Here is a 57,671-nt window from a genome sequence, read left to right as displayed (position 1 = left end):
GCTTAACCGTCGATCTGGCTCAGCTTCGTCCGGGCGCCCAGGCAACGGATTATTTCCACGCCGTGCTGGCCTACCCGCAACGCCGCGTGGTGCTGCATGGTTCGCTGCTGGCCGCCGCAGAATCTGCGCGTTACATCGTGCACGGCACCCGTGGCAGCTACGTTAAATATGGCCTCGATCCGCAGGAAGATCGGCTAAAGTCAGGCGAGCGTCTGCCGCAGGAAGACTGGGGCTACGATATGCGTGACGGCGTGCTGACCCTTGCGCAGGGAGAGGTAATGGTGGAACAAACGCTGCTGACCGTTCCGGGCAATTATCCGGCTTACTACGCCGCGATTCGCGATGTGTTGACGGGCCACGGTGAAAATCCGGTCCCGGCCGCGCAGGCGATTCAGGTAATGGAACTGATTGAGCTGGGCATTGAGTCGGCGAAAAAGCGCGCGACGCTGAATCTGGCTTAACCGACTGACCCTCGTCCGGCCAGGACGAGGGTCAGATTTTAGCGCAGGTTATTAAAATTGTAGGTAAACGTCAGGCTAAAACGCCAGTCACGCTTATTGCTGTCGCTCGGCCTGTCGGCCAGAGGGCGGGCGCCTTCAACGGCCACCGTATAATGTTTATCGTCGCCCAGCATCACGCCCGCAGCGGCGGATGCCAGCCGCTGGTGTCGATAACCTTGCTGATTAAACCACGTCTGCGCGCCGTCCAGCAGGACATAAGGCTGAACGCTTTTCAGCCATTGCGCTTCTTTACGCGCGTGAAGATAGCGCAGCTCAAGTTGCCCACCATAACCGTAATCGCCGCTTGCTTCACCGTCCGGATAGCCACGTCCAAAGCGTTGCGCGCCGAAGGTGACACGCTCGGCCTCCGGCAGATCGTTATCTGACCAGTCGCCTTCCAGCGAAGCGCTTAGCCGCCAGTTTTTGATAAATATCCAGGCGGCTTCAGCGTTTCCCTTCCAGCGGGTAAAGTTAAGATCGGTTCCCTGTGCGGGCGAAGCGTCCGCGCCAAACGCATCAATCCCCTGACGTAACGTCAGGCGCGAACCTAAGCTTGCGGTATCAAATTCGCGATAACCGTTGACGGAGAATTCTGCTGCCGGATAACGCGCGTGCTGGTGCACCGAAGGCAAATCAAGCGTATTGCCAAAACCCTGCGCCCGCAGAAGGTAATCATTGCGCTTATCGACATAATCCAGCCCGGCATTGACGCTCAGCTGTTTTTTTCGCTCCAGCATCAGCGGATAACTCAGCGCCATTCCGCCGGTGTACTGCGTCGCTTTCTGCCGGGCATCGATGGAAACGCCCTGCGGCAGGTAGAGCAGCGGGGTATAATCGCGAGGATCTTCCCGATAAAAGCTGCCTTTAAGCTGCAACAGCAGGCCATTATCGGTCAGATACTGCTGGTAGTTTGTGCCGAAGTAAGTTTTGCGCGTCTCTTTGTCTAGCGGGATGAGCGTGGCCAGACCGAGCTGATCGCCATAGCCGGTCAGATTGCTCAGCGTCCCATTGACCAGCGCAAGATTTTGCCCCTTACGGAAATCCACGGTTGAGGAGAGATCCCAGATGTGCGGCTGTTTAGCCTCAACCTGCATGGTGGCTGCGCCATAAATATTATCGGGTAAGCTGGCGTTTGCCTCAACCTGCGTTGCGGGCGTGCGGGCCATCAGCAAGCTGTAGCGATCGAAGGTTGCCTGCCGGAGCGGTTTTTCCGCCATCATGCGTTGTGCAAGACGGCTCAGGCGCAGGCCGGTATGTTTGTTGTCACTCTTAATATCGCTGTGGGCGATATAGCCCTCGACCAGCACGATGCGTACCGTGTCATGTTGAAAATTCTCACGCGGTAAAAAAGCATATGAAAGAGGATAGCCGTCCTGCCTGTAGCGTTCGGTGATGGAATTTGTCAGGGCGATAATTTCTGCAAGCGCCACCTTCTTGCCAACCAGGGGACGAAAAGGGGCGACCAGGCTCGGCAGAGCATAACGTGTACCGCCGATGAACTGGATATGCTTCACCGTGACGAGCGTTTGTGGCGTCAGGTTAGTTTGTGGGGCAGCAATAGTGACCTGGGGTTCTGCGTGCTCCGCGTTCGGCTCGTTTGGGATATTCCGTGAAGGTCTGGCCGGGTTTTCAGGATCGATAAGCGTTGGTGCCCTGTCAGCATAGCTAACGCCCAAAGCTGCAACATAGAGCAGCACGGCGCTAATTCCATGATTCATCGTCAAATCCTTTATCACGCACTCGGACAAAAGCATGCTCCCGCCGTTACGCCGGGAACATGCGTGTCAGGCACTATTTCTTTTTCGTTAAGAGATTACCGAGTGAACTGGTCAGTCCGTTTACCGGGCTCGTGTTGCCGTTGGCTGTGGTGTCTGTATTGTTGGTCGTCAGGGCGGCAGACAGACCGGTGGTGACGCCGTTTACCGTAGCGCCAACGTTCGCCGCCAGCCCTTTTGCACCGACATCTACCGTGCCAGAAGCGTCAGCAGAGAGACCGCTGCTCCCGGATGACTGCGCTGGTTTAACGAGGCCACCGGCATCGGTCACAACCTGACCGACGTTATTGACCAGCTGTCCCGCGCCATTAAGTGCGGGCGTGCTGCTGCCCACCCTGGTGCCCGCATCGCTAACGCCTGTGCCAATCGTCGTCAACAGGTTGTTAACCGGCGTGCCGAGGCCTGTCGCGCCCCCGACAGCCTGAGTGGTTTTCTGGGTATCCGCCAGGGCGGTATTTACCACGCCGGTGGTGGCTGTGGTGAGTCTGGTGACGCCGTCACTTTGCACGGTTGAGGTCAGCGCGTTACCCGTGGAAGTCACCACTTTGCCGGTAGCGTCCACTACGCCGCCAGCCGTTCCTGTTACGCCACTAAGCGGAGAAGTAGCGGTAGTCCTGGCGAGGTTAGTGCCGATAGACGAAACCGTCGTGCCCAGACCCGAAACGGTATTTGTCGCACCGGTTAAGGTTGTACCCAGACCATTCTCGTTATCCGCATTACCCAGGCCCTGGGTTATGCCATTGCTAACGGTAGTAACGGCAGTTCCGCTACCTTCGACAGCCAGAGAAACGGTTGAGGTAACGGGATTGTCGTTGAGGGGAATCTGGCTACCAACGCTGGTGAGCGTTGAGCCAAGGCCGCTACCCGCGTTTCCGGTATCCTCGAGAATATTGTTTGCTGCCGTATTGTTCGAAGCGGTACTGGTGCCGCCGCCATCGCTGCCGCCGCCGGTTCCGCTACCGCCGCCTGTGCCTGCGGAACCAGAACCGTTGTCTCCTGAACCTGAGCCAGCGCCGCCGTTACCGGCGGTTGAGCCATCATCGCCGCTGCCGGTTCCTCCATCCGAACCCGTGCCGGCGTTATTTCCGGTGGCTGGGTTGTTTTTCGCCGTATTATGCGAACCGCCGCCGCCTCCGCTACAGGCGGAAAGAGAAAGGGCAAGCAGGACTGTCACCGCAATAGCGCTGAGGTGGTTTACGTTATTTGAGGGCATAATCATACTCCACTGAATAAAACGCCGGACGGCGTAATAATTAGTGTATGTTAACTTTTCGCATCTACCAGAAAATAAGGGTTTTTATATTCACGAATCAGGGAAATTTTCGCTGAAGTATAATGGCGATAATTTTTTTTTGGCTGGCTTGATAGGTTATTACTTTTATTTTTCATCTAATACAATGAGTTGTGCGATGCGGCCAGAGCGCTGATTTTTAAATCCATTTAAATTTAAAAATAATGCGTTCTGAATCTACTGAATTGGGATTATTCTCAAGGTGAAGAGTGAGTTGCCGATAATAACTAAATCCACTTAAATTAAAGGTGATTACGAAATATACATTATCATAACCCTAAGGAATGGAAATAAGTTCTTAAGCGGCTAAATCCGACTCGCAAGTTATAAAAAATTGATGCAAAGTAGTGAAATGAAGTCATACGAAAAAAGCAAGGATATGGAATGGGCTGGTTACAGCGTCTGAAAATCGATAATTTTTTACTGGTGATGATCGCCGTTGTGGTGTTGGCCTCGCTGTTTCCCTGTGAAGGAAGAGTCAAAACGGGTTTTGAATATCTGACCACGGCTGCCATTGCGCTGCTGTTTTTTATGCACGGCGCGAAGCTTTCCCGTGCGGCGATTGTGGCCGGGATGGGACACTGGAAACTGCATCTGGTGGTATTCCTCAGCACCTTCGTGTTATTCCCTCTGCTTGGCCTGGCAATGAGTTTCCTGACGCCGACTATTCTCAACCAGCCGCTGTATATGGGCTTCCTTTACCTTTGCGCGCTACCGGCAACGGTTCAGTCGGCCATCGCTTTTACTTCTGTCGCCGGCGGTAACGTGGCGGCTGCGGTTTGCAGCGCCTCGGCATCAAGCATCCTGGGGATTTTCCTGTCGCCGGTGCTGGTTGGCGCCCTGATGAATACCCAGCAAGGTACGACGGATACGCTGCATGCGATTGGCAAAATCATTATGCAGTTGATGGTGCCGTTTGTGATTGGCCATCTGTCGCGCCCGCTGATAAGCCGCTGGGTGGAGAAACATAAAAAGCTTATCAACCTGACGGATCGCTCATCTATTCTGCTGGTGGTGTACGTCGCATTTAGCGAAGCGGTGGTCGAGGGGATCTGGCATCAGGTTAACGGCATCGCCCTGTTAGCGATTCTGGGATGTTCGATTGGGCTGCTGGCAATTGTTCTGGTGGTGAATACCTGGGCGGCAAGGCTGCTGGGCTTTAATACCGCCGATGAAATTACCATCGTTTTCTGCGGCTCGAAGAAAAGCCTCGCGAACGGCGTGCCGATGGCAAACGTCCTGTTTCCTGCAAGCGCGGTGGGGATGATGGTGCTGCCGCTGATGATTTTCCACCAGATCCAGCTAATGGTTTGTGCAGTGCTGGCGCAGCGTTATGCGCGAAAAACGGCAAATGAAAAACGGCGGCTGGAGTCCGCTTCCTGACCGGCCGCCGTGGGTGATGTTAAGCAGCGCGCACTTTCGCGAGTAACGCCTGCTTTTCAGCCTCGTTGAGGAAGGCAATTTTTAAACCATTCTCCTGCGCGGTACGCATCTGTGCCGCGCTCAGGCCCGCACGCGGCGCCGCAACGGTATATTCATGCACGATATCGATACCCTGAACCGCCGGGTCGTCGGTATTAATCGTTGCCAGTACGCCGTGGTCGAGGAATTTGATCAGCGGATGCTTATCCAGTGATGGCACGGTACTGGTCTGAATATTGGATGTCAGGCAGGATTCGATACCGATGCCTTGCTCCGCCAGGAAGTCCATCAGCGCCGGATCTTCAATCGCCTTAACGCCGTGACCAATGCGCTCGGCGCCCAGCTCGCGAATTGCCTGCCAGATGCTTTCCGGGCCAGCCGCTTCACCTGCGTGAACGGTGATGTGCCAGCCTGCGTCGCGTGCGCGATTAAAATGGCTCAGGAACAGGCTGCCGGGGAAACCGAGTTCGTCGCCCGCCAGATCCAGCGCGGTTATCTGGTCGCGATGAGCAAGCAGGGCTTCCAGCTCGGCCTGACAGGCGGCTTCACCGAAGGTGCGGCTCATAATGCCAATCAAACGGGCTTCGACGCCAAAATCACGACAGCCCTCACGCACGCCTTCGATAACAGCTTCAACGACGCCCGCAACCGGCAGGTTGTGGGTCATCGCCATATAGCCCGGCGAGAAACGCAGCTCGACATAATGCAGGCCGTTACGGGCGGCATCTTCAATATTTTCCCGGGCCACGCGGCGGCAGGCGTCAAGGGTGGCAAGCACCTTCACACCCCAGTCCAGCTTCGACAGGAAGCTCACCAGATCCGGTGCGGATTCAACCACCTGCACGTGCGGAATTAGCTCTTCTATGGAAGCTGCCGGAAGCGGCAAATTATACTGGCGGCCCAGATCGAGAATGGTTTGTGCACGAATATTGCCATCAAGGTGGCGGTGCAAATCGGTTAACGGCAGGGTGGTATCAATCATGGTCGCACTCTTTTTTTGATTAAAGTGCGTAGTAGTATAAAAACATTCACCAGTAAATTGCTATTGGCCAGCAATAATAAGTTGCGCAAATAAAAGGAGGCGCGGCCTCCCCTATATTTATTGCAGAGATTTAATGGCGGCGATCAGCCTTTTTACGCCTTCCTTAAGCTTCCCTCGCGGGCAACCGGCATTGAGACGGATAAATCCTTTTCCCTCTTCACCGTAGGTATATCCCGGCATGATGGCGACTTTTTGCTGCTCAATGAGCGCTTTTTGCAGCCTCTGATCCTCCAGGCCAAGCGGGCGAAGATCGATCCACGCCAGATAGGTTGACTGCGGCGGCCGCCAGTTAAGTTGCGCAAACTCGCTATTCAGGGCAGCGGCGACATACTCAAGGTTACTTTGCAGATAAGCGCGCAGGGCGTCAAGCCACGGCTCGCCTTCACGATAGGCGGCAATATGCGCAACAAGGGCCAGCACTGCGGGAGAGGAAAGCCCGTGCTGGCCTTTCAGGATGCTAAGATAGTTCTGGCGATCCTGTTCGTTGTTAATCAGTCCATACGCGCCGGTCAGGGCAGGAATATTGAAGCTCTTCGACCCAGAGGTAAACAGCGCCCAGGCTCCTTTGCCCACCGCGTTCCAGGGCGTGTGCTGGTGGCCTTCCCAAACCATATCCATATGAATCTCATCGCTGATAACGCGCACGTTATAGCGTTCGCATAGTTCCGCCATGGTTTCCAGCTCTTCACGCGTCCAGACTTTGCCCGTCGGGTTTTGCGGGCTGCACAGCAGCATGATTTTACATGCCGGTTTTGCGAGCTGTACCTCAAGAGCGGCCATATCACACCGCCAGCCTGCGGCACAATTATGCAGCGGCGCGCTGAATACCTGGCGCTTGTTGCCTTCAATCGCTTTATAAAACGCATCATAGGCCGGGGTATGAATAAGCACCGCGTCACCGGGTTCTGACCACTGTCGTATCAACTGCGAAACCATATATATAACGGAGGGACCGTAGACCAGGCTTTCAGGATCGATAGCGCTGTTAAAACGCTGCTGATACCAGTGCGCAACGGCACCGATAAAATCGTCATTCTTCCAGCGGCTGTAGCCGAGCACGCCGTGCGTGAGGCGTTGTTGCAGCGCCGAGAGAATCACCGGGGCGGTCGGAAAATCCATATCGGAGATGGTGAAGGGGAGCAAATCCGCCGCGCCAAAACGGTCTGCCACGTAATCCCACTGGGTGCACCACGTGCCGTGGCGGTCAACGGGAACGGAGAAATCAAACATAGAGCCTCACAGAAAAACGGGCACCGAAGCCCGCTCTTTGATTTACGCCTGAGCCGTGCTCATCAGGCTTGCCATTTCATCTTTAACCGACTGCACCTGCGGCCCGATTACTACCTGTAAATTATGCTGGTTTAGCTGTACAACGCCGATGGCGCGGAGGTTTTTCAGCGCGGCGCTGTCAACCAGCGACATATCTTTCACCGTCATACGCAGGCGGGTAATGCAGTTATCCAGCGTGACGACGTTTTCTGCTCCACCAAGTGCCGTAAGCATCGCCGGAACATTGTAGCCGGATTTACCCACCTGGCCGGCAAGCGCTTTTTCCGCGCTGCTGGTGGTGTCGATATCGCGGCCCGGCGTCTTGATGTTAAAGCGGGTAATGGCGAAGCGGAAGATACCGTAGTACACCGCAAACCAGACTGCCGCCACAACCGGCACCATATACCATTTGGTAGACAGGCCGTGCAGGATACCAAATACCACGAAGTCGATAACGTTCCCGTCGGTGTTGCCGATAGTCACACCCAACACCGCCATCATGGTAAAGCCAAGCCCGGTCAGCAGGGCGTGGATGAGGTACAGCACCGGGGCCACGAACAGGAACAGGAATTCCAGCGGTTCCGTAGTGCCGCCAACCACGCAGGCAATGACGCCGGAAATCAGCAGGCCTTTAATTTTGTGGCGGTTTTCCGGACGGGCGCAGTGATACATCGCCAGCGCCGCGCCGGGCAGTCCGCCCAGGAAGGCAGGCATTTTGCCCTGCGACAGGAAGCGGGTCGCGCTTTCAGAGAAACCCTGTACCGTTGGGCAACTTAGCTGCGCCTGGAAGATAGTCAGCGCGCCGCTGACGCTATGACCACAAACGTCCATCGTGCCGCCCGCTTCGGTAAAGCGGATCAACGCCACCAGAATGTGTTGCAGGCCAAACGGCAGCAGCAGACGTTCGCCGGTGCCGAAAATCATCGGGCCAAAAATCCCAGCGCTGTTAATCAGATTGCCGATGCCGGTGATGCCCGCAGCGAATACCGGCCAGATCAGGGGAATAACCAGACCGATCAGGCCCATCACAACGGTGGTGATAATCGGCACAAAACGGGTGCCGCCAAAGAAGGCCAGCGCGTCGGGCAGGCGGATATTGTGGAAGCGTTTATGCAGCATCGCCACAATCACACCGGCGATAACGGCGCCAAGAATACCGGTATCGATAGACTGAATGCCCAGCACGTTCTGAACGTTGTTGGCTTTCAGCACTGCGGCATCGGTAGTTGGCAGAATACCTTTGGCAGTCAGCCAGAAGTTAACCCCAAGGTTCATCACTACATAACCGACAAAACCGGCGAAGGCGGCAACGCCTTTATTTTCACTCGCCAGACCCAGCGGAATGGCAATACAGAACATCACCGGCAGGAAGCTGAAGGCGAAAGAGCCGACTTTACTCATCCAGATAAAGATCGGTTGCAGCAGCGGATTACCCAGCGCAGGCAGCAGAGTAATAACGTCATGGCTGCTTAACGAGCTGCCGATACCGAGCATGATGCCGCAGAATGATAGCAGCGCCACCGGTAGCATGAAGGTTTTGCCGAGGTTTTGAAAAAACTCCCAAAGCGTAACTCTTTGTGATGTATTAGCCGCCATAACGACTCCTGTATCCTGAGTGATAAAAGACAGTGATAGATGAAACTGGCTGGATGATAAAACGTTTTACCAAAGTATATTGCGCGATAGTTCACAGATTAAAAACGTGACATAGCGCTTAATATGCGCATCCGGATAAAACGTTTTATCTCGAGTTATACCTGATTTATGGAGAACCCGTTCGGCTTATGACCACCATGGCAAAAAAAATCACTATCAACGACGTTGCCGATGCCGCAGGTGTATCGGTGACGACGGTTTCGCTTGTGCTAAGTGGCAAAGGCAGAATCTCCGCGGCTACCGGGACGCGCGTAAATGAAGCTATCGAAAAACTCGGTTTTGTACGCAACCGGCAGGCGGCATCGCTGCGTGGCGGGCAAAGCGGCGTTATTGGTTTGATAGTCCGCGATCTGTGTAACTCCTTTTATGCGGAGCTGACAGCGGGGCTGACGGACGAGCTGGAAAAGCAGGGCAAATTACTCTGCCTCACCCAAAGCGGCGCGAAAGGTCAGCATATGCAGCGTTGCTTCGAGACGCTTATCGCCCAGGGAGTGGACGGCATAATTATCGCCGGCGCAGCGGGACAGGGCGCGGAGCTAAGGGAATTAGCCGAACAGAAAAATCTGCCGCTGGTTTTCGCCTCCCGCGCCAGCTATCTCGACGAAGTGGACATTATTCGCCCGGATAATATGCAGGCCGCGCAGCTGGTGACAGAGCATTTAATCAAGCGGGGGCATCAGCGCATTGCCTGGATCGGCGGCCGTGGCTCTTCGCTGACGCGAGCAGAGCGGCTCGGCGGCTATTGCTCAACGCTGTTAAAGTTTGGGCTGCCGTTCCACAGCGAGTGGATCATCGAATGCGAGTCCAGCCAGAAGCAGGCGGCGGACGCCATCACCACCTTGCTGCATCAAAATCCGACCATCACGGCCGTGCTCTGCCATAACAGCACCATCGCCATGGGTGCCTGGTTCGGTTTGCTGCGCGCCGGACGGCAAAGCGGAGAAGGGAGCCTGGACAGCTATTACGACCGTCACGTGGCCCTTGCCGCTTTTGCGGAAGTAACGGATGACGAGCTGGATGATTTACCGCTGACCTGGGTTTCCACGCCAGCAAGAGAAATAGGCCGCAGCGCAGGACAACGCATCCTGGCCCGGGCAAAAAATGGCGATGATGAAGTGCGTAACCAGATAATGCCCGCGCGGCTGGTGCTGCGCAGCAGTTGAGGGCAATCTCAAGCCTCCCGAAGGAGGCTTATCAGGCTTACTACTAAGGCGCAGCCGGAACGGGCGCCTCAAGCTCTGGCGCCGGAGGCGGCACGTCAGTACCCGGCAGGCCAAACATGCCAATCAGATCGCTCAGGGACATTTTCTGGCCGTTAAGCGTTACCTGACCGTTAGCATATTGCAGGCTGGAAACGACGTCGTTGTCTTCCATCCTGGTGACGCGGAACATCTGGCCCATCGCCGCCAGGCCTTTGATCTGCTGGCTTGCCAGTTTCGCGGCGTCTTCCTCTTTATAACCCTCAAGCTGCGCAACCTGAGTCATTAACCTGGTAGCCATATCCATTGGGATCACAAGCTTGCTGTCGAGAGATTTCAACACGCGGTCTACCTGCTGTTCAGGTGTGGTTGCTTCACCCGTGGCAGCGGCCGGATCTTTTAAGAACAGCGAAAGGTTGAAGGTACTTTCGCCTTTGTCGTTTTTCCAGCTCAGCGGCGCAACGGTAATGACCGGGTTGCCTTTGAGCAGCAGCGGGAAGTTGGCCGCAAAGACTTCAATCGCTTTCTGCTGATAAATTTCCGGGTTTTCCACCACGGCCGGGTCGGCCAGCAGCTTCTGGGATTCAGTATTATAAATTCTGCTGAATTCATGCATCGCTGCGCCGTCGATATTGCCGATTTTCAGCGTCAGTTTGCCGCTGCCCATATTTTGATTCTGCACTTTCAGCGCGTCGATGGAGTAATCGATTTGCCCGGAAAGGTGCTTTTTATCGTCCTGCACGTCTGATTTCGCGTTAAGCGTTAAGCCTTCGAAGACCGCCATTTCTTTGCCTTCAACGGCAATCGCCAGTTTTTCGATGGAGGCTTTTTGCTCGCCCACGCGCTCGTCAAATTCGCTGCGCCGGGTATTGCCGTCGGTTTTCACGTTGTTGAAGGTCATCTGTACGTGCTGGCCGTACTGGTTGACCACGTTAATAAGCCCGCTTTTCGCTTCACCGGAAAGGGCGATTTTATTGCCTTCACCGTCTACGTCAGCCGTGAACTGGCCGCCGCTAAAGGTCACTTTCTCTTCGCCGTTTGCATAGTTCAGCGCAAGGAGTTCGATATCAGAAGAGGTGGCGCCGCTGTAGCCTACGCGGGTCTGCGCATCGATAAAGGACCGGCCCTGAGTATTGTCAAACAGCGGCTTAGTGGTTGGGTTATTGACCAGCACGGTATGAATAGAAGCCATGCTCGGGATCAAATTGAATTTTTTTAACTGGGCAAACGGGAAAGGACCGTGGTCGATGGTTTCGGCGAACACAACGCTTTGATCCGGTTTGAGAAACGCGCTTTGCTTGCCCGCCGTCGGTTTAATGACTAACTGCATGCTGCTGTGGAACAGGCCGCGGTGATAGTCCTGGTAGCTCAGCGTCAGGCCAGCTTCAGGTGAGGCTCTGTTTAATTCGCTGTTCGCATTGCCGATCATCTCAGCCATACGCCCTTCAAGCTGTTTGCCGGTATACCAGGCAGCACCCGTCCACACCACGCCCAGCGCAACAATTACACCTACCGCAACCAGAGATTTTTTCATCTTGTCCTGTCCATTTTGAAGCGGCGGTCAGACATCCCCTGACCGTCGAATGAAAAACGCCCGCAGGCGTTTCATATTGGTAACAGACAGCCGAAAAACATCATTTTCGGCTGTCTGGAGCAAACCAGAAGACATAATCCTTTGTTTTTATGAGTTCGTATTTCAGATCCGTTAAAACAGAAAAATTTGTCAGCGGTCTTAAACGCCCGCAGGCGTTTTGAAAACTATCGCTTTAAGCTTAGCAATCCATACCTAAAAGATCAGTAAGGCACTTTAATTCAGAGCTTGTTATACACGCGGGCGATGCGACCTACGCCGCTTGCGGAAACGGGTGATTCGTTTGCTGCGATAAAAGCGGATTCGCCAGGCTTCAGTACCAGCTGCTGCTCGCCTTTGCTGAGCACCGTTTCACCTTCCACGCAGAACACGATTGCCGCGCTGTCCTGGGCAAGCGCTGCCGGAGAGGCGCTTAAATCATGTAAAGAGAAGGCGAAATCCTCGACAGGAATAGGGAAGTCCAGCTCGCTGCCGTTTTTAACCGGCTGGGTCAGCAGTTCGGCCGCTGGTTTCGGCTCGAACTTCACGTTGGCGACCAGTTCAGGAATATCGATATATTTTGGCGTCAGGCCCGCGCGCAGCACGTTATCTGAGTTGGCCATGACTTCCAGCGCCACGCCTTTAAGGTAGGCGTGCGGGGTTTCCGCGAACAGGAACATCGCCTCACCCGGTTCGAGCTTAACCACGTTGAGCAGCAGAGGAGAAAACAGGCCGCTGTCGTCCGGGTAGAATTCAGAAATCACGCGGATGGTTTCCCATGGCTCGCCCTGCTGGCCGTTCAGCGCGGCTTTCAGCACGGCTAACGCACGTGATTTTTCTTCGCCCTGCATGTTCAGCAGGCTGGCAAACAGCTGTGCTAAACGCCCGGCACCCGGTTCCTGCAGGAAGTGGGCGATAGCGTTATGCGCGCCAGAAACCGGCTGCAACAAAGAGACGATTTCAGAGAACTCACGGAAGGCGTTCATGGCGAGGAACGGGGTCAGGGCAAAAACCAGCTCAGGCTTGTGGTTAGGATCTTTATAATTACGCTCGGCTGCGTCAAGCGGGATACCGGCGGCATTTTCCTTCGCAAAGCCGGTTTCAGACGCTTTTTTGTTTGGGTGCACCTGAATGGAGAGCGGCTGAGCGGCGCAGAGCACTTTGAAGAGGAACGGCAGCTCGCCAAATCGCTGCGCAACGGCCGCGCCCAGGGCAGCGGTTTGATCGGCGTCAATCGCCTCCCGTAACGCGCGTGGCTGGCCGTTTTCCAGCACTTTTGAACTGCTTTTGGGATGCGCGCCCATCCACAATTCCGCCATCGGTAGGCTGTCCGGGTTCTGCATGCCATAGAGTTCCGTTAAGGCAGTTTTACTTCCCCATGCATAGTTCTGCACTGAGTTGATTAATTTTTGCATTATCAAGCCCCGCTGTAATGTCGATAAGTTTGCGACTATTAAACCAATTAATCCGTCGGGAAGTAACCAGGGGAGTAAAAAGTCGTATTAGTCTCAGTTTTTGTTAAAAAATTGTGTAGCATGTTGTGATTCAATTTTTAACCTGGCACAGACGCCTGTGCCCGCAGCCAGAATAATTAACGTATCTGATGTCGTAAGTGAGAGAACAATGTCGAGTAAAGCCTTTCATTATCAAGAGCCGTTCCCGTTAAAAAAAGATGAAACTGAATACTATCTGCTCAGTCAGGATTACGTTTCAGTCTCCGAATTCGAAGGGCAGGAAGTCCTTAAAGTTGACCCGAAAGCTCTGACCCTTGTTGCCCAACACGCCTTCCACGATGCCTCTTTTATGCTGCGCCCGGCTCACCAGCAGCAGGTCGCCGATATCCTTAACGATCCCGAAGCTAGCGAAAACGACAGATATGTTGCGCTGCAGTTCCTGCGCAACTCAGAGATCGCTGCTAAAGGCATCCTGCCGACCTGCCAGGATACGGGCACCGCGATTATCGTGGGTAAAAAAGGCCAGCGCGTCTGGACGGGCGGCGGCGATGAAGCCGCGCTGTCGCAGGGCGTGTACAACACCTATATCGAAGATAACCTGCGCTATTCCCAGAATGCCGCGCTGGATATGTACAAAGAGGTGAACACCGGCACGAACCTGCCTGCGCAAATCGATCTCTACAGCGTGGACGGTGCCGAATACAAATTCCTCTGTATCGCTAAAGGCGGCGGTTCAGCGAACAAAACCTACCTTTACCAGGAAACCAAGGCGTTGCTCAGCCCGGGCAAGCTGAAAGATTATCTGGTGGAAAAAATGCGCAGCCTCGGCACCGCGGCCTGTCCGCCTTATCACGTGGCTTTTGTTATCGGGGGCACTTCTGCCGAATCCACTCTTAAGACGGTAAAACTTGCTTCCACTAAATATTACGACGGTCTGCCAACGGAAGGTAACGAACACGGCCAGGCGTTCCGCGATATTCAGCTGGAAGAAGAGCTGCTGAAAGAGGCGCAGAACCTCGGCCTGGGCGCGCAGTTCGGCGGCAAATACTTTGCTCATGATATTCGCGTTGTGCGTCTGCCGCGCCACGGCGCATCCTGCCCGGTCGGCATGGGCGTATCCTGCTCTGCGGACAGAAACATCAAAGCGAAGATCAACCGCGACGGCATCTGGCTGGAAAAACTGGAGCACAATCCGGGCAAATTCATTCCGCAGGAGCTACGTCAGGCGGGCGAGGGCGAGGCAGTTAAAGTCGATCTTAACCGTCCGATGAGCGATATCCTGAAACAGCTTTCTCAGTATCCTGTTTCTACGCGGCTTTCCCTGAGCGGGACTATTATTGTGGCACGCGATATCGCTCACGCTAAGCTCAAAGAACGTATCGACAGCGGCGAAGGCTTGCCGCAGTACGTGAAAGACCATCCGATCTACTATGCAGGCCCGGCCAAAACGCCGGATGGCTATGCTTCCGGTTCGCTTGGCCCAACTACGGCAGGCCGCATGGACTCCTATGTGGATCTGCTCCAGGCCAACGGCGGCAGTATGGTCATGCTGGCAAAAGGCAACCGTAGCCAGCAAGTGACGGACGCCTGCCATAAACACGGCGGCTTCTACCTGGGCAGCATTGGTGGCCCGGCGGCGGTACTGGCGCAGCAGAGCATCAAGAGCCTGACCTGCGTGGAATATCCAGAGTTGGGTATGGAAGCTATCTGGAAAATCGAAGTAGAAGATTTCCCGGCTTTCATTCTGGTCGATGATAAGGGCAACGACTTCTTCCAGAAAATTCACGCCTCACAATGTAGCCGATGCGTGAAATAGAATCCTGGCCGCCCACATGGGCGGCTAGTTTGATGACAAGCTCCCAAAAAAGCGTGGTTTTTTTGGGGCCTGGGGTAAATCAGAGGACATAATGCTTTGTTTTATTGATCCTTCATTGCAGGACCTTGCGAACAAAAAATTTGTCTGTTTCTGAGCCGCCCGTATGGGGCGGCTTTTTTATAGCTCAAAAGGAGAGAGAAATGGCATCCAGTCGTATTGAAAAAGACTCCATGGGACCCATTGATGTTCCGGAAGATAAGCTCTGGGGGGCGCAAACGCAGCGCTCGCTTGAGCATTTCCGCATCTCCACGGAAAAAATGCCGGTGGCGCTGATTCAGGCGCTGGCGTTGACCAAGCGTGCGGCGGCGAAAGTGAACATGGATCTCGGCCTGCTTCCTGCTGAGCGTGGCAAGGCGATACTGGCCGCCGCGGACGAAGTGCTGGACGGCAGACATCCTGATGAGTTCCCGCTTGCCATCTGGCAGACGGGGTCGGGCACCCAAAGCAATATGAACATGAACGAAGTGCTGGCGAACCGGGCGAGCGAACTGCTCGGCGGCGTGCGCGGCATGGATCGCGTGGTTCATCCCAACGATGACGTAAACAAGAGCCAGAGCTCTAACGACGTTTTCCCGACGGCGATGCATGTCGCGGCGGTCAAAGCGCTGCGTGAACAGCTTATTCCGCAGCTCAACGTGCTGAAAGGTACGCTGCAGGCTAAAGCAGAAGCCTTTCGCGAGATCGTCAAAATCGGCCGCACGCATCTTCAGGATGCCACGCCGTTGACGCTCGGGCAGGAGATTTCCGGCTGGGTGGCGATGCTTGAGCATAACCTTAAGCATATCGAACAAAGCGTGCCCCACGTGGCGGAGCTGGCGCTGGGTGGCACTGCCGTAGGCACGGGATTAAATACGCATCCTGAATACGCGGTGCGGGTGGCGAAGGAACTGGCTGAAATCACCGGGCAACCTTTCGTTACCGCGCCTAATAAATTCGAGGCGCTGGCAACCTGCGATGCGTTGGTGCACGCGCACGGCGCGCTAAAAGGCCTGGCGGCATCGCTGATGAAAATCGCCAACGACGTGCGCTGGCTATCTTCCGGCCCGCGTTGCGGCATCGGTGAAATCGCCATTCCGGAAAACGAACCGGGCAGCTCCATTATGCCGGGGAAAGTGAACCCGACCCAGTGCGAAGCCATGACCATGCTATGTTGCCAGGTGATGGGCAACGATGTGGCGGTGAATATCGGTGGCGCTTCCGGCAACTTTGAGCTGAACGTCTATCGTCCGATGGTTATTCACAACGTTCTGCAATCGATTCGCCTGCTGGCGGACGGCATGGAAAGCTTTAACGAGCACTGCGCCATCGGTATCGAGCCAAACCACGCCCGTATCAGCCAGCTGCTGAATGAATCGCTGATGCTGGTGACCGCGCTGAATACGCATATCGGCTACGACAAAGCGGCGGAAATTGCCAAAAAAGCGCACAAAGAAGGGCTGACGCTGAAAGCCTCAGCCTTAAAGCTGGGTTATCTTACCGAAGATGAGTTTGACGCCTGGGTGCGGCCAGAGGAGATGGTCGGCAGCATGAAGTCTTAAGTTTTGAGCGCCTTCGCAAACATCCGGAAGCCAAGTTTTCGGATGTTTGTCACCGGCCTGAGCGCCTCCCCGCAGGCGCTTTAGATTGCTGACAAGAAAGGAAAAAGCGTGGTTTCTCCTTCTTTGTGGTTATCAGCCGAAAATCAATGAATTGATTTTCCTTATTTTTTATCCGGCGGTATACGTTCAACCCGTGTTGGTTGCGAGTTTGTCACCGGTCTGGAGCGCCTTCCCGGAGGCGCTTTTTACTTCTCGCAATACAAATGTAAACGCGGGATCAGCAGCCGCAGCGCCTGAGCTTCGGGCTTGTAGCGGTGGCGGATATTGTCCGCATCGTAGTTCAGCAGCTCGCCAATCTCCGGTGGCGTCTCACCGATATCCTGCTGGCACAAAACGATCAGCGGCGAAGGGCAGGCGAGCTGCACCTGCTTTTGCTGCTCCTGATACCATACCCGCGCAACCGGCTGCACTTTTACCGGCCGCTTAATCTTCAGTTTGACGCTGTCGGACAGCATGGCCACGTTGTTTAATTCCCGTTCGATTTGCTCCGCCCACTGTTCGCGCGTCCAGGGCGGCACGGCGCGGTTTGCCTTCAGGCTCTTCTCAAGCATTGCCATCACCTCATGGCGAGTCAGATTTTTGATTATCTGCTTATTCGCCCAGCCAAAGCGCAGCGTGGAGGGATTATCGACAAGCGTAATCGCGCGGTAGGCGTTGAGGGTAATCAGACCCGGAATATGACGATGCACCCACTCAAAGCGCTGCACGCTCGGCAGGCCTGAATCAACGCTGATGATCTTTTCCAGCGCGAGTTTGCGTTGATTAATGCGCGCGACCAGCTCATGTATCTGCCGATACTCTTCGGCGCTTACGGCGTAACAAACGGCGCCGGGAAGGCGCACCGCAGCCTTGCTGCTGATTTTTTCTGACTGCTGCTGGATGAAGAGGCGGGTAAAGTGAACAAGCGTCGCCTCGTGCGCCTCTTTACCGATTCGCTGCGTCACCTCAATGTGCGTTAGCGGCTCGTGCTCCTGACCTTTTTCAATTCCCGGCAGAGTAAACACGCGCCCAACCAGCAGGCGACAGGTATCCAGCTGTAGCCGCAGCTGGTGCAGATCCCGCTCAAGCTCGCGAAACGTTGTGGTCAGTCTTTCAATCAGGTCGTAATCAGCCATCGCACACCCACTTTAGTTACAACATACTTATAATTTATAACACAAAAAAGAACACCTGACCAACAGCGTTGCCATAGGTCAGTCAGGACAAAGAAGGGCTTATGCGACAGATGAGGATTGAGACTCGACGGTATTAACCGGCCAGCTAAAGCGGATGCAAGCTCCGCCAGAAGAACCGCTCTCCACGCTAACGGCACCTCCCATTGCTACCGCAACAGAACGCACAATTGCAAGCCCAAGGCCACAGCCACCGGTGGCCCTGTCGCGGCTTGGGTCAAGGCGAACAAACGGCTGAAAAACATGCTCGCGCTCTTCCACTGGAATGCCCGGACCGTCGTCTTCAACCTGCAATACGGCCGTTTGTCCCTCCAGACACAGGCTGACGCGCAGCTTTTGCTGGCTGTAACGAAGGGCGTTATTAATAAGATTATCGATGACGCGCTCCATAAGCCGTAAATCAATCTGCCCGAATACGCCGCCCGCAGGGCGTTCCAGTTCGATCTCGCGGTGAGGATGGATGAGACGAACGTCGGCAATATGCTTTTGCAGCCAGTCCGGAAGATCGACTGGCGAAAGGTGCAGTTCGGTTTGCGGACGGTCGAGGCGGGCATAGGTCAGCAGCTCATCGATAAGCCCTTCGAGCTGGCCGATATCACGATTAAGCGCCTGTGATTCTTCCGCGGTAAGGTTATCGCTCATTTCCAGCCGGTAACGCAGGCGAACCAGCGGCGTGCGCAGTTCGTGGGCGATACCGTCAATCAGCAGCTTTTTACTGGCAATCAGCGCGTTAATATTATCCGCCATCTGGTTAAAGGCGACTCCCAGGCGTTCAAAACTGGAAGCGCTGTCGAAATGGATTCGCTCGTCCAGATGCCCCTTGCCGAGCCGCTGTGCTGCGGTTTCCAGCTTCAGCATGTCCTGCCAGTGCGGGCGCATCCAGATGAAGACGGGAAAGGCAAGCGAGATGGCGATAAACGCCATCAGCGCTACGTCAAGCAGGCGCATCTGGTGCAGAAAAAACAAATACGGAATAGGGCCAACGGCCAGAACGTAATGGCTGCGGGGAATACGCTGGATAAACGTATATTCGTCATCAAGGGCGACGATTTCCCCTTCGCGCAGATGACGGGCGGTAATGTCATCAAGCTTAAATTTGCTCATCGGCTCGATGTTTAACTTAAACGATAAGTTGAGATCGAGATCGTTGATGGTCTTGTTCCAGTCGCGGGGCGGGATTTCCCGCAGCTCGCTACGCATCAGATAGAGCGAACTTTTCATCAGGTCATCCAGCGACTGTCGGCCCGCACGCTCGGCGGTAAATTTATAGACCAGCCCAACCAGCATCGTCATTACAAGGAAGCAGACAAACAGCAGGAGATAAAACTGAATAAACAGCTTTTTCATTAAAAATTACCGATCTATCAATTAACTGGTTCTGCCGCCTGCGCTTCAGGGGCGTTATGGAGCACAAGTATGCTCGCGTTCTCTGCGTCTGGCTATAGACGCAGGCTTTCGCCATGGCTTAGTGTTATGTTATAACATATAAAACAAGGTGAATGACCACACGGGAGAAAGTAACAATCATGAAGATCGCCGCTATTTTACTGGGAATGGGAGTATTACTGAGCAGTTCACACGCTTTTGCCCATGCACATCATGGTGCGCCCTTAACGGAGACAGAACAAAAAGCCAGTGAAGGGACGTTTGACGATAAAAACGTTAAAGATCGTGCGTTGAGCGACTGGGATGGCATCTGGCAGTCGCTGAATCCCTATCTGCTGAAGGGCGATTTGACGCCGGTGCTGGAACAAAAGGCAAAAAAAAGCGGCAAATCGCTTGCTGAACTAGAAGCCTATTACAAAACAGGCTACGCAACCAATATCGATACAATTGGTATTGAGAATAACGTTATGGAATTCCATGTCGGAAAAGATGTGAAGTCCTGCGAATACCGTTATGCCGGGTTTAAAATCCTGCACTATGTCTCGGGGAAAAAGGGCGTCCGTTACCTCTTTGAATGTAAAGACAGCCAGTCTGCGGCACCGAAATATGTCCAGTTCAGCGACCATATTATCGGCCCGCGTAAATCCCGGCATTTTCATATTTTCCTGGGGAATGAATCTCAGGAAGCGCTGCTGAAAGAAATGGATAACTGGCCGACTTTCTATCCATACAACATGACTACCGCGCAGGTGGTGGATGAAATGCTGCACCACTAAAGGACAGATGCCGCTTACACGCGGCATCGCTATTTCATCACGCTGTACTTTCCCAGGCATGGGGCGCAAAAAGATAACCTTTATTGCGTACGGTTTTAATGCGAAAAGGTTCCGTGGCGCTGTCGTACAATTTTTTGCGCAGCCGGGAAATGGCAACGTCCACGCTTCTGTCCATGCCGTCGTAGCTTACGCCACGCAGGTTTTTCAGCAGCGCGTCCCTGTCCATAATTTGTCCGGCGTGCATGGCCAGCTCCCATAGCAAATCAAAATCTGCGGTAGAAAGCGCAATATACTCATCGCCGAGCGTGACCTGCCGGTTCAGTGGGTCGATACAAAGCGCGCCAAACCTCATGGCCTTATGCGGTTTTAACGCCGCTGGCGTGGTTTCTACGGTGTGTTGTGCAGAGATTCGCTGCCGTAAATGCAGGCGCAGACGCGCCAACAATACGGCGGGAGGCGTGGTTTTCAGAATATAATCGTTAGCGCCCATCTCCAGCGACAGAATATGGTTCATGTCGCTGTCGAGAGAGGTCAGCAGAACAATGGGGCCGTCCCACTGTGGCCGTAGATCCCGACATAACGTCATGCCGTCTTTACCCGGCAGCATGACGTCCAGAAGCACCAGATCGGGCTGTTGCTGTTTGATCACCGCTTCGGCGCAGTCGCCACGGCTTTCAACAATCACTTCAATGTCATGTTTTCCCAGATAGGCTGCAATCAGCGCGCCCACTTCCGGGTCATCTTCCACATATACGATTTTATTCATAACCCGGCACGTCAGGTAAAAGAGAAAACATACACTGAGCGAATCTATTACACCATAAATCGCTGGTAAACAGATTTATCGAAGAGGACGACCGCCGTCCACCGCGTGGGAGCGTCCGGTAACATATCTGCTTTCCAGCAGGTAATTTACCAGGGCGACGATCTCTTTTTCACCCGGCGCCACCTTCATCAAAGATTTATTCAGCGCTTCTTTGCGGTACTGCGCATCGTCACCTTCGTTAAATGAAATCATGGCCGGAGCGATAGCATTGACTTTCACTTCAGGGGCCAGCTTACGGGCGAAAGAACGCGTCAGGTTATCTAACGCAGCTTTACTGGCGGCATAGGCGATATGTTTGTCGCTGCCGCGCTCAACCACATAATCGGTAAAGTGGATAATGTCCGAACCGGCGTGGCCGTGCCCGCGCAGTAAAGGTTCGAACAGATGATTCAGCAGGTAAGGCGTATTAACGTGAATTTGCAGCATGGCCGCAAGCGTGTCGCTATGCGCAACCGTTTGAGATTCGGCCTGCCAGGCGCTGGCGTTGTGAATAATGGCACGCAGGCCGTTGCATCGCTGCATAACGCTATCCGCGAAGGCCCTGATCCCTTCATCCGTAGAGAAATCGCTGAACAGGCAAAGCGCGCCCGCCTGTTCGAGCTCATCAATAGAAGGGTAGCGAGTCCTGAAACTGACAATAACCGGCTGATGACGCGACAGAAAATCTTTCGCAAGCGCAAGGCCGATACGACGGCCAGCGCCGGTAATCAGCACGGGCCGGCCAGAAAACACGTTATCCACTAATAAGTTCTCCATGCTTGCCGGTCGGGCGGCGCTATTTCATCAACATCCATGTCGCCGGAAAAGAGGCAAGCAACATCACTGTAATAATCGTTTTTTCCTGCATATTCAGCTTGATTTCATGAGCATGCGTGCTGCGGGCGTACATAAAGACAAGTAATCCAGGAGCATATAACACCACCGACAAAAGGAGGTGCATGGGGCCTGACGCATAAAGTAACCACAGGCCATAAAGGCATGCGCCGAGGCCGATGGCTTTATGCAGGGGACGCATAGCCACTTTTAATAAATACGCGCCCACCAGGAAATAGGGCACCAGAATCATTTCCGACGCAATCGTCAGCAGCGTGTTGTAGTCAGAGCCGGTCAGCCAGATTAATACCAGGCAAAGCTGGACGCTGATGTTGGTCAGCCATAGCGACGCCGAAGGAGCGTTATTTTTATTCTGGCGCGCAAAAATTTTTGGGAACGCTTTATACGTAGCGGCAAGCAAAGGCACTTCTGCGGCCATAATAGTCCAGCTCAGGTAGGCGCCGCATACGGAGACGATAAGGCCTGCGGCGATGATAACTTCGCCCCAGGGGCCCATCATCTCTACCATGATGCCAGCCATGGATGGGTTGCGCATCGTCGCCAGCTCAGGGCGAGCCACCACGCCAAGAGAAAGCAGCGTTACCAGTAGATAAACACCCAGCGCGGCGATGACGGCCAGCAGGGTTGCGCGTCCTACATCTTTTTTATTGCGCGCGCGGGCGGAAACGACCACGGCGCCCTCAACGCCAATAAATACCCACAGCGTAATCAGCATGGTGTTTTTAACCTGCTCCCAAACCGGCACGCCTAACGCCAGGCCGGAAAAGTCGAGGCTAAAAGTACGAAGTTGAAAAGCCATGGCTGCGAGCACGATAAACATACCGAGCGGGAGAAGCTTAGCGAGAGTGGCGACCAGATTAATACTCGCTGCGGTTTGCACGCCGCGCAGCACCAGCCAGTGAACCATCCATAACAAGACAGACGCGCCAACGATGGATTGCCAGGTATTGCCATCGCCAAACAGGCGCAGCTCTGGCGTATCGGTAAAGAAGCTTAACGCTGAGAACACAATGACGAGATAGGAAACGTTAGCGATAACCGCGCACAGCCAGTATCCCCAGGCGGAGCAGAAGCCGATTAATTCACCAAAACCTTCACGGGCATAGGTAAATATTCCGCCATCCAGCTCCGGACGCAGGCGGGTCAGCACCAGCATAGCGAGCGCCAGCAACAGGATGCCTGCGCCGGTGATTGCCCAGCCAATTAACAGCGCTGCGGGGCTTGCGATGCTTGCCATATTTTGCGGCAGGCTAAATACCCCTGCGCCGAGCATCGAGCTGAGGACCAGGGCGGTTAACGCGGCGAGGCCAAGTTTCTTTTCCATAGTTGTCCAGTAAATGTGAGGCAGGATCCAGAATAATTATTATGCTTTTTCGCATAAAAATGGTGGATCACGCTAAGGCGCGGAATTTTACGGAGTGTAGACGCTGCTTGCAATGGCATGCGCCATAAATTGGACTAATCGGGCAAAAAGAGGGCACAAAAAAGGGCAGCGAAGGCTGCCCCCGGGACATGGCTATATTATTTGTAGAGGTCGGCGCTGACGGTCAGGTTGCCGCCACGCTCCTGCCACTGGCGGGTCACGTGGTAGAACTTCGCGCCTTTCTTCGCTGCACGTTTCGCCACCTGGTACGACACTTCGGTCATGCCGCTGTAGTGGCCGGTGAACTTGACGCTGTCGAAAGGCACCATCTGAGCGGCGGTGATTTTGTTGATCTCTTCCACCTGCGTGCCGTCCGGCAGAGTGACAGTGTAACGCCCACCTTTTGATGACTGGGTTTCAAAGAAGCGGCCCACGTCAGAACTTGGGGTGGCGGAAGAGGCAACGCCTGGAATTTCAACGTTTTTTGCAGCGGCACCACCGGCAGCCAGTGCCGCTTTACCCGCTTCTGAATTTGCAGGGATGGCATCCGGATCCTGCACGACGCGTTTTTTGGCGTCGGCTTTATAGATGAACGCGGTTATACGCTGGTTGCCGCCCTGGTTTGCATCGACCTGACGCACGATAAAGAAAGAGGATGCGCCTTTTGCTTTAGCGGCTTTGGTAATGACGTCATTAACTTCCGGCTGGCTGCGGTAGAACCCCTGAACGGTAACGGTATCGAAGGGTTCGAGCAGGTAAGCCTGAGCTTTTGGCAATTCCATCACGCCATTGATGACGCGGTTGCCTTTTTCTTCGGCTTTCTGCGCATCCGCATGGAAAATATCAGCAACTACACGCCAGTTACCGCTGTTGCCGGTGTCATTCAGATCCTGGATGTAGAAAGAAGCGGCGCCGGCGTCGTCAGCCCGACGAGAAACGGCTTTAGCCGCGTCGCTGATGGCGTTAAAACGCCCCGTCACCACGATGCGATCAAAAGGTTTAAGAGAGGCCGCTTGATCTGGCGTCAGTTCCTGCGCTGCCTGAGCAGAAAGCGTCGTCAGGGAGATAAGGGCTGACGCCAGAAGGGTGTTCTTGAGCTTCATAAAAATAATCCTTCGCCTTGCGCAAAATGAATACTAATACCGCATTCTCTGAAAATTACCTGTAGGCCGCAGATTATTGCATTGAATGAGCACTACTGTCTGCGGCATTTTTCAGGGGAGCGATGCGTAATCGCTGAATTTTCATAACTAAAGATTATATGTCCTTAATTCACGCGCTTGACCAGTAAAATCGATAAAGCTTACGACTTCTTTAGTTAATGCAATGTTAAAACTGGCTTTTAGCATGGCGCAGAATCATGTTTTACCGCTTCGCTTAAGCGTATTATCAGGCATCAGCGATGAATTTTAGTTAGAAAGAGCTGCCTGAGCGCGCTGGCCCTTAGTTTTTGCGGTAAAGATACAATTACTGCGATCATGATGTGGATCACAGGCGTTATTTTCAGTAGGTTATAAAAAGTTTGTTACAGATGTATTTTTTGTTGAAGTGGTAACGGGGATGCCGTTTGTCAGGGGCAACGTGCATACGGTTGGCTACGGCAACGTCTGGCAAACCATCATAATAAACAGATGGAAGGGAATACTATGCGTATTGGTGTACCAAGAGAGCGGTGGGCAGGTGAATCCCGCGTGGCTGCCACACCGAAAACCGTGGAACAACTACAGAAGCTGGGGTTTACCGTCGCCATTGAAAGTGGCGCAGGCAAACTGGCGAGCTTTGATGACGAAGCGTTTCAACAGGTGGGCGCCGCCGTTACCGACACTCAGGATGTCTGGCAATCTGACATCATTCTGAAAGTAAATGCCCCGCAGGACAGCGAAATTGAGCTGCTGCGCGAAGGCTCAACGCTGGTTAGCTTCATCTGGCCCGCGCAAAATGCGCAGCTGCTTGAAAAACTCGCCGCGCGCAACGTCACCGTAATGGCAATGGACTCGGTGCCGCGTATTTCGCGTGCTCAGTCGCTCGATGCGTTGAGCTCCATGGCCAATATCGCAGGCTATCGCGCTATTGTTGAAGCCGCCCATGAATTTGGTCGTTTCTTTACGGGGCAGATAACCGCGGCAGGTAAAGTGCCACCGGCGAAAGTAATGGTGATAGGCGCGGGCGTAGCAGGCCTTGCGGCAATCGGTGCTGCAAACAGCCTTGGCGCTATCGTGCGGGCTTTTGATACGCGTCCTGAAGTAAAAGAGCAGGTTCAGAGTATGGGCGCCGAGTTCCTGGAGCTCGACTTTAAAGAGGAAGCGGGCAGCGGCGACGGCTATGCCAAAGTAATGTCCGAAGCCTTTATTAAAGCGGAAATGGCGCTGTTCGCCGCGCAGGCGAAAGAAGTCGACATTATCGTTACCACAGCCCTGATCCCGGGCAAACCGGCCCCGAAACTCATCACCCGTGAAATGGTTGATTCCATGCAGGCGGGCAGCGTGATTGTCGATCTGGCGGCGCAAAATGGCGGTAACTGTGAATACACGGTGGCCGATAAAATTACCGTTACGCCAAACGGCGTGCGTGTCATTGGTTACACCGACCTGCCGGGCCGTTTACCGACCCAGTCCTCACAGTTGTACGGCACTAACCTGGTAAACCTGCTGAAACTGCTCTGTAAAGAAAAAGACGGCAATATCAATGTCGATTTTGAAGACGTGGTCGTGCGTGGCGTAACGGTTATCCGCGAAGGCGAAGTCACCTGGCCTGCACCGCCAATTCAGGTTTCCGCCCAGCCTCAGGCGGCACAGCCAAAAGCGGCCGCTCCGCTAGAAGTGAAAAAACCGGCTTCTCCATGGCGCAAATACGCGTTTATGGCGCTGGCGATTATTCTCTTTGGCTGGCTTGCTGACGTCGCGCCAAAAGAATTCCTCGGCCACTTTACGGTGTTTGCCCTGGCCTGCGTGGTGGGTTATTACGTGGTGTGGAACGTTTCACATGCGTTGCATACGCCGTTGATGTCGGTCACTAACGCTATTTCCGGGATCATTGTGGTGGGCGCGCTTTTACAAATTGGTCACGGCGGCTGGGTCAGTTTCCTGAGCTTTATCGCCGTACTGATTGCCAGTATCAATATTTTTGGTGGTTTCACCGTCACTCAGCGCATGCTGAAAATGTTCCGGAAGAACTAAGGGGTAACAAATGTCTGGTGGATTAGTTACAGCTGCATACATTGTTGCCGCGATCCTGTTTATTTTCAGCCTGGCCGGGCTGTCGAAACACGAAACGTCAAAGCAGGGCAACCTGTTCGGCATGGCCGGTATGGCGATTGCGCTGGTTGCGACCATTTTTGGGCCGGAAACGGGCAACGTCGTATGGATAATCGTGGCGATGGTTATCGGTGGTGCTATCGGTATGCACCTTGCGAAGAAAGTCGAAATGACGGAGATGCCGGAGCTGGTGGCGATTCTGCACAGCTTCGTGGGCCTTGCGGCGGTTCTGGTTGGCTTTAACAGCTATCTGGATCATGCGCCAGGACTCGAACCGGTGATGGAAAACATCCACTTAACGGAAGTTTTCCTCGGCATCTTTATCGGCGCGGTGACCTTTACGGGCTCTATTGTGGCGTTTGGCAAGCTGCGCGGCAAGATTTCCTCTAAGCCGCTGATGCTGCCGAATCGTCACAAGCTGAATCTGGCGGCGCTGGTCGTTTCCTTTGCGCTGCTGATTGTGTTTGTTCGTACCGAAAGCGTTGGCCTGCAGGTACTGGCCGTGCTGGTTATGACCATTGTTGCGCTGGCGGTCGGCTGGCATCTGGTGGCGTCTATCGGCGGTGCGGATATGCCGGTAGTGGTTTCCATGCTGAACTCCTATTCAGGCTGGGCGGCGGCGGCGGCGGGCTTTATGCTCAGCAACGATCTGCTGATCGTTACCGGTGCGCTGGTCGGTTCATCGGGTGCCATTCTGTCGTACATCATGTGTAAAGCGATGAACCGCTCGTTCATTAGCGTTATCGCCGGTGGTTTCGGCACGGATGGTTCGTCTACCGGTGAAACGGATGAGGCCGGGGAACATCGTGAAATTACAGCGGAAGAGACAGCGGAAATGCTGAAAAACTCCAGCTCTGTGATCATCACCCCGGGCTACGGTATGGCGGTTGCGCAGGCGCAGTATCCGGTTGCAGAAATTACCGAGAAGCTGCGAGCGCGCGGGATCAAAGTACGTTTTGGTATTCACCCGGTGGCGGGCCGTTTGCCTGGTCATATGAACGTCCTGCTGGCTGAAGCGCGCGTGCCGTATGACGTGGTGCTGGAAATGGATGAGATCAACGAAGATTTCACCGATACCGACACCGTGCTGGTTATCGGCGCGAACGATACGGTCAACCCGGCCGCACAGGAAGATCCGCGTAGCCCAATCGCCGGTATGCCGGTGCTGGAAGTGTGGAAGGCGCAAAACGTTATCGTCTTTAAGCGCTCAATGAATACCGGCTATGCCGGGGTACAAAACCCGCTGTTCTTTAAAGACAATACGCAAATGCTGTTTGGCGATGCGAAAGCCAGCGTGGAAGCGATTCTGAAAGCGCTCTGAGGTTCGAACCGACAGATAAAAACCTGTGGGCTTTGCCCGCAGGTTTTTTTTTCGTTAATTCGCCTGCATCGCGTGATTTATAATAAGACTTTTCTTCGTCGCTGTTTAATTTTCTCGTATAAGACAATGCCTTTGCCTGTTTTTATTTGAACAGGTAATAAAACTTTGCAACGATAATAAATATTACTTTAACCTTCAGGTAATTTTCTTAAATTAACCTTCGGCGGAGGTAATATTTTGACAAGGAATGAATTTTCTTGCTATTAAAGCGGGGTGCCACTGAAAACATGCAGCTTACGTCCCGTCCGCAGATTGACTGATGCTTCGGATGGTTCCCTTCGTTAAACTCATTACAAGGAATCGTTCAATGAGGATGAGTGCGCTCGCGTATTTGATTCGCTCCAGGTTGATATTGTCGTCGCTTATTATTTCTGGCGGTAGTTTTGTTTCGCCAGCGGTGAACTCAACTCTGTATTTAAATACCATTGATCTGGCGTCACAGCAGATTAATCCGGGTGATGTTATTAACACCGGCGACGCTAACGGTATTATCTCAGGCGCTAATGACAACACCGGCCTGCAGTTAGGGGATGCGAAGGTGAGCCTTATCGTCAATACGCAGGGCAGCATGCAGCCCGTGAGCGGGATTAATCTCAGCGCTAGCGCAGCGCCTGCCCACGCTCTGGGAAAAAACTCGTCCATCGAGGTAACTGCTAAAGATAGCGCGCAAGCAACCTATGGCGTCCTGGCCGGGGACGGGCTCAGTATCCGCTCTTCGGATTTAACCATGAATATTTCCGGGCACGATCATGCCTGGGCGATTTACGCCGGCAACGGAGTAGTTAGCCTGGAGGATAATACATCTATTTTTACCCATAGTGATAAACACGCAACCGCGATCGGGCTGAGTGGTAATTTGCATACCGGCCGTTTACAGCTTATCACGCAGGGTGCCAGCGCGACGGGAATTATGACGGCACAGGGAAAAGACAGATCGTTACTGAATCTTGGAGAAGGCAGCGAATATATTGTTAACACCAGGGATACGCTTGGTACTTCGGCGGCTATTGAGACTAACGGCCCGACCACAATTATTGCCAACAACCTTAAGATAACGACCACCGATGCGCACGGAATAAAAGTTAATAAGGGCGCTGCGGATATCAGTCTGGGCTCCGGGTCGTCTATTAACATAAATGGCGAGACGGGATATTCAGGCCTGTATTTGTCAGGAGATGACGGAGGCAGCAGCGTTGACGCCGAAAACCTGACGGTTTCCACTACCGGGAAGAATGGGTATGGCCTGAATCTGAATGTCGGGACAGGGAATGTGGCGTTAAGAGGGAAGACTTCCATTTCCACCAGCGGCGACGGCGCCCACGCGATATGGTTGTCCGGGCCCTACAATAAGGCATCACAACTGACTGCGGAAAACTTACTCATTCATACCTCCGGTAAAAATGCGGTGGCAATGGAGCTCACAACTGGCGTGACGAACGTTGCTGCCGGTGAGTTTAAAGCAGAAAACGGGGCGGGCATTATCGCCGCAAGAACGAGCGGCAATACCGCGCCCGTTGTGACAATCAATAACAGCTCCGTGAGGGCGAAAGGACTCGCCGCCAGCGCACAGCAGGCGGGAACGGTGCTTAATCTGCATAAGGTCCAGGCTGCGGCGCAGGGCGCTTACGGTATATGGGCGGTCACCGGCGGCGAAGTCAATATGACCGATAGCTCGCTCAGTGTCGCACCGTCGACCTACGCACTGGTAGCGAACAACGGCGGTCAGATTAATTTTTCCGGGGCGACAAGTATTAGCGGTTCTGAGATCGCCATGGCGACTGACAGTCCCGCATCCTGGATTAAAGGCAGCGGCCACATGATGGTTGATGGCGGACTGTATGCCAGGAATAATGCCGCCATCGCGCTGGACATGGCGGATGGGTCGGTGCTTAACGGATTGGCTTCCCGCACGAATGGCGGCGTGGTTAATCTTTCGCTGCGCAACAGCCTGTGGAATATGAGCGACAGCTCCGACGTCAGCGAACTGGCGCTTGATAATGGTACGGTAAATTTCGGCGGTACAGAGAAGTTTAAAACTTTACGGGCGACGAGTTTAAGCGGACGCGGAAACTTTACTATGCGTACCGACCTGGCTGCGCTGAAAGGAGATGTCATTGCCGTCAGCGGCACAACGCGTGGCGAGCACCAGCTTACCGTCACTAACAATGGCAGCGCCGAAACGGACGGCAAGGAAGTTCTGACGCTGGTAGAAACCGCGGACGGCGGAGGGAAATTTTCCCTGAAAAATGACGTAGAGTTAGGAGGATATGTATACAGCCTCCGCCAGCAGGAGAAGAACTGGCAGCTTGTTTCGCTGGCTCAGGCCCGGCCGGAACCACCACCAGTTCCTGTGCCTCAGCCGCAGCCGCCGATCTCCAGCGCGGCCAGCGCTTCGGCAAATACACTCAATATTGGCTATCTGCTCAAATTTGCCGATATGAGCACGCTGATGCAGCGTATGGGACAGATTCGTCGGGAGGAGAAAGATGAAAACGTCTGGCTGCACGGCTATGGCGGCAACTTCCGTGCCTTTGATAACGGCAAGCTTAACGGCTTCCTGATGAACTATCGCGGTTATCAGCTTGGCGCGGATAAACAGTGGCCTCAGGCGAATAGCTTGACTTATATGGGGTTTGCCGCGGGCAGCACCGTTTCCGATCAGACCTACCTGAACGGAAGCGGTAATGTAAAAAATTATAATGTTGGTCTGTACGCCGGGTATCTGCACGATAGCGGTTTTTACCTTGATGCCGCGTTTAAATATAACCGCATGCGCACCGCAATCAGCGTGCTGGATACCCAGGGAAATGAGGTCAGCGGCAAGGCGGCTTCGAATGGCTTATCCCTGTCTCTGGAAAGCGGCAAGCGCTTCTATTTTTCCGGTGAAAACGCCGGACCTTATATAGAGCCTCAGCTGCAGACGCTGGTATTCCGCCAGGAAAGCAGCCGTTTCCATAACACAAATGGCCTGACGGTGGATCTTTCCGGTTACACCTCAGCAACAGGAAGGGCAGGCGGCCTGCTTGGCTACAGCGCGCGGGAAGGCGAAACGCCGATAAACTTCTATTTTAAGAGCAATTATCTGCATGAATTTAAAGGTAAGGCCAGTTATCGGCTGAACGGGAATAAAGAGGGCCACTCTTTCAGAGGCGACTTCTGGTCAAACGGCGTGGGGGTCAGCGCAGGCATTGCCAGGCAGCACGAATTATATTTCGATATGGAAAGAGTTAACGGCAAGCGCTTTACGCAGAATAAGGTTAATGCAGGCTATCGTTTTAGTTTCTGAAGCAAAAGGGGTCAGATATCTGGCCCCTTTTGCGGCGTTGACCGTGCTCCTTTTAGATTGTGGCAGCATCCGCCCTAAGGCCCGGCACAAGAATAACCTTACGGCAGTCTTCCTGGCGTTTCTCAAAAATTTCATACCCACGGGCGGCATCTTCGAGAGGAAGGTGGTGAGTCACAATTTCTTCAGGATGCAGATGTCCGCTTTCTATCAAATTGAGCAGCTCAGGCAGATACGCATGAACATGCGTTTGCCCCATTTTGAAGGTCAGTCCTTTATCAAAGGCATCGCCAAACAGGAAGGCATGAATAAAGCCCGCGTAGACGCCCGGCACGCTGACAATCCCTCCGCGGCGCACGGCGGCTATACACTGTCTCAACGCCTTGCCGCTGCTTCCTTCAAGTTTAAGGTTGCTGAGCACCGTTTCGGTTATGCTGCCTTTTGCTTCAAACCCGACCGCGTCAATGACCGCATCCACGCCGCGGTTGCCGGCAGTGTGCTCAATAATCCAGGCGGCAGCATCGTCATTTTCATCGAAATTGATCGGTATCGCGCCATAGCGTTGCTGGGCGAAAGCGAGCCGGTAGGGATGATGATCGATAATAAATATTTTCTCCGCCCCGGCCAGGCGGGCGCATGCTGCGCACAGTAACCCTACGGGCCCGGCGCCGAAAATTGCCACGCTGGAACCTTGTTTAACCTCAGCGTTTTTAACTGCCTGCCAGGCGGTAGGAAGAATATCGGAGAGGAATAAAACTTTTTCATCCGCAAGGGTGGAAGGGACTTTAAACGGGCCTGCGTTGGCTTTTGGCACCCGTACATATTCCGCCTGGCCGCCGGGTATACCGCCATAAAGGTCGCTGTAACCAAATAAAGCGGCAGGAGGGGTAATCGATTTGCGATTCAGCGCGGAACCTTTACCCGTATTGGTTGTTTCACAGGCCGCGTACTGATGCAGATGGCAGAAAAAACAGTCTCCGCAGGCGATGACGAAAGGGATAACGACCCGGTCACCTTTATTCACCGCCGTTACGCCAGAACCCGTTTCCACGACTTCGCCCATAAACTCGTGACCAAAAATATCACCATGATGGATGCCGGGGATTTTTCCGTGGTAGAGGTGCAAATCTGAACCACAAATCGCCGTAGCGGTGACTCTGAGAATAATATCGTCAGGTGCTTCGATGATCGGGTCGGGCATATTGTCGACGCTGACATGCTTAGGGCCATGATAAGTAAGTGCTTTCATATGTTAGCTCTATCCTCGCGATCCTGGATTAATAAATGAACGACCTTAAAAATGTAGCCTGGATTCTATTGGTGCGAGCGATATAGAGTTTATTGTGCAGAATAAAGGGGGAGTTGTACCACACTTATGGTCTGATGAAATCGTCAGTATCCTTAGTTATCAGCCGGCCAGAAAATTATTGTAATAAACTGAACTTTTAATCCATGCTTTATTCGACGGCAAAACTGGCGGAGCTGACTTATTTATTGCCAGGGCGAACGGCTTATTTTGCGTAGCATTATTTCCAGATGAAGGATTAATGTGCTTTCTTGTCTGATAGGCTAAAAAGCCCGCTGGTGGAGCACCGGCGGGCTTTTTAGTTAACTTAGCGAAACGTTAATCGTCTTCATCATCGTCTAATTCGACGGGCGTCTGATATTCATCAGGCTTGATGACCAGCAGATCGCAGCGTAAATGATCGATAACCTGCTCGACGGTATTGCCGAGGAATGCGGCGGAAAGGCCGGTGCGTCCTACCGTTCCCAGCACAACAATCCCCGCCTGAAGATGTTCGGCCAGGTCCGGAATGACCTCTTCCGGCAAGCCTTTTTCGACATGCGTCATTTTCTCAGCGATGCCAAACTGCTGACGGATGGCTTTCATCGCCACCAGATGCTGGCCGCGAATGGCGTCGTTATATACGCTGGGGTCAAAATCAGGCAGTTCAATGGCGATATTGATAGGCGTAACGGGATAGGCGCCCACCAGATGCACTTCAGTGTGGTTGATATCATCCGCCAGGCGCAGGGTTTCTTTAACTAACTTCTCATTAAGCGCGTTATGATACTGCTCTTCGCTGGCAAGGTTTACGGCAACCAGCGCTTTACCGCCTTCCGGCCAGGGCTTCTCGTTCACCATCCATACCGGGCAAGGGCATTTGCGCAGCAGATGCCAGTCGGTTGGGGTAAAAATTACCGCCTCAAGTTTGTCGTGCTGGTGGGTCATTTTTAACAACAGATCGTGACCGCCGGCGATCACTTCCTGGATAATTGCTTCGAAAGGACGGTTATGCCAGACCACTTTAATCTCAATGGGCACACCGGCTTCGATGTAATACTGCGCCTGTTCTTTAATCCAGGCCGCGCGCTGACTAATGACACCTTTACGCATAGCGGTGCGTTCGTCTGGTGACAGAAGGGTGGTCATTTCATAAGAAAAATCATAGATCGGCAAAAAGGCCTTAATTCTGCCGCCAATCCGTTGATGCAGATAAACAGCACGCCGCAGGGCAGGTTGATCGTCCTGATTGGGATCAATCGCGACTAGCATGTTTTGATACTTTGCCATACAGGTCTCCTTACAACTGCTAACCACAGTCTGTTAAGTAAGATTAACCTATAAGAAGAGAATGAAACAGGTAAGAAGCCGTTGCCGGATCAAAAACATAGAAAATATTAGCGACCCGGCAAAGGTCAGTCTTTATCAGGCAACGTTACGTGATTGACCGGCGAGCTGGGAAAGCAGGTCGATGTTTTCAATAGTAATATACTTGCCCTTCACGGCCAGCATGCCGCTTTTCTGGAAACGACCCAGCAGGCGGCTAATGGTCTCAACGGTTAAGCCAAGATAATTACCGATGTCGCCACGGGTCATAGTCAGACGAAATTCGCGAGGTGAGAAACCGCGCTGGGCGAAACGACGTGAAAGATTGTAGACAAACGCGGCCAGACGCTCTTCGGCATTCTTTTTAGAAAGCAGCAGAATCATGTCCTGATCGCCTTTGATTTCACCGCTCATTAAACGCATCATCTGCTGGCGCAGACTCGGCATTTTACCGGATAAATCATCCAGCGTTTCGAAGGGTATTTCGCACACCATAGAGGTTTCGAGCGCCTGGGCAAAGCTCGGGTGATGCCCGGTGCCGATGGCGTCAAAACCGACCAGATCGCCAGCAAGATGGAAACCGGTGATCTGCTCATCGCCCTGTTCGGTAATCGTGTAGCTTTTGATGGTCCCTGAACGAATGGCGTACAGCGATTTCAGTTCGTCACCCGCTTTAAACAGGGTTTGCCCCTTCTGAATAGGCTTTTTGCGCTCGATAATGTTATCAAGCTGATCAAGCTCATGCTCGTTGAGCGTAAAAGGGATGCATAATTGGCTGATGCTGCAGTCCTGACAATGGATAGCACAACCGCCAGACTGAATGCGTCGGATAATTCGCTTTTCAGGGATCATAGATATGCTCAGACCGTAATTGATATTGGTCAATTTTACCATCTTTTTGCTGAGCACGTAAGTATGGCGAAACACCGTAGGGAATATAATGTTATTCAAAATGCGAATTTTTACGCCATCTTGTTGATAAGGATAAAGTTAACTAATCAATCACGTAAATTACGGCCGCATTTATGGCTTAATTATCGCTTTGAAAGCCGCCGCGGGCCTAAAGCAATAAATATCCTTCATGCCGCAAAAGCCACTCTTTACGGCTCACGCCGCCGGCATAACCTGTCATAGTGCCGTTGCGCCCGATAACGCGATGGCAGGGCACCACAATACTGACCGGATTAGAGCCATTCGCGGCCCCCACGGCCCGAGCGGCTCCTGCGCGACCAAGCTGCTCTGCCAGTTGCCCATAATGCATAACGTGACCGCAGGGAATAGTACGCAGCGCCTGCCATACCTCGCGCTGGAACGGAGTGCCTGCGGTAGCCGTCGGCAGATGGTGAATGATGCTCAAATCGCCGTCAAAATAGTCGCGCAGCTTGTCGCTCATCCCGCCAGGATTCTGACTGCTGACGCGCAGATAGCCTTGCGCGCGATAATGAATATTCAGCAGCTGCACCATACGATCGCTGTGTTCTTCCCACTCCACGGCCCGTAGCCTGAACTGCTCATCACAGAGTATCCATAGCGGCCCAAGCGGCGTGGCAATTTTATCTTCAAGCAGTGTCAGCATGATGCTCTCCATTTTTAATACGGGCGCGGGCGACCTCCGGACCAACAGAATACCACGCCATCAGCAGCAGCAACCAGACATCCTGAAAGGGTAGATAATGCCCTGAAACCTTTGCGCTGTTTTCCCGCAACGATCGTCCGGCAATGAATAACCATTATTTAACAGAGGGATTAAAATAGGGCGGATAAGAGCCACGTTATTTTGGATTTGTTTTTTCGTCAGCATTGTTAAGCCAAATTATGCGTCCGGTAAATACACAAAAAGCAATAAAAATATTATGTATTAAAAAGGGGGCCTGACGACATCAGTCCGACCCCAGTACACACAGCAATGCTTCCTGTTTATACCCTGTTATATTCCTGTTCGGGCTACTGCTATTTATAGCCAGTTCAGAACAAAAATGCATGATTATCTGAGTGATTGGTTTCACGCTTTTTGCACAGAGAATTAATTTCGCATTAACGAGTAAAATAAAACTAACCGCATAGAATATTATTTGTACATATCAAACGCCAAAGCAGCATGCTACTGATATTGAGCCTGGGCAGGCAGGCGGTTATAGTACGCGGCGAAGACGAGCCAGGAGGATTTTCCATGAACCTTGACGACAAATTGCTGTTTCTCGACGCCATGGAGGATGTCAAACCGCTGAAGAACTGTGCCAGCAGCCAGTGGCTCAAACCGGTCAAAGAAAAAGATTCGCAAAAAATCGACACATTGCAGCTCGATAATTTTTTGACGACAGACTATCTGGATATTGTCTCGCTGGGCACCCCGCTGGAATTCAAACGCGAAGGCCTGCAAACCGGCGTGCTCGACAAACTTCGCCTGGGGAAATATGGCCAGGAAGCGAGCCTCAATCTGCTGCGCCAGCCCGTTGAACAGTGTCGCCAGATGCTGTTTGCTTACATCCAGCAGGCAAAACATGACGGGCTGCGCAACCTGTTAATTATCCACGGTAAAGGCCGTGACGATCGTTCCCATGCGAACATCGTGCGTAGCTATCTGGCACGCTGGCTTCCTGAGTTTGAAGAAGTGCAGGCTTTTTGCAGCGCAATGCCGCACCACGGCGGCAGCGGGGCCTGTTATGTGGCGCTGAAAAAATCGCCTCAGGCAAGGATCGAAAACTGGGAACGACACGCGAAACGTAGCCGTTAGCCCGGCATAGATTTCCGAATCGAAGCGAGCAAAATCTGCGCGCCCGGCGATAACACGGCATCCACCCGCGTCAGGATGCCAATCGGCTCTCCAGCGCCCTGGATGGTAATCGGCAGAGCCGTCAACGTGCCTTGTTTCAAATCTTCTTTGACCGCGCCTGAGGGAACAAACCAGACGTAGTTGTAATCCACCGTTAACTGGCGAGAAAGCGAGGCTGACAGCGTTTCGATGCAGGTCGCCGGGAGTTTACATCCCTGGCCTGCAAGCAGCGTCTCGGTATTCTGGCGTGGGGCGGTACCTTTCGGCGAAACCACCGCCGGCCATTCCATCACCCGGCTCAGGGTAATATTTTCCTGCAAAATAGGATGGCCCGGGCGCACCACGAGTTTTAGCGATTCGAGAAACAGCAGCTCATAGTTCAGCCCGGTCATCAGTTCGGGATCGGACATCCGTCCGATGCCCAAATCCAGCTCGCCGGTCTTCAGGCCCGCCAGCAGCATGGTGTTGTTCATGGTGCCGACCTGAAGCGTCACGTCGCTTTGCTGCTTGTGAAACTGACCGATAACCGCAGGTAATATACCGAGCACCGCGGTAGGCAACGCGCCGATTCTGACCACGGCGGAGGTCTGGCCATCTTTGCGAGTCAGGGACTGCCCGGCGTGATTAAGCGCATCGAGAACCTTGACGGCGTGAGTGAGAAACTGTTCGCCCATCAGCGTCAGCTGCGCCCCTAATCGCCCGCGATCGAACAGGCGCGTGCCGGTCAGCTGCTCCAGTTCATTAAGGGTTTTAGAAAGGGCCGGCTGGCTCAGATTAAGTGTTTCAGCCGCTCGCCCCAGCGTTCCCTGTTGAGCGACGGCCACGAAAGTGTGCAGATGGCGCAAGCGAATGCGCTGACTGAAAAGACCATTTTTTTCCATAAGCGATGTTAAAAACAGACGGGGCGCGGTGACAAGGTAAGTTATTTAATTATGATAACTTGCTAGCAAAATAATGTTAACAATTCATCAATATCGCTAACATGAAATGCCGCATCTCGTTCTGGTCCAGCCGATAAGTTCAGGCAGATCACAAAACGCAAATTCTTCGCCCTGAGTGCGCCGTCAGATCCTACGCTTTCAGCAATATTCACTGGAGATACGACATCATGGCGAACAACATCACGGCTGATGAGATTCGGGAAAAATTTTCGCACGCAATGTCGGCGATGTACCAGCAAGAGGTGCCTCAGTACGGCACGTTGTTAGAATTGGTCGCCGATGTAAACCTCGCGGTCCTGGAAAACGACCCGGAACTGCAACAGCAGCTGGAAAATGCCGATGAACTGGCAAGGCTTAACGTTGAACGCCACGGGGCTATCCGCGTCGGCAAGCCTGAGGAGCTGGCGACGTTACGCCGGATTTTTGCCGTCATGGGCATGCAGCCGGTTGGCTATTACGATCTTTCGCAGGCGGGCGTGCCGGTGCATTCCACCGCGTTTCGCCCGACTGACGATACCGCGCTGGCCCGTAACCCGTTCCGTGTGTTTACCTCCTTACTGCGCCTTGAACTCATTGAAAACGCATCCCTGCGCAAGAAGGCTGCGGCAATCCTGGCAAAGAGGGATATTTTTACCCCGCGCTGCCGGGCGCTGCTCGATATTTACGATCGGCAGGAAGGTTTGAACGACGCGCAGGCTAATGAGTTTGTCAGCGAGGCGCTGGAGACGTTCCGCTGGCACAGCCATGCGACAGTCGATGCGCAGACTTACCAGGCGCTGCACGATCAGCACAGATTGATAGCCGACGTGGTGTGTTTCCACGGCTGCCATATCAACCACTTAACGCCAAGAACGCTGGACATTGACCGCGTGCAGGCGCTCATGCCTGAATACGGCATTTCACCCAAGGCGATAATTGAAGGACCGCCGCGCCGCGAATTTCCGATATTGCTGCGCCAGACCAGTTTTAAAGCGCTGGAAGAGCCGATTTTGTTTGCCGGAGAGCATCACGGAACGCACACGGCGCGGTTTGGCGAAATCGAACAGCGTGGGGTAGCGTTAACGCCGAAGGGGCGCGCGCTGTATGACGAACTGCTGCTCGAAGCAGGCAGCGGCAAAGACAATCTCAGCCATCAGCATCATTTGCAGGAGGTGTTCAGCCGTCTGCCGGACAGCGATACGCTGCTGCGTCGCCAGGCGCTGGCCTATTTCCGCTATCGCTTAACGCCCGCAGGCGAAATGCACCGGTCGGGGATAAAGGCCGGTGACGATCCGCAGTCGTTGATTGAACGCGGCTGGCTGGTGGCGCAACCTATTACCTATGAAGATTTTCTACCGGTGAGCGCCGCGGGTATTTTCCAGTCTAATTTAGGCAGCGAAAGCGGCGCCCGTTCCCGTGGGCATGCCAGCCGTGAAGCTTTTGAACAGGCGCTGGGAGCGTCGGTTGCCGACGAGTTTGAGCTATATCAACAGGCTGAAGATCGCAGCAAACGACGTTGCGGACTGCTCTGAACGCGCTATTCTGCTTGAGGTATCGATAGCAAGAGCAAGGAATCGCAGATGGAAGCGCCTGAAATCCCGTTGGTTAATGTCGCTCAGGGCAAGCTTGCCGGAACAACAGAAGAGGGATGTAGCGTATTTCGCGGCATCCCCTTCGCCGCTCCGCCCGTGGGCGAATTGCGCTGGCGAGGGCCTGTTCCTCCTGCGAGCTGGGAAGGAGTCAGACCTGCCACGCAGTTTTCTCCGGCAAGCTGGCAAAGTCTGGAATATTGTAAAGCCGTGGGCGGCGGCGATCCGGGCCGGTTTTCTGAAGACTGCCTTTATCTGAATATCTGGACGCCCGCAAAAATCGGCGACGAGCCGCTTCCCGTTATGGTCTGGCTGCACGGCGGCGGCTACACCATCGGCGCTGGCGGACTGACGCCGTACGACGGTCGCGGGTTTGCCTCGCGCGGCGTGGTGTTTGTGTCAATCAACTACCGGCTGGGGCACCTGGGTTTTTTCGCGCATCCGGCGCTGGCAGACGAAGATCCAGCAGGACCGCTATATAACTTTGCTCTGATGGATCAAATCGCCGCGCTTGCGTGGGTGCAGGAAAACATTCATGCCTTTGGCGGCGACGCCAATAACGTGACGCTGTTTGGCGAATCAGCCGGGGCGCGAAGCGTGCTTTCACTTCTGGCCTCGCCGCTTGCCGGCGGGTTATTCCATAAAGCAATCGTTCAGAGTGCTTACACCTTACCGGACGTTGAGCGGCACCAGGCGCTGAAAAAAGGCATATCATTGGCGCGCCACTTTGGGCTCGAAGAGGCCACTGCTGAACAACTACGCGAGCTGCCGGCCGACCAGTTCTGGACATTAGAAGCGCCGCTAAATATCGGTCCGGCGCCCATAAGCGGCGACCGCGTGCTGCCGGAGCCGATGCTGGATACTTTCTTCACGGGCAGGCAGCATCCGATGCCGGTCATGATCGGCAGCAACAGCGATGAAGCCAGCGTGCTGAGCTATTTCGGTATCGATCTGGCCGGGCAAATCGAGCTGCTGCGCCGGGAGAAACGGTTCGGGCTGGGACTGATAAAAATGCTCTATCCGGGCGTAAAAGGCGATGCAGAATTAGGCCGCCAGGTGTGCCGCGATATGGCCTTTACCACGATGGGGTTTGTGGTTATGCAGGCGCAGCAGCGTACAGGCCAACCCTGCTGGCGTTATTACTTTGATTATGTCGCCGAGGCTGAACGTAAAACCTACGCAAACGGAACCTGGCACGGCAACGAAGTTCCCTACGTGTTCGACACGTTACGGCTCACTCCACCGGCCTGCGATTATGTGACGGTAAACGATCTGGCTTTCTCCGCTAAGGTATGCGACTACTGGGCCGAATTTGCACGAGCGGCGACGTCCGCAAGCGAACAGCTTGACGGCGTCTTACGCTGGCCCGCGTGTATCCGGCGTAAAGACAGAACGATGTTAATTGGCGTGAGTAAACAGGCGCGGTTCAGGATAAGCAATCGTTTTATGCGAACCCGTATGCAGTTATTTAAACGCGTAATGAAACAGCACGTCAGATTAGGATAATCCAGCGCTAAAAATAATAACGTCTTATCCTAAATCACAGGCTTTTTATTCTGCAAATAAGGCATTGCTAATTTTTAAAGATGTATTTAATATGCATCTTATAGAGGCACGATAATGCAGATAAGGATTAATCCATGAATATCGATAAAATGAAAAGCCAGCATGTGGAAATAATAGATAAACTCAACAAACTCAGAGAGCTGAGCCATGCGGGCATATCGCAACATGCTAAGGAAATAGCGCAGGCCGTCATCAACATGAGTTCTGTTATTAAAATCCATCTCTCTGCTGAAGATCAGTTTTTATATCCTTACCTGGAAAAGGTAAATGATGCAAAATTAAAAAGAATGAGCCTACAGTTGCAGCGTGAAATGGCGGATATTGTCATTCAGTACGAAGCTTTCTCCCGGCGCTGGAATACAGCCGATAAAGTATTTGGCCATGACGAGGAATTTCGTCGGGACGCCAATATCGTTTTACGCAAAGTCCATGAGCGAATGCACAAAGAGAACCATGACTTCTATCCGCTGGTAGAACAGATATAGCTCATGCCCCGTCAATCTCTTCAATCCGGCGTGAGCAAGCTCTCACAGAAAGCCTCCAGCCCGGCCATATTCTCGCTACCAGGACGTACGGCCAGGCGGTAGCTTGCTCCGGTTTTCACGCTGTGCGCGAAAGGGCGCGCCAGTCTGCCCATCCGTACATCTTCTGCAACCAAAGCCTCATCGGCGATGGCTATCCCAAAACCCTGAATAGCGGCGCTTATGGCCAAATCCATCGTATCGAAATGCTGGTTCCTTACCATCGCAGGCTTTGTTGCCGGATAGTCGGCAAGCCACAGTGACCAGTCCGTGCGATCGCGCGTCGGATGCAGGAAGGTGAAACGCGGTAGATCTTCGGCAGACAGCGGCCCCGCAGGCAATAAACTCTGGCTGATGACGGGCGTGAGGATCTCTTCAAAAAGTAGCGTGCCGGCTTTGGCGTGCAGGCCAAAAACAATCGCCACGTCATAAGGTTCGTTTTTGAAGTTAACCCCGTGATCGACGGTGGTGGTAAGCGCAACCTGAATATCCGGGGCGCGAAGCTCAAGCTGTATGATTTTAGGCACCAGCCAGCGCATCGCGCAGGTCGGCGCCTTCAGGCGAATAACGCTCGGTTTATGACAGGCGCGCCCGGCAACGTCAAGCAGCTTTTCGAAAGCATTTTGCAGATCGGGAAGCAGGGCGCTTCCCTGCGGCGTAAGATACAAACCCCGCGCGTGACGTTCAAATAATGCAAAGCCCAGCCACTCTTCAAGGGCGGCAATCTTACGGCTGACCGCTCCCTGCGTGAGGTATAACTCTTTTGCTGCCCGGGTAAGATTTAAATGTCTGGCCGTGACCAGAAACGCATCAACCGTGTTGAGGGGAAAATTATGCCGCGCCATCGTGCTCTCCGCTGAGCCATGCATTTTTTGCATGGCTATTATGACAACAATTCGTTTGTCGTGGCAACCGCATCCAGTTTGAATAGTTATGCAAATTGAGCAGCAACAGGAGCGGCCATGACTATCCATACCCCGGTTCAACATCGTTCAAAACTGCCCGATGTGGGAACCACCATTTTTACCGTTATCGGCCAGCTCTCGGCGCAGCATAACGCGATTAATCTTTCGCAGGGCGCGCCGAACTTTTCACCCGACCCCAAGCTAATTGCTGGCGTCACCAAAGCCATGCTGGATAATCATAACCAGTACTCGGCAATGACCGGTCTTGCTCCACTGAAAACGCTAATTGCGGAGAAAGTGGAAACGCTCTACGGCGCGCATTATGACGCCAACGATGAAGTGCTGATTACCGCCAGCGCCAGCGAAGGGCTCTATTCAGCCATCAGCGGGCTGGTGCATCCGGGTGATGAAGTGATCTACTTCGAACCCTCGTTCGACAGCTATGCGCCTATTGTGCGTCTGCAAGGGGCTAAACCTGTTGCTCTGAAGCTTGCGCTTCCGGACTTCAGCGTCAACTGGGATGAAGTGCGGGCCGCCATTACGCCTCGTACACGTATGATCATCATTAATACGCCGCACAACCCAAGCGGGCAGATATTCAGCGCGCACGATCTGGAGATGCTGGCGGCGTTGACGCGCAACACGGATATCGTCATTTTATCCGATGAAGTGTATGAGCACATCGTGTTTGACGGTAAACGTCACCACGGCATGGCGACGCATCCACAGCTTGCCGAACGCAGCGTGATTATCTCTTCATTTGGAAAAACGTTCCACGTTACGGGCTGGCGCGTGGGATATTGCCTGGCACCGGCGGCGTTAATGGATGAGATTTGCAAGGTGCATCAGTTCTTGATGTTTTCTGCCGATACGCCAATGCAGTACGCTTTTGCCGACTACATGGCCGATCCGCAAACCTATCTGTCGCTGGCGGCTTTTTACCAGCGCAAGCGCGATCTGATGCAGTCCTTACTGGCGGAGTCGCCGTTTAAACTGTTGCCGAGCGCGGGGTCGTTCTTTCTGCTCGCCAGTTTCGACCATTTCAGCGATGAGTCCGACAGCGAGATGGTCAAGCGTTTGATTACCGAACATGGCGTGGCGACGATCCCGCTTTCCGCGTTTTACACTGACGGAACGGATAATAAACTGATTCGTCTTTCCTTTGCCAAAGATGAAGCCACATTACGGGCGGGCGCACAGGCGCTTTGTCGGCTGAAACCACGTTGAAAAGAGGTCAAAATGAAAAAAATTCATGCGCCAGGTTTAGTGGTTGAGAAGTTCTCTCCTTTCTCCGGGTCGGCAGTAGCTAAACTGCGCTACGGCATTTTAGCCGTTGGGATGTTCACCACTTTCGCCGGGCTGGCGGCAACTGAACTGCGCTACGGCGTTGAGGCTGAATATCCGCCGTTTGAAAGCCGCAATTCGTCAGGCGAGCTGGAAGGCTTTGATATTGAACTGGGCAACGCCATCTGTAAGGCGGCGAGCCTGAAATGCTCCTGGGTTGAAACCTCTTTTGATGCGTTAATACCGGGCCTGATGGCAAAGAAATTTGACGCCATCAACTCGGCAATGAATATCACCGAACAGCGGCGCAGAAGCATCGATTTTACCCAGCCGATTTACCGCATTCCTTCTCAGCTTGTGGGCAAGGCCGGCAGCGCCGTTGACGCCACGCCGGAAGGGCTAAAGGGAAAAACCATCGGCGTTCTGCAAGGCTCTATCCAGGAAACCTATGCCAAAGAGCACTGGGAAAAGCAGGGCGTAACGGTTGTCTCTTATAAAGATCAGAATATGGCCTGGGGCGATCTGCTCAATGGCCGAATCGATGCGTCGCTGGTGATGTCCGCAGCCGGACAGGCGGGCTTCCTGAGCAAACCGCAGGGCAAAGGATTTGGCTTTATCGGCAAGCCGGTGAGCGACGATACTATTCTCGGCAGCGGAATCGGTTTTGGTTTGCGTAAAGGCGATGCGGAGACTAAAAAGCAGCTCGATGCGGCGATTGAAAAAGTGAAGGCCGACGGCACGGTGACAACGCTTGCCAAGAAATACTTCCCCGGCATTGACGTCAGCGTGAAGTGATCTCGCTTTGCCCCTCTTTGACATGTGAGAGGGGCGTTTTCCCGTCCTTTTTTCAGTTCATTCCGCTTCAAATAAAAAAACTGCGTTTCTGAATCAAATCCGGATCGACAACCGTTGGATTAGCGGTGAATTTTGTCTAGAGTGTGCGGTCGTAATGGTTGCAACAGCTTGCCGTAGTTCTGCCCACAGGGCAGGACGAAATACATCGACATAAAAGGACGATTCCCCGGGCATGAACCGCAGACGTTTTATTAAAGCCTCTATGGCTCTCGCCGCAGCCTGCGGCACTCCGACCCTCGCTACCTTCTTTTCTCGCGCAGCATTCGCCGCGGAATCCGGGATCGCCGATGGCCGTACCACCGAGTTTGACTTTTCAGTGCTGCAGGCAATGGCCCATGACCTGTCGAAAAAGCCCTGGAGCGGCGCGCCTCGTCCGTTGCCGGATACGCTGGCCACGCTGACGCCACAGGCTTATAACGCCATTCAGTATGATGCGGATCATTCGCTGTGGAACGGCCTGAACAATCGTCAACTGGACGTACAGTTCTTCCATGTGGGGATGGGGTTCAAACGCCGCGTGCGCATGTTCTCCGTCGATCCTGCTACCCATCAGTCGCGCGAAATTCACTTCCGGCCTGAGTTATTTAACTACAACAATGCGGGCGTCGATACCAGACAGCTTGAAGGACAGATGGACCTCGGTTTCGCCGGGTTTAAAGCTTTTAAAGCCCCGGAGCTGGCGCGTCGCGACGTGGTTTCTTTCCTGGGTGCCAGCTATTTCCGCGCTGTAGATAACACTTATCAGTATGGTTTGTCCGCGCGGGGACTTGCGGTAAATACTTTTACCGACCAGTTAGAGGAGTTCCCGGATTTCACTTCGTTCTGGTTTGAAACGCCGGAAGCTGGCAGCACAACGTTTGTGGCGTACGCGCTGCTGGACAGCAAAAGCGTCACCGGGGCGTATAAATTCATCATCAGTTGCGAAGAAAAACGCGTGGTGATGGAGGTGGACAATCACCTTTACGCTCGCGAAGACATCAAGCAACTGGGCATCGCGCCGATGACCAGCATGTTCGCCTGCGGCACCAACGAACGCCGCATGTGCGACACCATTCATCCACAGATCCATGACTCGGATCGCCTGGCGATGTGGCGCGGCAACGGTGAATGGATTGCCCGGCCGCTGAATAACCCACAAAAACTTCAGTTTAACGCCTATATGGATAACAACCCGAAAGGATTTGGCCTGCTGCAGCTTGACCATGAGTTCGCCAATTACCAGGACATTATGGGCTGGTATAACAAACGCCCGAGCCTGTGGGTTGAACCGCGTAATAAGTGGGGTAAAGGCACCGTAGGCCTGATGGAAATTCCAACTACGGGTGAAACGCTGGATAACATTGTCTGCTTCTGGCAACCGGAAAAACCGGTGAAGGCAGGCGATGAGCTGGAATTTAAGTATCGTCTGTACTGGAGCGGCCTGCCGCCGATTACCACCGAACTGGCCCGCGTCTACGCGACGCGCACGGGTATGGGCAGCTTCCCGGAAGGCTGGGCGCCGGGCGAACACTTCCCGGACAAATGGTCACGCCGTTTCGCCATTGATTTTGTGGGCGGCGATTTGAAAGCTGCGGCGCCAAAAGGTATCGAGCCGGTTATCACGCTTTCAAACGGTGAAGCAAAGCAGATCGAAATCCTCTACGTGGAACCGTTCGACGGCTACCGCATTCTGTTCGACTGGTATCCAACCGATGATTCCACCGCGCCGGTAGATATGCGCATGTTCCTGCGCTGCCGGGGCGATGCCATCAGTGAAACCTGGCTGTATCAGTATTTCCCTCCGGCGCCTGACAAACGTAACTATATTGATGACCGCGTGATGAAATAAACGCAAAAGCCCCGCAGGAAAAACCGCGGGGCTTTTTACTTCAGCTTCATTTGCTGGCTTAAAATCTCAACGATGAAGCTATTTACCGACATGCGTCGCTCTGCGGCGGCAATCGCCAGCCTTTCACCAAAGGATTCCGGATAACGCAGGGTAAAGGTTTTAATCTTTTCTTCCCGTTCATAAGGATCGATGCCGCTAGCTTTACAATCAGCAAGATAATCCTTCAGGGATATTTCCCCTTCCTGCTTATCAATTTATGCAGTCATGGCAGCATAACTGCAAATGTCCTCAATTTCTGACGTCATTGCTGAATGAATGTCCGGAAACAGAATGAAATTTCTGCAAATTAAGCCAGCGATGCGGCTGAAATTTGCATAAGCGGTCGGTGAACTTGAATGTTTATTCTGATTTCGGCATCGAGATTAACGGCGGCGGTGCCACCGTCTGTAACGAGCGCATTTGCTGATGAAGGATTACTTTTCGGCACCATAAAACATTCCTTCCAGCTTCATGCCGTCCGGGTCAAGGAAGAAAACGGCATAATAATCCGGGTAATACTCGCCGGCGGGATCGAATATAGTCACGTTATGCTTCACCAGCCACGCCTGCAGATCGTCCACATCCTGCCGGTTGCGTAAGCCCCAGGCGTAATGATGAAAGCCCGGATCGCCTTTGCGATAAGGATGGCTGAGTCCTTGTTTGTCAGCCTGGCTAATCCACAGACGGGTTGAGCCGTTGGTCCAGCCCATCATCCCCGGGTGCTCATCAAGCACCTCGAAGCCCAGAAAGCCCATCAGGCCGGCATAGAACCGACGCGAGACGGCGAAATCGCTGACGGAAATCACCAGATGATCGACTGCAACAACTCGGGACATACGCTTTCTCCTGACTGAAGCCTGTGTTAACTATAGTCAATACGTCCCGGACTACGGAGGTTCACCTTGCAGGCGGCTGAAAACTGGCAGGATGATGTCATCAAAGTTAACGAGAAAATAACGCTGCACTCCATTCATGAACGCTATGTTGATGAGCTGTTCGCCCTTGTGGTGCGCAATAAGGCATGGCTGCAAAAAGCCATGGAGTGGCCGCAGCATGTAGCATCTCGTGAGGATACGTTAAAGACCGCGCAGGGAAATTATATTTTGCACCACCGCGGCTACGCGAAAATGTTTCTTATCTATCTGGATAAGGAGATGGCGGGCGTGATTTCGTTTAATCAAATCGAACCGACCAATAAGACGGCTTATATCGGTTACTGGCTGGACGAGGGCGCGCAGGGGCAGGGTATTATTTCGCAGGCGCTGGAAGCGATGATTGCTAAATATTCAGGTGAAGATGCGGTACGCCGGTTTGTTATCAAATGCATCGTGACTAACGAAGCAAGCAATAAGGTGGCGCAACGCAACGGGTTTATTCTCGAAGGATGTTTACGCCAGGCAGAGTTTCTTAACGGTGAGTTTCACGACCAGAATATCTACGCGCGCGTTGAGGAATAATCAAAACACACCATAAAACGGCGTTCTGGTTACCCGCTGGTCGCCGTTGACAGCCTTATTGCCGCGGATATGAATCGCTTCGCCGTTAATTCCGTCTACCGTTGCCAGGTCGCAGACCTGCACGTTATTTTCGATCAGCACATTACCCGTTACGCGCGCGCTACCATAAATCTGCACGTGGTTATCCAGCAGAACAGGGCCGCCAATGAGCGTGGCATCATCGAAGATATGCACGTGATGTTTTAGCACGCAGTCGCCTTCGATGACCGCATTGCCATAAATCTGCGAGGAGTAGCGAATGGTCGGGATCTGGTCTTCTCCGCTACCGGCGATAATGCGGGCGTTCTCGAAAACGCGGGCGCAGTCGCAAATCCAGACGTTGTTATCCTCGTTTCCTTCCAGCACGGCGTGCCCGAATACCTCGGCGCGGTGTTCAATGAACGCGTTGCTGACCACGGCATCGCCATAAATTTGCGCCTGATGGACTACGCGGGAAGCGCGGACCACCGCGTTACCATAGATTTGCAGCAGCTGGTCGTGGTCCGCCGTCAGGCCGCGCAACGCAATAATCTGGCTGTCGTTTATTACGCGTGCATTTTCGCGGATAAAGCATTCCCCGCTAACCAGCGAATCTTCAACGAAAGCATGACCAGAGACGTGAGCCTGATGGCAAAGCGTCGAGGCGCCATGAATTTGCGCATCGTCTTTGACGTCGGAGCCGCCGAATACCAGAGACTGGCTATCGTAAATCCAGCATTCGCCTTGCTGATCCAGGCTTGCCTCACTTTCCACCCAGCCGCCGGTTTGTCCGGCTTTTACATCGCTAAAGTCCTGGAGCGCGCGGATTTGCCAGAGCCTGATCCGTTGCTTTTCGCCATCGAGCAGATAATCGTGAAGCTGTGAATCCTCGGTTAATTCGTATTTACGCATTCGTTCTGCCCCCTTTGGCCTGTTTAAAACGTAGCAGGTAAATGGCTGGCGTGGCGTTCCGGCGCGGAATCGCATAAAATGCATTTAAAATACATTTTAAAAAATAAACAAAATGAGCAAATCAGTGTCGTCCACGATGATTAATCTGCCCGCCGGGTATTTCGGTATGGTGCTGGGGATAATCGGAATGGGTTTCGCGTGGCGCTATGCCGCCGCTATCTGGCCCGTTAGCCCGCTGCCTGGCGCGTTCCTCGAAGTCCTGGCTATGATAGTCTGGTTTCTGCTGGCGCTGGCTTTTTTGTACCGCCTGGTAAAATATCCCCGGACGGTAAAAGAGGAAATTCTTCATCCGTTAATGAGCAGCTTCGTCAGCCTTTTTCCCGCAACCACGATGCTGGTGGCTATCGGAATTGCGCCTTACTTACGGCCGGTGGCGGTGGGGATGTTCGTAGCGGGCGCAGCGGCGCAGCTCAGCTATGCCGCGTGGCAAAGCGCCGGTTTATGGCGTGGAAACCATCCGCAAACGGCAACCACGCCGGGGCTGTATTTGCCGACGGTCGCCAATAATTTTATCAGCGCGATGGCGAGCGGGGCGCTGGGTTATCACGACCTGGGGATTTTGTTTTTTGGCGCGGGCGTTTTTTCCTGGCTCAGCCTGGAACCGGCTATTTTGCACCGTATGCGTAGCGCCGGAGCATTACCCACGCCGGTTCGCACCTCGCTTGGGATCCAGCTTGCTCCTGCGCTGGTGGCCTGTAGCGCTTACCTCAGCGTAAACGGCGGACGGGCGGATTTCTTTGCCAAAATGCTGTTTGGCTACGGTTTATTGCAGCTGCTTTTTATGCTGCGCCTCATGCCCTGGTATATGGCTCAGCCGTTTAACGCCTCGTTCTGGAGTTTCTCATTCGGCATCTCAGCGCTGGCAACCACCGCGCTGCATCTCAGTCACGACAGCAGCGACGGCATTTTTACCGTCGTCGCGCTGCCGCTGTTTATCTTTACTAATGTCATTATCGGCCTGCTGCTGGTGCGCACGTTTATTCTGCTGATGCAGGGAAAACTCATTGTGCGTACGGCCAGGCCCATGAAAGAGGATCGTTTATGACCGCGAAGTCTGAAAGTTACTACAGCGAAAAATATGGTTTAACGCCAACACATTCCGACGTGGTGAATGCCGCGACCATCGTACCACCAGGCAAGGCGCTGGATCTGGGCTGCGGCAACGGTCGCAACAGCCTGTACCTGAACCAGAAAGGCTTTGAGGTGACCGCGTGGGATAAAAACCCAATGAGCATCAATAATCTGAAACAGATTATCGAGGCGGAAGGATTAAAAAATATCACCGCCGGTATCGCTAACCTGAACGAACTGAAATTTGACGGCGAGTACGATTTTATTCTCTCCACCGTGGTGATGATGTTCCTTGAGCGCGACACCATTCCGGGCCTTATCGATAATATGCAGCGCTGTACCAGAAAGGGCGGCTATAACCTGATCGTGGCGGCGATGGATACGGAAGATTTCCCCTGTAACGTTGGGTTCCCGTTTGCGTTCAAAGCGGGCGAGCTGAGCAATTATTACCAGGGCTGGGAGCTGATTAAGTATAACGAAGACGTTGGCCAGCTACATAAAACCGACGAGAACGGTAACCGCATTAAGCTGCGTTTTGCCACCATGCTTGCTCGTAAGCTTTAACCAGGTAGCGGTGGATGGCGACTTGCGCTTATCCACCCTACAGAAACCATACGGACAAATGTCGGGCGGATAAACATAGCGCCACCCGCGGAACCGCCTGAAAGGCAAGCGGCCTTTACGCTTATCCGCCCTACAAATGGATTATTTAGCCGCCAGCAGACACAGCTTCAGCGCCACGTTATAAGATGCCTCGAACGACTTCAGCGGCAGAAACTCAAACCGTGAATGGAAATTATGCGCGCCGGTAAAGAAGTTCGGCGTTAATAACCCTTTTGCGGAAAGCGCAGCCCCGTCGGTGCCGCCGCGCATCGGAATGACCTTCGGCTCAATGTTCAACTCGTCGAGTGCGGCAAAAATCAAATCAATGGCCCGGCGATCGTCGGTAATGGCGTTGCTGATATTGCTGTAGGTATCGCTGATGTGGTATTCCACCCGCGCCGTTGGGTGCTGTGCGGCAATTTTCTGCGCAACTTCACCAATCTGCTTTTTACGGCGTTCAAAGCAAGCCAGATCAAAGTCGCGGATATTGGCTTTCAGCACCGCCTCGCTCTGGGAGGCCTGCATGCCGTTAAACCAGATGTAGCCTTCTCGCCCTTCGGTGTGCTCCGGCGTTTGCTGACGGTCGAAATGGCTGATGTAATCCATCGCCATCAGCAGCGGATTCACCAGCACGCCTTTAGCGGACATCGGATGGCTGGTCACGCCGGTAAAGCGTAGCTCGGCATGGGCGGCGTTAAAATTTTCATACACCACTTCGCCTAATTCACAGCAGTCGATGGTCCAGGCAAAATCAACGTCGAAACGCGCCAGATCTAACGCTTTCGCGCCGCACAGGCCAATCTCTTCATCCGGTACAAACGCCACCACGATATCGCCATGCTTATGCTCCGGGGTGAGATTTTCCAGCATTGTCATCACCACCGTCACCGCCGCTTTATTATCCGCGCCCAGCACGCTGGTTCCGTCGCTGAAGATGATTTCTTCCCCCGGATAGGCGTTAATTTCCGGATGTTCAGAAGTGCGCAGCCAGATATCTTTCTCCGCATTCAGGCATAAATCCTCGCCGGTAAATCGCAAAATTTGCGGATGAATATCCGGCGACAGACCCACATCAACGGTATCGATATGCGTGATAAAACCTATCCGCGGCGCGCCCGACACGTTGCCTTTTTTTACCGCCGTAACGGTCGCATGCTCGTCAATGAGCACGTTTTGCAGGCCGAGTTCACGCAGTTCCGCAGCCAGCATTTTCGCCATTTCATGCTGGCCGGGCGTGCTTGGCAGCGTGTTAACACGAGGATCGCTCTGGCTGGTGACGGCCAGGTAGCGGAAGAAGCGTTGGGTGAGCTGCGAGGAGAGCGGCGAGGGCATAATGTTTCCTTATTGTTCGATGTTGTTTGTTGGCGATGTAAATTTAATGTTATTTATTAGAGCGCTTAGTACAAGCTTTATTCGTTCAGGGGCAGGATAACCAACAGGAAGATAGCGATGAAAATAAAAATGACCGCGCTTGCGCTGGCCGTAGCCGCAATCTCAATCAGCTCAGGCGCCGCAGCAAAAACGCTGGTTTATTGTTCCGAGGGCTCGCCGGAGAACTTTAACCCACAGTTATATACCTCCGGCACCAGCGTCGACGCCAGTGCGGTGCCGGTTTATAACCGGCTGGTGGATTTCAAAGTCGGCACGACCGAACTGCAGCCGAGCCTTGCGGAAAGCTGGGACGTTAGCGAAGACGGCAAGGTTTACACTTTTCATCTCCGTAAAGGAGTGAAGTTTCAGAGCAACAAATACTTCAAACCGACGCGCGACTTTAACGCCGATGACGTGATCTTCTCGTTTATGCGTCAGAAAGATGCAAAACATCCTTACCACAACGTTTCCAACGGTAACTATTCCAACTTCGAAAGCCTTGAGTTCGGCAAGCTGATAACCGCCATCGATAAGGTCGATGATCATACGGTACGCTTTACGCTGGCCCATCCGGAAGCGCCGTTCATCGCCGATTTAGGCTGGTATTTCGCATCCATTCTCTCGGCTGAATATGCCGATGCGATGCTGAAAGCAGGCACGCCTGAGCGCGTGGATATGAACCCGATCGGCACCGGGCCGTTTGAGCTGAAACAGTATCAGAAAGATTCGCGTATCCTGTTTACCGCCTTCCCGGACTACTGGCAGGGCAAAGCGAAACTCAATCGCCTGATTTTCTCCATTACGCCGGATGCTTCGGTGCGCTACGCGAAGCTTGAGAAAAACGAATGCCAGGTCATGCCGTTCCCGAACCCGGCGGATCTGCCGCGCATAAAAGAAAACAAAGACATCGCCCTGATGCAAAAAGCGGGGCTGAACACCGGTTTCCTGGCGTTTAATACCCAGAAAGCGCCGCTGGATAATGTGAAAGTGCGTCAGGCGCTGGCGCTGGCTATCAATAAACCGGCGATTATCGAGGCGGTGTTCCAGGGGAGCGGTACGGCGGCGAAAAATCTGTTGCCGCCGGGCGTGTGGAGCGCGGACGACCAGCTAAAAGATTATGACTACGATCCACAGCAGGCTAAAGCCCTGCTCAAGGAGGCGGGCTTCGCCAACGGCATGACCATCGACCTGTGGGCCATGCCGGTCCAGCGTCCCTATAACCCGAACGCCAAACGTATGGCGGAGATGATCCAGGCCGACTGGGCAAAAGTGGGCGTGACGGCGAAAGTAGTGACCTATGAATGGGGCGAGTACCTTAAGCGCGTGAAAAATGGCGATCATCAGGCTGCCCTGATGGGCTGGACAACGGCCACCGGCGACCCGGATAACTTCTTCGGCCCGCTGTTTACCTGCACTGCCGCGAACGGCGGCTCCAACTCATCGAAGTGGTGCTACCAGCCGTTTGATAAGCTGATTCTGCAAGCTCGCGCTGAGGGAAATCACGATAAGCGCGTGGCGCTTTATAAGGAAGCCCAGCAGATGATGCACGACCAGATGCCCGCGGTGATGATTGCGCACTCAACGATTTTCGAACCGGTGCGCAAAGAGGTAAGCGGCTATGAAATCGACCCGTTCGGGAAGCACATTTTTTATCAGGTGGACGTAAAATAACGTTTTCCTGACCGCAAAAAGCCCTGCCGCGTAAAACGTCAGGGCTTTTTTATGCGGCGGATTTTAGCGTTGCGTGGAGCCGCGAATCTTTAATTTCCCCGCCATCGTCACGCGAGTCGCGTTGTCTTCTCCCTGACAAAGATACTCGACGGCCATGCGTCCCAGTTCGGTGTAGGGCAACTGCACGCTGGTAAGTTTCGGCGTTAGCTGATCGGCAATACGCTGGTCATCGTACCCGGCCACCATCACCTGCTGCGGCACCTGAATATTAAGCTGGGCCAGCGCCTGGTAGCAGCCCAGCGTCATCCAGTCGCTGGCGCAGAAGATGGCGTCCGGCGGTGTCGGTAACTGCATTACCTGACGGGTAGCGCGCAGCGTTTCGTCAATCTGCCAGTTAGTTTTGACCACCAGTTGTTGATCAAACGGAAGGCCGGATTTTTCAAGCGCGGCTTTGTAGCCGGCGAGGCGCTGGTGCGAGGCGTCCATCCAGTCATCGCCGGTAATATGGGCAATGCGCGTGGCGCCGTTTTCGATAAGATGACGGGTCATCTGAAGCGCGTTCGCGTAATCGTCGGGTAAAAAAGTGGGTTGCAGCGGGTAAGCATGGTCGTAAACGTTGAGCAACACCAGCGGCAGCGGAGTGCAATTCTCAAAGACGGAAAAATCGATGGCACTGGTAATGGGCGAGGCGAGAATAATCCCGGCGCAGCGACGTTGTTCCAGCTGCCTGATGATGCGCAACGCCAGTTCGTTATCGTCGCCATAATCATAAATCGTCAGCAGCGCGTCGTAACGCCAGGCTGCATCCCGGGCCTGGCTTAGCGCATCGACAAAAGGATCGTAGCTCGGCATCGCATTTATCAACACTGCAATCTCTTCCTGGCCTTCCGGCTTATGCGGCGCGGGGATTTTTTTATAGCCAAGCCGCTGGGCCGCCGCGATTACGCGCTGGCGCGTCTCTTCGCTGAGTTTGATGCTCTGCGCATTATTTAAAATTAACGATACCGTCGCCTGGGAAACCCCGGCCTCACGGGCGACATCGGTCATTGTAATTTTGCTTTTCTTATCCATTGCCTTAGCCATCTGCTGCCTTTCCGTGGGCACTATAACACAGGGTGCTGATAGTCACGTCGCGGGCCGGCGGGGATCGCCAAAATGTGATCCTGTCGACAATTGCCGTATCCAGTACTTGCGCCGGATAACGCTACTAATAAATATTAGCTAATAATATTAGCAAGGCGATGAAACGGAGAACCTATGAGACAGCAGTGGACTAAACAGCAGGCAAATGAGTGGCAGCAGCAGCAGGGCTGGATGTGCGGTTTTAATTATTTACCGCGCACGGCGGTGAACTGGACGGATCTATGGCAGGCGGAAACCTTTGATGCTGAGACCATTGATGAAGAGCTGGGTTGGGCGCAGGCCGCAGGCTATACCACGCTGCGTACCAACCTGCCTTTTATCGTCTGGCAGCACGACCGCCAGGGGCTGATTGAGCGTATCGATACTTTTCTGAGCATTGCGCAAAAGCACAATATCCGCGTCATGCTCACGCTGATGGACGACTGCGGCTTTTCCGGTGACGAACCTTATCTGGGGGAGCAGAAAGCGCCTGTGCCGGGCAAACATAACAGCCAGGCAGCGGCAAGCCCCGGGCGAGATAAAGTCTGCGATCCTGGCGTCTGGCCGGAAATAGAACGCTATGTGCGCGACATTGTGAAAACCTTCCGCGAAGACCGCCGCATACTCGTCTGGGATCTGTATAACGAACCCGGCAACCGCGGTACCTTCGCAACCGGTGTTGAAGAGGTGCTTTATGATGAGAGGCTGGAGTCGTTTGCCCTGGAATTAATGACCCAATCCTTCGTATGGGCGCGTGATGAAGATCCTTCTCAGCCGTTGACCGTCGGTGCCTGGCATTTAAGCCTGATCGATCACGACCAGCCGGAAGAAGAATTCTTTCGCCATCCAATCGATCGGGCTGCGCTGCGGTTATCGGATGTGGTGAGCTATCACGCCTATGTCCCGACCGCCAAAATGGTGCGGGCGATAAGAGTGATGGAGCAACTGGGCCGTCCGATTATGTGCACCGAGTGGCTGGCAAGACATGTCGGTGCCAATTTTGAAGAACAGCTACCTCTGATGCACGCGTGTAACGTTGTGCCTTATCAGTGGGGGTTGGTGCGGGGTAAAACGCAAACTTACATGCCATGGCCGATTTATTTGAAAAAGCGCGAGGATTACGCTCATCTCTGGTTCCATGACGTATTTGACGAACACGGTATTCCCTTCCGCCGTGCGGAAATAGATTTAGTATCGCGGCTGAGTAAGACAGGCTTACATCCACGCGGATAAATCACTTTCTCATGCTTCATCATAATAATGTTCACCCCGGTATCGCTGCCGGGGTATAAGAGGCGACGACGATGACAATGGCAATGAAAATTCCTGGCAGAGAATTATGGTCTTATTTTGGTTATGGTTTAGGACAGTGCTTTAGTTTTGGTTTGGTGGGTTCTTTTATTAACTATTTTTATACCGACGTGCTGGGGATCTCCGCGCTGGCGGCGAGTACCATCTTTCTTGTTGCGCGCGCGTGGGATGCGATTCACGATCCGTTTTTCGCCAGTATTATGGACACCATGAACTCTCGTTTCGGCAAATTCCGCCATTTTATGCTGCTGGCACCTTTGCTGATTACGGTTATGACGCTGGCCTCGTTTTATAGTATTGACGCGCCAATGAGCACCAAAATTATTTACGCGGGCGTGACCTATATTTTATGGGGCACGCTGTATGCGATATCCGATATTCCTTTCTGGTCAATGTCGTCGGTGATGAGCGATCAGCCGCGCGAAAGAACGAAGGCGGTAACCGCTGCGGTGCTCGGCGTTAATGCAGGCATAGCCTGCGCGAATATTTTCTTCCCAAGGCTAACGGCTTTCTTCGCACCGTACTCCAATGACCATGGTTATTTTATGGCGGTGCTGGTAATGATGGTTATCGGCATGCTGTTAATGATTAACGGCTTCTTTAACGTCAAAGAACGCGTGCCGCCCAGTCATGAAAAAGTGACCATACGCGACACTTTCCGCAATCTGCGGCATAACAAACCGTTATTTTTTGTGCTGGCCGCTTTTTTCTTCTGCGTGCTGCATAATATTGCCAACGGCATTTATATCTATTTCTTTATTTACAATATGGGCGACGGCGGGCTACAGGCGGCAATTGGTATTATCGGCATTATTGCGGCGCTTGCCTGTCTGCTGGCGCCGGTATTGACGCGGCGTTATAAGAAGCGTTCATTGTTTATCGCCCTTTGTGCGCTGGATATTCTGGTAAGGATTGTTCTGTGGTTCGTCGGTTACCAAAGCCTGACCATACTATTTATTCTGCTGGGGCTAAGTGCGCTGTTTGTTATGATGAGCAACCTGTTTACCTCGGCGATGATCGTCGACACCATCGAATATGCGGAATATCACTCCAATAAGCGCTGCGCCGCAATCACCTTTTCCGGCCAGACCTTTACCGGGAAAATGTCTGTGGCGGTGGGCGGTGGACTGATTGGGGTTTACCTGACGGCAATCGGTTATGTTCCGCAGGCCGCCACGCAAACCGAGAGCGTACTCAACGGGCTGTTTTTCGGCATCAGCCTGCTGCCTGCTATCGGCTCGCTGATCCGCATCGGCTTTATGTGGTTCTTTGATTTCACAGAAGACAAACACGCGGAGGTCAGCCGCCTGCTTGCGCAACGACGCGCAGACGTAGCAGAACCGGCGTCACAGGAAACGAATAACGACGTGACAGAACCGGTTTATCAGCGCTGACCGGCTATCCGCAAAGCAAAAAGCCCTGCCGCGTAAAACGCCAGGGCTTTTTTATACTGGAGATTAAGTTGCGCTGCGCTGCGTTAAGGCCTCAGCTTCAGCCTCCTGCGGCGCTAGGCTTGCCCGCTCCTCGCGGTATTTCAGGTTATCCCAGATGCGGAAGAACGGATAATACATCACCAGCGAAATCCCCAGGTTAACAATCTGCAATACCGATCCGGAAATATGTCCGCCTGTTGCAAGGTAGCCGCTGACTACAATCGGCGTGGTAAACGGTAGCGCGATCCCCGCAGGCTTCGCCACCAGGCCGGTGGTCATGGCGATATAAGAAACAATCACCAGCACCACTGGCGTGAGGATAAACGGCACCACCAAATACGGGTTCATCACGATAGGAATGCCGAATACCATCGGCTCGCTGATATTAAACAGGCTGCCCGGCGCCGCGATTTTACCCAGCTGTTTCATCTGGGCGCTACGGCTGCGGATCAGCATGAAAATCACCAGTCCCAGCAGGGCGCCGGTGCCTCCTGGCGCAATCCACAGATCGTAAAACTGCTGCGTGATGATATGCGGAATAGGCAGACCGTTCTGAAACGCTTCGAGGTTTTCCGACATATTGCTCAGCCAGACCGGGCGGATAAAGACCAGTACGATAGTGTCGCCGTGCAGGCCCAGCATCCACAGAATACCAATCAGCAGTACCGAGATAATCATGCCCGGCAGGGAACCGCCAACGTGGCTCATCGGAATGCCCACCAGTTCCGTTATCAGGGTATTGATATCGCCAAACGGCGTCGCTTCAACCAGCAGACGCAGAGCCAGCACGACCGCCAGAACACAGAAGCCGGGAATTAAGGCGA

Annotated in this window: 47 protein-coding genes and 1 pseudogene (2 of these 48 only partly in view); 22 read left to right on the top strand and 26 right to left on the bottom strand. The window is 53.5% G+C overall.

Features of this window, described 5'->3' with window-relative positions; genetic code table 11:
* Positions 1-461, top strand: partial view of an oxidoreductase gene (locus tag E2L00_RS03600; RefSeq protein ID WP_167607095.1) — the final stretch only. 580 nt of this gene lie to the left of the window's left edge; only the last 461 of its 1,041 coding nucleotides appear in the window; its start codon lies beyond the left edge, outside the window; the stop codon is at positions 459-461.
* A 38-nt stretch (positions 462-499) separates the two neighbouring features.
* On the opposite strand, the gene E2L00_RS03595 is transcribed toward E2L00_RS03600, so the two are convergent.
* Both E2L00_RS03595 and E2L00_RS03590 read right to left on the bottom strand, forming a co-directional pair.
* Entirely contained in the window at positions 500-2,218 is a 1,719-nt protein-coding gene (locus E2L00_RS03595) for a ShlB/FhaC/HecB family hemolysin secretion/activation protein (protein WP_167607092.1), read from the bottom strand.
* A gap of 73 nt (positions 2,219-2,291) precedes the next feature.
* The gene (locus tag E2L00_RS03590; protein WP_201279262.1) at positions 2,292-3,488 is read right to left on the bottom strand and encodes a collagen-like triple helix repeat-containing protein; all 1,197 of its coding nucleotides are present in this window, start codon (positions 3,486-3,488) and stop codon (positions 2,292-2,294) included.
* 462 nt (positions 3,489-3,950) lie between these two features.
* Here E2L00_RS03590 and E2L00_RS03585 point away from each other — a divergent pair, with 462 nt between their 5' ends.
* Positions 3,951-4,949: a bile acid:sodium symporter family protein gene (locus E2L00_RS03585; RefSeq protein ID WP_167607089.1), complete on the top strand. Its 999-nt coding sequence runs from the start codon at positions 3,951-3,953 to the stop codon at positions 4,947-4,949.
* A 19-nt stretch (positions 4,950-4,968) separates the two neighbouring features.
* Here E2L00_RS03585 and add read toward each other — a convergent pair whose 3' ends face one another.
* The 3 genes from add to malX all read right to left on the bottom strand — a co-directional run bounded on the left by add (position 4,969) and on the right by malX (position 8,895).
* On the bottom strand, positions 4,969-5,970 hold the full coding sequence (gene add, locus E2L00_RS03580) for an adenosine deaminase (RefSeq protein WP_167607086.1): 1,002 nt from the start codon (positions 5,968-5,970) through the stop codon (positions 4,969-4,971).
* 117 nt (positions 5,971-6,087) lie between these two features.
* Entirely contained in the window at positions 6,088-7,260 is a 1,173-nt protein-coding gene (locus E2L00_RS03575; protein ID WP_167607083.1) for a MalY/PatB family protein, read from the bottom strand.
* Between the two features lie 42 nt (positions 7,261-7,302).
* Positions 7,303-8,895, bottom strand: coding sequence for a maltose/glucose-specific PTS transporter subunit IIBC (malX, locus tag E2L00_RS03570; protein ID WP_167607080.1), 1,593 nt, complete (start codon positions 8,893-8,895; stop codon positions 7,303-7,305).
* A 188-nt stretch (positions 8,896-9,083) separates the two neighbouring features.
* Here malX and E2L00_RS03565 point away from each other — a divergent pair, with 188 nt between their 5' ends.
* Entirely contained in the window at positions 9,084-10,118 is a 1,035-nt protein-coding gene (locus E2L00_RS03565; protein WP_167607077.1) for a Mal regulon transcriptional regulator MalI, read from the top strand.
* Between the two features lie 43 nt (positions 10,119-10,161).
* Here E2L00_RS03565 and E2L00_RS03560 read toward each other — a convergent pair whose 3' ends face one another.
* Both E2L00_RS03560 and manA read right to left on the bottom strand, forming a co-directional pair.
* A complete protein-coding gene (locus E2L00_RS03560; protein WP_167607074.1) occupies positions 10,162-11,688 on the bottom strand; it encodes a YdgA family protein in 1,527 nt (508 codons plus the stop codon).
* 278 nt (positions 11,689-11,966) lie between these two features.
* Positions 11,967-13,139, bottom strand: a complete 1,173-nt coding sequence (gene manA, locus E2L00_RS03555; RefSeq protein ID WP_167607071.1) for a mannose-6-phosphate isomerase — start codon at positions 13,137-13,139, stop codon at positions 11,967-11,969.
* Positions 13,140-13,347: 208 nt separating this feature from the next.
* On the opposite strand from manA, the gene fumA reads away from it, so the two are divergent.
* Both fumA and fumC read left to right on the top strand, forming a co-directional pair.
* On the top strand, positions 13,348-14,994 hold the full coding sequence (gene fumA / locus E2L00_RS03550) for a class I fumarate hydratase FumA (RefSeq protein WP_167607068.1): 1,647 nt from the start codon (positions 13,348-13,350) through the stop codon (positions 14,992-14,994).
* Between the two features lie 200 nt (positions 14,995-15,194).
* A complete protein-coding gene (gene fumC / locus E2L00_RS03545) occupies positions 15,195-16,592 on the top strand; it encodes a class II fumarate hydratase (protein ID WP_167607065.1) in 1,398 nt (465 codons plus the stop codon).
* 245 nt (positions 16,593-16,837) lie between these two features.
* Here fumC and tus read toward each other — a convergent pair whose 3' ends face one another.
* Both tus and rstB read right to left on the bottom strand, forming a co-directional pair.
* Positions 16,838-17,767: a DNA replication terminus site-binding protein gene (gene tus / locus E2L00_RS03540; RefSeq protein WP_167607062.1), complete on the bottom strand. Its 930-nt coding sequence runs from the start codon at positions 17,765-17,767 to the stop codon at positions 16,838-16,840.
* Between the two features lie 99 nt (positions 17,768-17,866).
* Positions 17,867-19,171, bottom strand: a complete 1,305-nt coding sequence (rstB, locus tag E2L00_RS03535; RefSeq protein WP_167607059.1) for a two-component system sensor histidine kinase RstB — start codon at positions 19,169-19,171, stop codon at positions 17,867-17,869.
* A gap of 179 nt (positions 19,172-19,350) precedes the next feature.
* Between rstB and zinT the strand changes: the two genes are divergently transcribed.
* Positions 19,351-19,986 carry a metal-binding protein ZinT gene (gene zinT / locus E2L00_RS03530; protein WP_167607056.1) on the top strand — a complete coding sequence of 212 codons (636 nt, stop codon included), beginning with the start codon at positions 19,351-19,353 and terminating at the stop codon, positions 19,984-19,986.
* A 37-nt stretch (positions 19,987-20,023) separates the two neighbouring features.
* Here the strand turns inward: zinT and rstA are convergent, their stop codons facing one another.
* From rstA to ydgH, 4 genes are all read right to left on the bottom strand, one after another.
* Entirely contained in the window at positions 20,024-20,752 is a 729-nt protein-coding gene (rstA, locus tag E2L00_RS03525) for a two-component system response regulator RstA (protein ID WP_167607052.1), read from the bottom strand.
* 75 nt (positions 20,753-20,827) lie between these two features.
* A complete protein-coding gene (gene folM, locus E2L00_RS03520; protein ID WP_167607049.1) occupies positions 20,828-21,568 on the bottom strand; it encodes a dihydromonapterin reductase in 741 nt (246 codons plus the stop codon).
* A gap of 19 nt (positions 21,569-21,587) precedes the next feature.
* Complete coding sequence (locus E2L00_RS03515) at positions 21,588-22,970, bottom strand: amino acid permease (protein WP_167607046.1); 1,383 nt, start codon at positions 22,968-22,970, stop codon at positions 21,588-21,590.
* Between the two features lie 197 nt (positions 22,971-23,167).
* A complete protein-coding gene (gene ydgH / locus E2L00_RS03510; protein ID WP_167607043.1) occupies positions 23,168-24,112 on the bottom strand; it encodes a DUF1471 family protein YdgH in 945 nt (314 codons plus the stop codon).
* 543 nt (positions 24,113-24,655) lie between these two features.
* On the opposite strand from ydgH, the gene pntA reads away from it, so the two are divergent.
* The 3 genes from pntA (at position 24,656) to E2L00_RS03495 (ending at position 30,930) form a co-directional block, all read left to right on the top strand.
* A complete protein-coding gene (gene pntA / locus E2L00_RS03505) occupies positions 24,656-26,185 on the top strand; it encodes a Re/Si-specific NAD(P)(+) transhydrogenase subunit alpha (RefSeq protein WP_167607040.1) in 1,530 nt (509 codons plus the stop codon).
* A 10-nt stretch (positions 26,186-26,195) separates the two neighbouring features.
* The gene (gene pntB, locus E2L00_RS03500) at positions 26,196-27,584 is read left to right on the top strand and encodes a Re/Si-specific NAD(P)(+) transhydrogenase subunit beta (protein WP_167607037.1); all 1,389 of its coding nucleotides are present in this window, start codon (positions 26,196-26,198) and stop codon (positions 27,582-27,584) included.
* A gap of 367 nt (positions 27,585-27,951) precedes the next feature.
* Positions 27,952-30,930 (top strand): autotransporter outer membrane beta-barrel domain-containing protein, encoded by a 2,979-nt coding sequence (locus tag E2L00_RS03495; protein WP_167607034.1) that lies wholly within the window; start codon positions 27,952-27,954, stop codon positions 30,928-30,930.
* Between the two features lie 52 nt (positions 30,931-30,982).
* Here E2L00_RS03495 and E2L00_RS03490 read toward each other — a convergent pair whose 3' ends face one another.
* The 4 genes from E2L00_RS03490 to ogt all read right to left on the bottom strand — a co-directional run bounded on the left by E2L00_RS03490 (position 30,983) and on the right by ogt (position 35,114).
* On the bottom strand, positions 30,983-32,176 hold the full coding sequence (locus tag E2L00_RS03490; RefSeq protein WP_167607031.1) for a zinc-dependent alcohol dehydrogenase: 1,194 nt from the start codon (positions 32,174-32,176) through the stop codon (positions 30,983-30,985).
* Positions 32,177-32,551: 375 nt separating this feature from the next.
* A complete protein-coding gene (gene uspE / locus E2L00_RS03485; RefSeq protein ID WP_167607028.1) occupies positions 32,552-33,502 on the bottom strand; it encodes a universal stress protein UspE in 951 nt (316 codons plus the stop codon).
* Between the two features lie 135 nt (positions 33,503-33,637).
* Positions 33,638-34,390: a fumarate/nitrate reduction transcriptional regulator Fnr gene (fnr, locus tag E2L00_RS03480; protein WP_167607573.1), complete on the bottom strand. Its 753-nt coding sequence runs from the start codon at positions 34,388-34,390 to the stop codon at positions 33,638-33,640.
* Positions 34,391-34,598: 208 nt separating this feature from the next.
* Positions 34,599-35,114, bottom strand: coding sequence for a methylated-DNA--[protein]-cysteine S-methyltransferase (gene ogt / locus E2L00_RS03475; protein ID WP_167607025.1), 516 nt, complete (start codon positions 35,112-35,114; stop codon positions 34,599-34,601).
* A 594-nt stretch (positions 35,115-35,708) separates the two neighbouring features.
* Between ogt and smrA the strand changes: the two genes are divergently transcribed.
* A complete protein-coding gene (gene smrA / locus E2L00_RS03470; RefSeq protein ID WP_167607022.1) occupies positions 35,709-36,272 on the top strand; it encodes a DNA endonuclease SmrA in 564 nt (187 codons plus the stop codon).
* On the opposite strand, the gene E2L00_RS03465 is transcribed toward smrA, so the two are convergent.
* The gene (locus E2L00_RS03465; RefSeq protein WP_167607019.1) at positions 36,269-37,192 is read right to left on the bottom strand and encodes a LysR substrate-binding domain-containing protein; all 924 of its coding nucleotides are present in this window, start codon (positions 37,190-37,192) and stop codon (positions 36,269-36,271) included. The two genes, smrA and E2L00_RS03465, sit on opposite strands and share 4 nt — an antisense overlap.
* Before the next feature lie 227 nt (positions 37,193-37,419).
* On the opposite strand from E2L00_RS03465, the gene hglS reads away from it, so the two are divergent.
* From hglS to E2L00_RS03450, 3 genes are all read left to right on the top strand, one after another.
* Positions 37,420-38,763 carry a 2-oxoadipate dioxygenase/decarboxylase HglS gene (gene hglS / locus E2L00_RS03460; protein ID WP_167607016.1) on the top strand — a complete coding sequence of 448 codons (1,344 nt, stop codon included), beginning with the start codon at positions 37,420-37,422 and terminating at the stop codon, positions 38,761-38,763.
* Between the two features lie 48 nt (positions 38,764-38,811).
* The gene (locus E2L00_RS03455) at positions 38,812-40,326 is read left to right on the top strand and encodes a carboxylesterase/lipase family protein (RefSeq protein WP_167607013.1); all 1,515 of its coding nucleotides are present in this window, start codon (positions 38,812-38,814) and stop codon (positions 40,324-40,326) included.
* 134 nt (positions 40,327-40,460) lie between these two features.
* A complete protein-coding gene (locus E2L00_RS03450) occupies positions 40,461-40,871 on the top strand; it encodes a hemerythrin domain-containing protein (protein ID WP_167607010.1) in 411 nt (136 codons plus the stop codon).
* Between the two features lie 20 nt (positions 40,872-40,891).
* Here the strand turns inward: E2L00_RS03450 and E2L00_RS03445 are convergent, their stop codons facing one another.
* The gene (locus E2L00_RS03445; RefSeq protein ID WP_167607007.1) at positions 40,892-41,752 is read right to left on the bottom strand and encodes a LysR substrate-binding domain-containing protein; all 861 of its coding nucleotides are present in this window, start codon (positions 41,750-41,752) and stop codon (positions 40,892-40,894) included.
* Positions 41,753-41,869: 117 nt separating this feature from the next.
* Between E2L00_RS03445 and E2L00_RS03440 the strand changes: the two genes are divergently transcribed.
* From E2L00_RS03440 to E2L00_RS03430, 3 genes are all read left to right on the top strand, one after another.
* Entirely contained in the window at positions 41,870-43,039 is a 1,170-nt protein-coding gene (locus E2L00_RS03440) for a pyridoxal phosphate-dependent aminotransferase (RefSeq protein WP_167607004.1), read from the top strand.
* A 111-nt stretch (positions 43,040-43,150) separates the two neighbouring features.
* Positions 43,151-43,891 carry an ABC transporter substrate-binding protein gene (locus E2L00_RS03435; protein WP_167607563.1) on the top strand — a complete coding sequence of 247 codons (741 nt, stop codon included), beginning with the start codon at positions 43,151-43,153 and terminating at the stop codon, positions 43,889-43,891.
* Positions 43,892-44,123: 232 nt separating this feature from the next.
* On the top strand, positions 44,124-45,779 hold the full coding sequence (locus E2L00_RS03430; protein WP_167607001.1) for a glucan biosynthesis protein D: 1,656 nt from the start codon (positions 44,124-44,126) through the stop codon (positions 45,777-45,779).
* 35 nt (positions 45,780-45,814) lie between these two features.
* Here E2L00_RS03430 and E2L00_RS03425 read toward each other — a convergent pair.
* From E2L00_RS03425 to E2L00_RS03415, 3 genes and pseudogenes are all read right to left on the bottom strand, one after another.
* Positions 45,815-46,027: pseudogene (locus tag E2L00_RS03425) on the bottom strand (toxin-antitoxin system HicB family antitoxin); the annotation flags it as partial.
* Between the two features lie 98 nt (positions 46,028-46,125).
* On the bottom strand, positions 46,126-46,269 hold the full coding sequence (locus E2L00_RS03420) for a hypothetical protein (protein ID WP_167606998.1): 144 nt from the start codon (positions 46,267-46,269) through the stop codon (positions 46,126-46,128).
* Positions 46,253-46,654 carry a VOC family protein gene (locus tag E2L00_RS03415; RefSeq protein WP_167606995.1) on the bottom strand — a complete coding sequence of 134 codons (402 nt, stop codon included), beginning with the start codon at positions 46,652-46,654 and terminating at the stop codon, positions 46,253-46,255. Before E2L00_RS03415 ends, E2L00_RS03420 begins: the two co-directional genes overlap by 17 nt.
* A 66-nt stretch (positions 46,655-46,720) precedes the next feature.
* On the opposite strand from E2L00_RS03415, the gene rimL reads away from it, so the two are divergent.
* Entirely contained in the window at positions 46,721-47,275 is a 555-nt protein-coding gene (gene rimL / locus E2L00_RS03410; protein ID WP_167606992.1) for a 50S ribosomal protein L7/L12-serine acetyltransferase, read from the top strand.
* Here the strand turns inward: rimL and ydcK are convergent, their stop codons facing one another.
* Entirely contained in the window at positions 47,276-48,205 is a 930-nt protein-coding gene (gene ydcK, locus E2L00_RS03405; RefSeq protein WP_167606990.1) for a YdcK family protein, read from the bottom strand.
* A gap of 112 nt (positions 48,206-48,317) precedes the next feature.
* On the opposite strand from ydcK, the gene tehA reads away from it, so the two are divergent.
* Both tehA and tehB read left to right on the top strand, forming a co-directional pair.
* Complete coding sequence (tehA, locus tag E2L00_RS03400) at positions 48,318-49,310, top strand: dicarboxylate transporter/tellurite-resistance protein TehA (protein ID WP_167606987.1); 993 nt, start codon at positions 48,318-48,320, stop codon at positions 49,308-49,310.
* Positions 49,307-49,900 (top strand): tellurite resistance methyltransferase TehB, encoded by a 594-nt coding sequence (gene tehB, locus E2L00_RS03395; RefSeq protein WP_167606984.1) that lies wholly within the window; start codon positions 49,307-49,309, stop codon positions 49,898-49,900. Before tehA ends, tehB begins: the two co-directional genes overlap by 4 nt.
* Positions 49,901-50,041: 141 nt before the next feature.
* On the opposite strand, the gene pepT is transcribed toward tehB, so the two are convergent.
* Complete coding sequence (gene pepT / locus E2L00_RS03390) at positions 50,042-51,271, bottom strand: peptidase T (RefSeq protein ID WP_167606982.1); 1,230 nt, start codon at positions 51,269-51,271, stop codon at positions 50,042-50,044.
* A gap of 117 nt (positions 51,272-51,388) precedes the next feature.
* Here pepT and E2L00_RS03385 point away from each other — a divergent pair, with 117 nt between their 5' ends.
* A complete protein-coding gene (locus E2L00_RS03385) occupies positions 51,389-52,981 on the top strand; it encodes an ABC transporter substrate-binding protein (RefSeq protein ID WP_167606979.1) in 1,593 nt (530 codons plus the stop codon).
* 63 nt (positions 52,982-53,044) lie between these two features.
* On the opposite strand, the gene E2L00_RS03380 is transcribed toward E2L00_RS03385, so the two are convergent.
* Positions 53,045-54,052: a LacI family DNA-binding transcriptional regulator gene (locus E2L00_RS03380; protein WP_167607557.1), complete on the bottom strand. Its 1,008-nt coding sequence runs from the start codon at positions 54,050-54,052 to the stop codon at positions 53,045-53,047.
* A gap of 186 nt (positions 54,053-54,238) precedes the next feature.
* Between E2L00_RS03380 and E2L00_RS03375 the strand changes: the two genes are divergently transcribed.
* Both E2L00_RS03375 and E2L00_RS03370 read left to right on the top strand, forming a co-directional pair.
* Complete coding sequence (locus tag E2L00_RS03375; protein ID WP_167606976.1) at positions 54,239-55,336, top strand: glycoside hydrolase 5 family protein; 1,098 nt, start codon at positions 54,239-54,241, stop codon at positions 55,334-55,336.
* 71 nt (positions 55,337-55,407) lie between these two features.
* Complete coding sequence (locus tag E2L00_RS03370) at positions 55,408-56,808, top strand: MFS transporter (protein ID WP_167606973.1); 1,401 nt, start codon at positions 55,408-55,410, stop codon at positions 56,806-56,808.
* Between the two features lie 63 nt (positions 56,809-56,871).
* Here the strand turns inward: E2L00_RS03370 and celB are convergent, their stop codons facing one another.
* On the bottom strand, positions 56,872-57,671 hold the 3' portion of the coding sequence (gene celB / locus E2L00_RS03365; RefSeq protein ID WP_420808826.1) for a PTS cellobiose transporter subunit IIC. 565 nt of this gene lie beyond the right edge of the window; only the last 800 of its 1,365 coding nucleotides appear in the window; its start codon lies beyond the right edge, outside the window; the stop codon is at positions 56,872-56,874.

Source organism: Cedecea colo (assembly GCF_011808225.1).
GTDB lineage: Bacteria > Pseudomonadota > Gammaproteobacteria > Enterobacterales > Enterobacteriaceae > Dryocola > Dryocola colo.
The sequence above is the reverse complement of the archived record's forward strand: the minus strand, read 5'-3'. Positions and strand labels throughout refer to the sequence as shown.

What these genes read in the sequence shown, in the direction of transcription:
- E2L00_RS03595 (WP_167607092.1), bottom strand. Translation starts at nt 2,218, where the DNA reads ATGAATCATGGAATTAGCGCCGTGCTGCTCTATGTTGCAGCTTTGGGC.
- E2L00_RS03590 (WP_201279262.1), bottom strand. Translation starts at nt 3,488, where the DNA reads ATGCCCTCAAATAACGTAAACCACCTCAGCGCTATTGCGGTGACAGTC.
- E2L00_RS03585 (WP_167607089.1), top strand. Translation starts at nt 3,951, where the DNA reads ATGGGCTGGTTACAGCGTCTGAAAATCGATAATTTTTTACTGGTGATG.
- add (WP_167607086.1), bottom strand. Translation starts at nt 5,970, where the DNA reads ATGATTGATACCACCCTGCCGTTAACCGATTTGCACCGCCACCTTGAT.
- E2L00_RS03575 (WP_167607083.1), bottom strand. Translation starts at nt 7,260, where the DNA reads ATGTTTGATTTCTCCGTTCCCGTTGACCGCCACGGCACGTGGTGCACC.
- malX (WP_167607080.1), bottom strand. Translation starts at nt 8,895, where the DNA reads ATGGCGGCTAATACATCACAAAGAGTTACGCTTTGGGAGTTTTTTCAA.
- E2L00_RS03565 (WP_167607077.1), top strand. Translation starts at nt 9,084, where the DNA reads ATGACCACCATGGCAAAAAAAATCACTATCAACGACGTTGCCGATGCC.
- E2L00_RS03560 (WP_167607074.1), bottom strand. Translation starts at nt 11,688, where the DNA reads ATGAAAAAATCTCTGGTTGCGGTAGGTGTAATTGTTGCGCTGGGCGTG.
- manA (WP_167607071.1), bottom strand. Translation starts at nt 13,139, where the DNA reads ATGCAAAAATTAATCAACTCAGTGCAGAACTATGCATGGGGAAGTAAA.
- fumA (WP_167607068.1), top strand. Translation starts at nt 13,348, where the DNA reads ATGTCGAGTAAAGCCTTTCATTATCAAGAGCCGTTCCCGTTAAAAAAA.
- fumC (WP_167607065.1), top strand. Translation starts at nt 15,195, where the DNA reads ATGGCATCCAGTCGTATTGAAAAAGACTCCATGGGACCCATTGATGTT.
- tus (WP_167607062.1), bottom strand. Translation starts at nt 17,767, where the DNA reads ATGGCTGATTACGACCTGATTGAAAGACTGACCACAACGTTTCGCGAG.
- rstB (WP_167607059.1), bottom strand. Translation starts at nt 19,171, where the DNA reads ATGAAAAAGCTGTTTATTCAGTTTTATCTCCTGCTGTTTGTCTGCTTC.
- zinT (WP_167607056.1), top strand. Translation starts at nt 19,351, where the DNA reads ATGAAGATCGCCGCTATTTTACTGGGAATGGGAGTATTACTGAGCAGT.
- rstA (WP_167607052.1), bottom strand. Translation starts at nt 20,752, where the DNA reads ATGAATAAAATCGTATATGTGGAAGATGACCCGGAAGTGGGCGCGCTG.
- folM (WP_167607049.1), bottom strand. Translation starts at nt 21,568, where the DNA reads ATGGAGAACTTATTAGTGGATAACGTGTTTTCTGGCCGGCCCGTGCTG.
- E2L00_RS03515 (WP_167607046.1), bottom strand. Translation starts at nt 22,970, where the DNA reads ATGGAAAAGAAACTTGGCCTCGCCGCGTTAACCGCCCTGGTCCTCAGC.
- ydgH (WP_167607043.1), bottom strand. Translation starts at nt 24,112, where the DNA reads ATGAAGCTCAAGAACACCCTTCTGGCGTCAGCCCTTATCTCCCTGACG.
- pntA (WP_167607040.1), top strand. Translation starts at nt 24,656, where the DNA reads ATGCGTATTGGTGTACCAAGAGAGCGGTGGGCAGGTGAATCCCGCGTG.
- pntB (WP_167607037.1), top strand. Translation starts at nt 26,196, where the DNA reads ATGTCTGGTGGATTAGTTACAGCTGCATACATTGTTGCCGCGATCCTG.
- E2L00_RS03495 (WP_167607034.1), top strand. Translation starts at nt 27,952, where the DNA reads ATGAGGATGAGTGCGCTCGCGTATTTGATTCGCTCCAGGTTGATATTG.
- E2L00_RS03490 (WP_167607031.1), bottom strand. Translation starts at nt 32,176, where the DNA reads ATGAAAGCACTTACTTATCATGGCCCTAAGCATGTCAGCGTCGACAAT.
- uspE (WP_167607028.1), bottom strand. Translation starts at nt 33,502, where the DNA reads ATGGCAAAGTATCAAAACATGCTAGTCGCGATTGATCCCAATCAGGAC.
- fnr (WP_167607573.1), bottom strand. Translation starts at nt 34,390, where the DNA reads ATGATCCCTGAAAAGCGAATTATCCGACGCATTCAGTCTGGCGGTTGT.
- ogt (WP_167607025.1), bottom strand. Translation starts at nt 35,114, where the DNA reads ATGCTGACACTGCTTGAAGATAAAATTGCCACGCCGCTTGGGCCGCTA.
- smrA (WP_167607022.1), top strand. Translation starts at nt 35,709, where the DNA reads ATGAACCTTGACGACAAATTGCTGTTTCTCGACGCCATGGAGGATGTC.
- E2L00_RS03465 (WP_167607019.1), bottom strand. Translation starts at nt 37,192, where the DNA reads ATGGAAAAAAATGGTCTTTTCAGTCAGCGCATTCGCTTGCGCCATCTG.
- hglS (WP_167607016.1), top strand. Translation starts at nt 37,420, where the DNA reads ATGGCGAACAACATCACGGCTGATGAGATTCGGGAAAAATTTTCGCAC.
- E2L00_RS03455 (WP_167607013.1), top strand. Translation starts at nt 38,812, where the DNA reads ATGGAAGCGCCTGAAATCCCGTTGGTTAATGTCGCTCAGGGCAAGCTT.
- E2L00_RS03450 (WP_167607010.1), top strand. Translation starts at nt 40,461, where the DNA reads ATGAATATCGATAAAATGAAAAGCCAGCATGTGGAAATAATAGATAAA.
- E2L00_RS03445 (WP_167607007.1), bottom strand. Translation starts at nt 41,752, where the DNA reads ATGGCGCGGCATAATTTTCCCCTCAACACGGTTGATGCGTTTCTGGTC.
- E2L00_RS03440 (WP_167607004.1), top strand. Translation starts at nt 41,870, where the DNA reads ATGACTATCCATACCCCGGTTCAACATCGTTCAAAACTGCCCGATGTG.
- E2L00_RS03435 (WP_167607563.1), top strand. Translation starts at nt 43,151, where the DNA reads ATGTTCACCACTTTCGCCGGGCTGGCGGCAACTGAACTGCGCTACGGC.
- E2L00_RS03430 (WP_167607001.1), top strand. Translation starts at nt 44,124, where the DNA reads ATGAACCGCAGACGTTTTATTAAAGCCTCTATGGCTCTCGCCGCAGCC.
- E2L00_RS03420 (WP_167606998.1), bottom strand. Translation starts at nt 46,269, where the DNA reads ATGGTGCCGAAAAGTAATCCTTCATCAGCAAATGCGCTCGTTACAGAC.
- E2L00_RS03415 (WP_167606995.1), bottom strand. Translation starts at nt 46,654, where the DNA reads ATGTCCCGAGTTGTTGCAGTCGATCATCTGGTGATTTCCGTCAGCGAT.
- ydcK (WP_167606990.1), bottom strand. Translation starts at nt 48,205, where the DNA reads ATGCGTAAATACGAATTAACCGAGGATTCACAGCTTCACGATTATCTG.
- tehA (WP_167606987.1), top strand. Translation starts at nt 48,318, where the DNA reads ATGAGCAAATCAGTGTCGTCCACGATGATTAATCTGCCCGCCGGGTAT.
- tehB (WP_167606984.1), top strand. Translation starts at nt 49,307, where the DNA reads ATGACCGCGAAGTCTGAAAGTTACTACAGCGAAAAATATGGTTTAACG.
- pepT (WP_167606982.1), bottom strand. Translation starts at nt 51,271, where the DNA reads ATGCCCTCGCCGCTCTCCTCGCAGCTCACCCAACGCTTCTTCCGCTAC.
- E2L00_RS03385 (WP_167606979.1), top strand. Translation starts at nt 51,389, where the DNA reads ATGAAAATAAAAATGACCGCGCTTGCGCTGGCCGTAGCCGCAATCTCA.
- E2L00_RS03380 (WP_167607557.1), bottom strand. Translation starts at nt 54,052, where the DNA reads ATGGATAAGAAAAGCAAAATTACAATGACCGATGTCGCCCGTGAGGCC.
- E2L00_RS03375 (WP_167606976.1), top strand. Translation starts at nt 54,239, where the DNA reads ATGAGACAGCAGTGGACTAAACAGCAGGCAAATGAGTGGCAGCAGCAG.
- E2L00_RS03370 (WP_167606973.1), top strand. Translation starts at nt 55,408, where the DNA reads ATGACAATGGCAATGAAAATTCCTGGCAGAGAATTATGGTCTTATTTT.